Genomic DNA, 56,606 nt, shown 5'->3' with positions numbered 1-56,606 from the left:
AATAAAGAAGAGCTGGACTGCATTCCATAAAGAAGGTGAACGGAACATACCTAATCCAAAACGATGGATTGTTAAATAAGCAAAGAATCCCATTTGACTTATAACACTAAAAATAAATCCTACACCCATCAACCAAAAGGAAACTGCTAGAATTTCCTTTCCGTCGAAATTTTGAAAAAATTTAGCGTACTTGTCCCACTCCAAAACGAAACCAAGTATGACCGTACTAATCCCACCAAGAAACAACGTCGTAAAAAATAGTCGTACCCACTTGCGGCTATTCACAACACATCCCCCATTATCCTTATATTTCTAATTAAATTGTATCAATGACAATTTCAAAAAGCTAGCCATGTTCATGTATAAATTCCTTAAAGATATTTATATTAAAAAGAGAGAACTGTGCTGAAAGGAGTTCCAACTTATGAAACGGATGCTGCTCGTTTTGACTTCTTCTTTTCTATTCCTCGCACTTGTAGCATGTGCACAAGGAAAAGAAGCAAAGTCCGAACTTGATTACGATCAAACGAAGAAAATGATTGTCGATATTTTAAAAACCGATCAAGGTAAGAAAGCCATTCAAGATGTGTTAACTGATGAAAAAATGAAACAAGCACTCATACTAGATGAAACAGTAGTAAAGAAAACGATTGAAGATGCAATGGTATCCGACAAAGGGCAACAATTCTGGGAAAAGCTCTTTAAAGACCCTGAGTTCTCATCGAAATTTGCTAAAAGTATGGGGAAAGAACAAACAACCTTAATGAAAACATTACTAAAAGACCCTGAATACCAAGCAGGTGTTATAGAAATTATGAAAAACCCTGAAGTAGAAAAAATGATGTTACAAACGATGAAGAGCAAAGAATACCGTCAATACTTACAACAAGTACTAACAGAAACTGCTGAAAGTCCACTCTTCCAAGCTAAGATGATTGATATTATTAGTAAAGGTGTACAAAAGGCCGAAAAAAGTGGATCTGATAAAAAAGAAGCAGGTGGTGAAGGTAGTTCCCAAGACGGTAAAAAGGAACAGCAGTAAAAATAATAACGATAATAATGAGTGGACAATATATGTATCGTCCACTCATTATTATTTTATTTTTGTGCGACAGCTATTTTATCAATTACTGTCTCAGCTATCGTGCGATAAATAAGACCTGTCGTATGTGTATCTTCATATACTGATGGCGCAAAGTCTTCTTTATTCCAATCAGGTTGTTGAAGTGGGATTCGGCCAAGTACTTCTGTTTGAAGTTCTGTAGCTAATTTATCTCCTCCCCCTCTTCCAAACACATATTCTTTTTCACCAGTTGTTTTACTTTCAAAATACGCCATATTTTCAACAACACCAAGAATACTATGTTCTGTACGTAAAGCCATGGCTCCAGCACGTGCTGCTACAAATGCCGCTGTTGGATGTGGCGTTGTTACAATAATCTCTTTACAAGCCGGCAACATCGAATGTAAGTCTAGCGCAACATCACCTGTACCCGGTGGTAAATCTAAAACTAAATAGTCTAAATCGCCCCATTCTACTTCTGTAAAGAAGTGATTTAACATTTTCCCAAGCATAGGCCCTCTCCAAATAACCGGTGCATTATCTTCTACAAAGAACCCCATTGAGATTACCTTTACACCTAGACGCTCCACTGGAATAATTTTATCCCCCCTTACAACAGGACGTTTTTCTATCCCCATCATATCCGGTACGCTAAAACCGTAAATATCAGCGTCAATGATACCAACCTTTTTCCCTAGACGAGCTAGAGCAATAGCAAGGTTAACAGAAACTGTTGATTTCCCTACCCCACCTTTTCCACTCGCCACTGCTAAAAATGTTGTTTTTGAATTTGGTGACAATAAAGATTCAGCTTGCTCTTCTTCTTGTTCCGGTGCAAACTGAGCTAATTCTTCTTCTGTAAATTCTGCAAAGCGAAGCCCTACTGTTGCTGCTCCTAATTCTTTTACTAACTTTACAATTCCAGATTGCAATTGCATTTGTTCCGCTGTACCGGTTTTTACGATTGCAATTTTAACACTTACATGTTCCTTCTCAGGCTTAACTGTTACCTCTTTAATTGCCCCTGTTTCTTTTAACGTTTTATGTAAAAACGGATCTACAACCCCTTCTAACGCTTCCACTACTTGCTCTTTCGTTACCATGATTAGCCCCCTGTATGAAAAATAACGTAATGTTAATTGAATTTATCTCTCTTTATTTTTTAAATAAATGCGTTTACATTTCCAGTATAACATATTTTCGGAAAACTTCGTTAATGAGAGAAACTCAAAAAATCCTCCTTATTCTGGAGGATTTCCTTTTTCCGTAAAATAGCGTAATATACCACGATATACTGCAGCCGCTACCTTTTGCTGATATTTCTCCGAATTTAACATATACCTTTCGTTTACATTCGATAAAAAGCCAGCTTCAATTAAAGCACCTGGTGTTTTCGCATACTTTAATAAATACACATGAGAAATCGTTTTAGCAGAACGATTCGTATTCTCTAAACTCGTTCTCAATTCAGCTTGTATAAATTTCGCAGCACGTTCATTTTCAATCGAAGAACGGTAATAGAACGTTTGTGCGCCTTTCGATCCACTACTAGTTAAAGCATTTAAATGAATACTCGCAAAAAAGTCTACATCAGGTTTATTAATAATCTCTACACGCTTTTTTAAATCCTCTGCTTTACGTCTACTATATGATTTTGTATCTTTCTGAGCTAAATCATAATCTCCCTCACGTGTTAAAATAACTAGTGCACCTTGTTCTTGTAAATAATCTTGTACCTTCTTTGTAATCTCAAGCGTAATATCTTTTTCTATAATATCGTTTCCACCAACAGCCCCTCCGTCTGGCCCACCATGCCCAGCATCTAATACAATCACTTTCCCCGATAAGGGTAAATTCCACGCTCGCCACGATTTTGTAATTTGAAATTCTTGTTTGACTAAAAAAAACAAAACAACCGCAGCGAGTGCAAAAGAGATAATTCGAATTCTCTTCATACCTTTCCTCCTCCAGCTAGTCCCTCTAATTACTTATATGGGACAAGAGGAAAGTTTATGCTTGTCTTAATGAAGCTTTAATCGATATCTTCTCTCACCTTTTTCATATCCTTCCTGCCACCATAAACCAATAAACTGCTGACAAGATTCAAAAAGTAATTCCTCATCTTGTAACTTAATTTCCCTCATAGTCATGCTCGTTAAAAATTGAAATAGTGTTTCCGTTAATTGTTGCTCTTCTTCTAAGGCTCTATATTTCACATCAAAGAATGATTCACCATAATAACCAAACTTACTGTATCTTGCTCCTAATAAATACGATTCTATCCCTAATTCAATACAGTAATCTTCATACTGACGATGAAGTTCCTGCATCTGAAAGGCATCTCTAATATTTGAACGTAATGTTTTTAATGATAATTCTCGCAGCATCTTCCGTTCATATTTCAACTGCTTTTCTTTTTGTTTTTCTTGTAAGCTGACAATGACATTCATAGTACTTATAAACCTCCCTAATACGTATTAGTCTAAACTTCTAAAGAAGAAGCATACGCGAGAGGATAGGACTAAAATATTCCAAACTACAAAAATTCCAATAGAGGAATGAAACATAAAAAAACCCCAACCAAAATGGTTGGGGTTTGTAGTTCGCAAAAATTAACGTTTTGAGAACTGAGGTGCACGACGTGCGCCTTTAAGACCGTATTTTTTACGCTCTTTCATACGTGCGTCACGAGTTAATAGACCTGCACGTTTTAATGTTAGACGGTATTCTGGATCAGCTTTTAATAAAGCGCGAGAAATACCGTGACGAATAGCACCAGCTTGACCAGTGTATCCACCACCATTTACGTTTACAAGTACATCGTAGTTACCTAAAGTTTCTGTTGCAACTAGAGGTTGTTTCACTACTTCACGTAATGCAGCAAATGGGATATAGTTTTCAAAATCACGACCGTTAATGATAACGCGTCCTTCGCCTGGAACTAGGCGTACGCGCGCTACTGAACTCTTACGACGTCCAGTGCCATAGTATTGAACCTGTGCCAAAGTAAGCCCTCCTTTAATTGATTATCCGCGAAGTTCGTAAACTTCTGGTTTTTGTGCTTGGTGTGGATGCTCTGCTCCAGCATACACGTTTAATTTCTTAGATACTTGACGTCCTAAACGTCCTTTTGGAAGCATCCCTTTAATTGCAAGCTCTAACATTTGTACAGGGTAGTTTGTACGCATTTCTAGAGCTGTTCTTTGCTTAAGTCCACCTGGGTGGTTAGTGTGACGGTAGTAAATTTTATCGTTTAATTTATTACCTGTTAAATGAATTTTCTCAGCGTTAATAATAATTACATGATCACCCGTGTCAACGTGTGGTGTAAATGTAGGTTTGTTTTTACCGCGTAAAATAGATGCTACTTCAGTAGATAGGCGACCTAAAGTTTGACCTTCAGCATCAACCACATACCATTTACGCTCAACTTCGTTAGCTTTTGCCATAAAAGTCGTACGCATGTGTTTCCCTCCTCGTTATCTTTTCCATAGAAAAAATCTATTGTTTATCTTAAACACGATTTCCTTCCGGGGCTAATCGTGGTTTTAGAAACAATACCATATGTTATGATATACTTTTGAGTTTCTAATGTCAAGCAAATGTTACACCAGGATTAGTTGTTATAGTTTACCTGCCATAAGTAAAGTCCATGACCAGGAGCCATCTTTCCAGCAAACTGACGATTTTGTTTCGCTAGAATCTCTGGAATGCTATCTGGATCAAGCTTTCCTTGCCCTACGCTCAGTAACGTACCAACAATAATTCTGACCATATTATATAAAAATCCATTACCTACAAAGCGAAAAATTAATTCATCGTCTTGCTCGATTAGCTCAATTTCATAAATTGTTCTCACTTTATCTTTTTTGTCAGTTTTTGCCGAACAAAAAGAAGTGAAATCATGCGTTCCAATAAAATAAGGGATCGCTTTTCTTATAGAGTTTATTTCGAGCGGATATGGATATTGATATACGTAATTTCTACGGAATACATCCGCAGTCTTTGATAATAACACACGATAACGATATTCTTTTCTCTCAACACCGTAACGCGCATGAAATTCTTCTGTTTTTTTCTCTACCTGTCTGATAACAATATCATCTGGCAACATTGTATTTAATGCATTACCCCATTGCCACTCTTCAAGAGACAACGGTGTATCAAAGTGTATAACTTGTCCTTTGGCGTGAACGGTAGAATCCGTTCTGCCCGATGCCTGAACACGAACAAGTTCTCCTTTATGCAATTTCTGCAAAGCTTTTTCAATCTCTTGTTGAACAGTACGATGCTGCGGCTGAATTTGATAACCACAAAAATGCATGCCATCATATGCAACCGTACATTTTATTCTATCCATTTCTCTATTCTCCATTACAATCGCACCCATGCCAAAATACAAGCTAAACAAAGTAAGCTTATAATCGTTACTGTATCGCTTGTTTTCCAGCGTAGTTGCCTAAATTTAGTACGTCCTTCGCCACTTTGATATCCACGAGCCTCCATAGCAATTGCTAAGTCTTCAGCACGCTTAAAAGCACTGATAAATAGAGGAACGAGTAGAGAGATAATAGCTTTCATCCTATCTTTTATCGGCCCTCCTGCGAAATCAATACCACGTGACGATTGTGCCTTCATTATTTTACTCGTTTCGTCCATTAATGTTGGAATAAAACGAAGAGAAATTGACATCATTAATGCGATTTCATGAACAGGAACTTTTATACGCTTCAACGGCTTTAATAACGTCTCCAAACCATCTGTAATCTCAATAGGCGTCGTCGTTAACGTTAATAATGTCGTCATTAAAATAATAACGAAGAATCGTATAGAAATGTATATCCCTTGCTCTAATCCTTTTTCATGTATCGAAAACCAACCAAGCTGGAATAGTACTTCCCCTTCTTTATTTGTAAAAATATGCAGGAAAAATGTAAAAAGAAAAATCCATAGAATTGGTTTTAAGCCCGAAAGTACATAACGAATCGGCACTTTTGCAAAAAATAAAGCAATGAGTGCATATAAAAATAAAAATCCATATGAAATCGCATTATTTGCTAAGAAAACAACAAATACATATAAAAAGACAATCAGCAGCTTCGTACGTGGATCAAGTTGATGAATAAGAGAATTCCCTGGAATATACCTTCCAATAATCAACTGCTGCATGATTCATGACCACCTTTTCGTAACACCTGCACAACTTCATGAGTAAGATCCTCTAAAGATAAGGTAGCCTTTGGGATTGAAATGCCAAACTTCTCTTCAATTGCACGTTTATACTTTAAAGACATAGGAAGATCCACGCCAATTTTCTCTAGTTCATCAGCATGTGAAAATACTTCCTCTGCACTTCCTTGCAAAAAGACCGTTCCTTTATGCATGACTACAATCTGCTCCGCATACTTAGCAGCATCCTCCATATTATGTGTTACTAGGATAACTGTAAGACCTTTTTCCTTATGTAGCTTATAAAACATCTCCATAAGTTCATTCTGCCCTTTTGGATCTAGCCCTGCTGTAGGTTCATCTAATACAAGCACTTCGGGTTCCATCGCCAATACGCCCGCTATCGCAACACGCCTCATTTGTCCACCACTTAACTCAAACGGTGAACGTGTTAACAGTTCTGGTTCTAACCCTACAAGTTCAATTGCCTCTCTTGCCTTTTGCTTCGCTTCTTCTACAGATACCCCAAAATTAGTAGGGCCGAAACAAATATCTTTCTCCACAGTCTCTTCAAACAACTGATGTTCTGGGAATTGAAAGACAACCCCTACCTTTTTACGTAGTGGCTTTAGCTTTTTTTCTTTCTTTCGTGCCGAAATGAAATGTTCACCAATTTGAACTGTGCCATTTGTCGGCTGCAATAAACCATTTAAATGTTGAATCATCGTCGACTTACCTGAACCAGTATGACCGATAATGGCATAATAGCCCCCACTTGGAAACGACACGTCTACATCATAAAGTGCGCGTCTTTCAAATGGAGTTTTATATTGATAACGATGTTCTACTTTTTGGAATATAATCTCCAAAGTTCGTTCACCAAGCTTTCCATTGTAAGATGCGTATTTTGCAAGAGAATTTCATTTCTTTTTAATAATTCTGCTATTTTCACTGAAAATGGTACATCTAATCCAATTTCTTGGAGCATATGAGAGGACTTGAAAATTTGCTCTGGAGTCCCTTCCTCTAATATTTCTCCCTTATTTAAAATAATGACACGGTCTGATTGTGCCGCTTCTTCTAAATCGTGCGTAATTGATAACACCGTAATACCTTTTTGATTAACAAGTTGTCTAACCGTTTCTACTACTTCACGTCTTCCTTGAGGATCTAGCATTGACGTTGCTTCATCTAATATCAAAATAGATGGCTGAAGTGCTAAAACGCCTGCTATCGCCACTCGCTGTTTTTGCCCACCAGATAACGAATGAGGTTCATCATTAAGAAAATCTTCCATACGGACAAGTTTGAGGGCCTGATCTAATCTTTCTACCATTTGCTCTCTTGGCATTCCGATATTCTCTAAGCCAAAAACAACGTCGTCTTGCACTGTCGTTCCAACAAATTGATTGTCTGGATTTTGAAATACCATCCCAATTTGTTTTCGAACATCCCATACTGTTTCCTCTGATAAAACCATTGTATCATTTACTGTAATAGTCCCTGCTTCCGGCAAAAACAAACCATTCAATAATTTTGCAAGTGTAGACTTCCCTGAACCGTTTTGTCCAATAACAGATACCCATTCTCCCTCATACAAAGAAAATGAAACATCTTTTAATGCATAAGTGGCTGCCCCAGGATATTGAAATGATATATTTTCTGTCCGAAGTTTCTCTTTTTTCAATACAAGGCACCCTTTCCTTCGCCAAGTTAGCCTATTTTTATATTTAAAAAAAAGGGCCATGACCAGTTTCTTGAAAAGAACTGTCCTGCCCTTTTAATTATCATTATACTAACTCGATAATTACCATTGGTGCTGCGTCTCCGCGACGTGGACCAATTTTTGCAATACGAGTGTATCCGCCTTGGCGCTCAGCATAGCGTGGAGCTACATCAGCGAATAATTTTTGAAGTGCATCTTGACCAGTCTCAGCGTTAGCTACTTCATTGCGAATGAAAGCTGCTGCTTGACGACGAGCATGAAGATCTCCGCGTTTACCTAAAGTGATCATTTTTTCCACTACAGAACGAAGTTCTTTTGCACGAGTTTCTGTCGTTTGGATGCGCTCGTTGATAATTAAATCAGTAGCTAAATCACGTAACATAGCTTTACGTTGCGCACTTGTACGGCCTAATTTTCTGTATGCCATTCGTAGTTCCCTCCTTTGTTGATGGGTTTAAATCCTCAGTCGTCTTTACGTAAACCTAAACCTAATTCCTCAAGTTTATGTTTAACTTCTTCTAAGGATTTACGTCCTAAGTTACGAACTTTCATCATATCTTCTTCTGTTTTGTTCGCAAGCTCTTGTACAGTATTAATTCCTGCACGTTTAAGGCAATTATAAGAACGAACAGAAAGATCTAGTTCCTCGATAGTCATCTCAAGAACTTTCTCTTTTTGATCTTCTTCCTTCTCAACCATAATCTCAGCATTTTGTGCTTCATCAGTTAAACCAACAAAGATATTTAAATGCTCAGTTAAGATTTTGGCACCTAAAGAGATAGCTTCTTTTGGCCCGATGCTTCCATCCGTCCATACATCAAGCGTAAGCTTATCATAATTAGCCACTTGTCCGACACGTGTCTTTTCCACTTGGTAAGTCACACGTGATACTGGAGTATAAATAGAATCAATAGGAATTACTCCTATTGGTTGATCTTCGCTTTTATTTGCATCAGCTGGCGTATACCCACGACCACGCTTTGCAGTTAAACGCATGCGGAAATGCGCATTTTTTGCTAACGTTGCAATGTGTAAATCTGGATTTAAGATTTCTACATCACTATCGTGAGTAATATCAGCAGCTGTGACAATACCTTCGCCCTGCACATCAATTTCCAACGTCTTCTCTTCTTCAGAGTAGATTTTAAGAGCTAACTTTTTCAAGTTTAAGATGATCGTCGTAACGTCTTCTACTACGCCCTCAACTGTTGAAAATTCATGTAATACGCCATCGATTTGGATAGCAGTAACAGCGGCACCAGGGAGTGAGGATAAAAGAATACGACGTAAGGAGTTACCCAAAGTAGTACCATATCCACGCTCAAGCGGTTCAATTACGAATTTACCATATTTAGCATCTTCGTTAAGTTCAACCGTTTCGATTTTCGGCTTTTCGATTTCAATCATTAACTAAACCCTCCTTCAAAACGTCGAAACCCCGGTTAAACAAAGGGATACCCCCTGTCTAACCGAAAGTCCCCCTTAGGCAGTTCCCGATTGTGCACAACAAGCGATGTTTCTGTACGAAATTTCTCGATAATGCATCATATCCATTATAGACAAAAGGGAAAATTCTATACAGAAAAATTACACACGACGACGTTTTGGTGGACGACATCCATTATGAGGAACTGGAGTAACATCTCTAATTGCTGTTACTTCTAGACCTGCAGCTTGAAGAGCACGAATTGCAGCTTCACGACCAGCACCAGGACCTTTAACAGTAACCTCTAAAGTTTTTAAACCGTGTTCCATTGCAACTTTAGCAGCAGCTTCAGCAGCCATTTGCGCAGCGAATGGAGTAGACTTACGAGATCCACGGAAACCAAGTGCACCAGCACTAGACCAAGAAAGTGCGTTACCATGAGTATCTGTAAGTGTTACGATTGTGTTGTTGAAAGTAGAACGAATATGAGCTATACCAGCTTCAATATTCTTTTTCACACGTTTTTTACGAGTGTTTGTTTTACGTGCCATTGTTAGTTCAACCTCCTTTACTTATTATTTCTTTTTATTTGCTACTGTACGACGTGGACCTTTACGTGTACGAGCATTGTTTTTAGAGTTTTGACCACGAACTGGTAAACCACGACGGTGACGAAGACCACGGTAAGAACCGATCTCCATTAGACGTTTAATGTTAAGAGATACTTCACGACGAAGGTCTCCCTCAACTTTAATACGATCGATGATATCACGGATACGTCCTAGTTCGTCTTCCGTTAAATCACGAACTCGTGTTTCTGAAGAAATACCAGCTTCAGTAAGAATTTTTTCAGCAGTTGTGCGACCAATGCCGAATACGTAAGTTAAAGAAATAACAACGCGTTTGTCTCGAGGAATATCTACACCTGCGATACGTGCCATTCTGAATGCACCTCCTTCTGATTAACCTTGTTTTTGTTTATGTTTAGGGTTTTCACAAATAACCATTACTTTTCCACGTCTACGAATAACTTTACATTTTTCGCAGATTGGTTTAACTGACGGTCTTACTTTCATGTCTCGAACCTCCTTAAAGATTACGGAGTGCTATATTATTTAAAACGGTACGTAATACGACCACGATTTAAATCGTACGGAGATAATTCTACCGTAACTTTGTCTCCTGGTAAAATACGAATGAAGTTCATACGGATTTTACCAGAAACGTGAGCCAATACGACATGCCCATTCTCTAATTCTACTTTGAACATAGCATTTGGCAACGTTTCAAGAACGGTACCTTCGACTTCAATTACATCATCTTTAGCCATTCAATAGTTCTCCCTTCTTCAAATCAGTAACATTTTACACTGCTCTGAAATCCCGGAGAGCCAGCTACTTATAAAGTGGTAAGGATTTCGTATCCTGCTTCTGTAAGAGCAATCGTGTGCTCAAAATGGGCACACCATTTACCATCTACCGTTACCACTGTCCAGTCATCAGATAGTGTTTTTACATATCGTCTTCCTTGATTCACCATCGGCTCAACACAGATGACCATTCCCGGCTTTAATCTAGGGCCTCTATTTGGTGGACCATAGTGCGGGATTTGAGGGTCCTCATGTAAGTCTTGCCCGATTCCGTGACCAACATACTCCCTAACGATCGAGAACCCATTCTCTTCAGCATGGGTTTGAACCGCATGTGAGATATTTGATAATCTTTCGCCTGGTTTTACTTGTTCTAGACCAAGATACAACGATTTTTCTGTGACATCAAGTAGCTTTTGAACAGATTCAGAAATGCTTCCAACTGGATACGTCCATGCAGAATCGCCATGGTACCCATTGTATTTCGCACCAATATCGATACTGATGATATCGCCCTCTTTGAGCTTGCGCTTCCCTGGAATTCCGTGTACAAGCTCTTCATTTACAGAAGCACAAATGCTCCCCGGAAATCCGTTGTATCCTTTAAAAGATGGCGTAGCACCATATTTTTGAATCGTCTTTTCCGCTATTTGATCGAGCTCTTTCGTTGTAATTCCTGGAGTAATGTGCTGTTTCAACTCTTGATGAGTTAAAGCAACGATCCTGCCAGCTTCTCGCATGATTTCTATCTCGCGAGGAGTTTTGCAGATTATCATTACGCTAAGCCTCCGATGAGAACATCGATATCAGCAAATACTTTATTGATATCTTGCTCACCATTAATGCTTTGTAGGTAACCAAGCTCCTCGTAGAAATCAAGCAAAGGTTTTGTTTGCTTAATATTTACATCTAAACGATTTGCTACAGTTTCTTCATTGTCATCAGAGCGTTGATATAATTCGCCACCACATTTATCGCAAACGTCAGCTTTTGCTGGCGCATTGAATTCTAAGTGGTAAGTCGCACCGCACTCTTTACAAATGCGACGGCCTGTAAGGCGTTTTAATAACAACCCTGAATCCACATTAATGTTTAAAACATAGTCGATTTTTTTGCCAAGATCTTTCATAATCTCTTCAAGAGCTGATGCTTGTGCAACAGTTCGTGGGAAACCGTCTAGTAAGAAACCTCTTACGCAGTCTTCTTGACTTAAACGTTCACGAACGATTCCGATTGTAACTTCATCTGGAACAAGTGCACCTTTATCAATAAAAGATTTTGCTTGTAAACCCATTTCAGTTTCAGCCTTCATAGCTGCACGGAACATATCTCCTGTTGAAATGTGAGGGATGTTATACTTGGCAACAATCTGTTCGGCTTGTGTACCTTTACCAGCACCAGGAAGCCCCATTAAAATTAAGTTCATCCTTGTTCCCCCTCAGAGTACATGAGCATGTAGGGAAGACAATTCTTCCCACTTACTCACTGCTTGATAAACCCTTTGTAATGGCGTTTTACCAGTTGGCTTTCTAGCTGCTTCATTGTTTCTAAAGCAACGCCGACAACGATTAACATACTCGTTCCACCAATCTGTGCAGATGGAGGAAGATTTCCCAGTTTCGTAAAGATAACTGGTAAGATTGCAATCGCTGCTAGGAAAATTGATCCTACAAAGGTCAAACGATACAAGATTTTTGTTAGATATTGTTCCGTATTCTTACCCGGACGAATACCTGGAACATATCCACCTTGTTTGTTTAGATTCTCTGACATTTGCTCTGGATTAACCTGAACAAACGCATAGAAATATGTGAAGGCTACAATGAGCGCAACATATATGATCATTCCCACTGGGTGAGAATAGTTAAAGTTTGCAATGATCCACTGCGATACATCATGATTCGGGAAGAACTGTGCAATAGTTGGAGGCGTAATTAAGAATGAAACAGCAAAAATGACTGGAATAACACCTGCACTATTTACCTTAAGCGGTAAATGTGTGTTTTGTGCTCCAGCATGATTCCCATTCCCTCCTGTTACACGCTTCGCATATTGAATTGGGATCTTTCTAACAGCCTGTTGAATGAAAATAACACCAACAATAACCGCTAGCACAGCTAGTAAGATCAATGCAACTTTAACGATACTCATGAACAATTGATCTCCGATATTTTGAAACTGTTGTTGATACACTTGAGATATAACACTTGGGATCGCTGCGGCAATACCTCCAAAGATAAGGATGGAAATACCATTACCTACACCTTTAGATGTAATCTGTTCGCCTAACCACATTAAAAATGCAGTACCAGCAGTCAGTACCGTAGCAATGTATAAATAAGTGCTCCAACCAGGATTCAAAATTAATTGTCCACCTACCATACCGTTAAAACCGATTGACATACCAAACCCCTGAATAAACGCAAGAACAATTGTAAAGTAACGCGTAAATTGCGTTAGTTTACGACGGCCCATTTCACCTTGCTTCGACCATTCCGAAAATTTAGGAACAACATCCATCTGCAATAATTGCACGATGATGGATGCTGTAATATACGGCATGATTCCCATCGCGAAGATGGAGAAGTTTTTCAAGGCGCCACCGCCAAATGTATTTAGGATACCTAAGGCATTTAATTGATCTTGTGCTTTCAGTACGTCTCCATTTGTAAATGGCACTGGGATAAACGTGCCAATCCTGAATACGATTAACATCGCTAAAGTGAATAATATTTTACGTCTTATCTCAGCAACGCGCATAAAGTTGGAGATTGTACGAAACATTAGATCACCTCAACTGATCCGCCAGCTGCTTCAATTGCTTCTTTAGCACTTGAAGAGAACTTGTGCGCTTTAACAGTTAGTTTTTTCTCTACTGCGCCGCTTGCAAGAATTTTAACACCGTCGTTTAACTTGCTGATAACGCCAGTTTCCAGCAATAATTCAGGTGTTACTTCTGTACCATCTTCAAAACGATTTAACGTTGATAAGTTTACAATAGTAAACTCTTTACGGTTAATGTTTGTGAAGCCGCGTTTTGGTAAACGACGGAATAATGGAGTTTGACCACCTTCGAAGCCAAGACGAACACCGCCACCAGAACGTGCGTTTTGTCCTTTATGACCTTTACCAGCAGTTTTACCGTTACCAGAACCGATACCACGACCGACACGGTTACGTACTTTACGAGAACCTTCTGCAGGTTTTAATTCATGAAGTTTCATTCCCAGGCACCTCCTTATATTAATGAGTTATCCTTAAGCTTCTTTTACAGTTATAAGGTGAGAAACTTTGTTGATCATACCAAGAATAGCAGGAGTTTCTTCCTTAACTACAGTTGAATTCAACTTTTTAAGACCTAAAGCTTCTACCGTCGCACGTTGATCTTGTGGACGACCAATTACACTACGAGTGAGGGTAATTTCTAACTTTTTCGCCATTTGTTTTCCCTCCTTAACCTAGTAGCTCTTCTACAGATTTACCGCGTAATTTTGCAACATCTTCAGCGCGCTTAAGTTCGCTTAATCCGTTCACAGTAGCGCGAATCATGTTGATTGGTGTGTTAGAACCAAGAGATTTCGAAAGAATATCTTGTACACCAGCTAATTCAAGTACCGCACGAACAGGTCCACCAGCAATAACACCAGTACCTTCAGCAGCAGGTTTTAAGAATACTTCACCAGCTCCAAAGTGACCGTTGATTGTGTGTGGAATTGTTGTACCAACTAATGGTACAGCGATTAAGTTTTTCTTAGCGTCTTCGATAGCTTTGCGGATTGCGTCTGGTACCTCTTGTGCTTTACCAGTACCGAATCCAACATGACCGTTTTTATCGCCAACTACAACTAGTGCAGCAAAGCGGAAACGACGACCACCCTTAACAACTTTCGCGACACGATTTATCGTAACTACACGTTCTTCAAGTTCTAATTTACTTGGGTCAATGCGATGCATCAATTTTCCCTCCTTTGACCATTAAAATTGTAATCCAGCCTCACGAGCAGCTTCAGCTAGAGCTTTAACACGGCCATGGTATAAGTAACCACCGCGATCGAATACTACTTCTTTAACGCCTTTCTCTACAGCACGCTTAGCAACTGATTCTCCTACTTTCGTAGCAGCTTCAGTATTGCTAGTACCGTTAAGAGCAAGGTCTTTATCAAGAGTAGATGCACTTACTAACGTTACACCATTCACATCATCAATAACTTGAGCGTAAATATGTTGGTTAGAACGGAACACGTTTAAACGTGGACGCTCTGCAGTACCAGTAAGTTTAGCACGTACACGTGCATGTCTTTTCTTACGAGTCGCATTTTTATCAGCTTTAGTGATCATTTTCTTGTCACTCCTTTCTCTCACCTAACGGGTTTACTTAGCAGTTTTACCTTCTTTACGACGAACAACTTCGCCTTCGTAACGAATACCTTTACCTTTATATGGCTCAGGAGCACGTACAGCACGGATGTTAGCAGCAAATTCGCCAACACGTTGCTTGTCGATACCTTTGATTACGATTTTAGTTGGTGCAGGTACTTCAACTTCAAGACCTGCTTCCGGAGTCATTTCTACTGGATGAGAATAACCTACGCTTAATACAAGTTTATCACCTTGTTTTTGAGCACGGTAACCTACACCGACTAATTCAAGTCCGCGTGCGAAACCTGCAGTTACACCTTCAACCATGTTTCCGATTAAAGCACGAGTTGTACCGTGTAATGCACGGTGGTCCTTCTGTTCAGATGGACGTTCAACTGTTAATGTATTCTCTTCAATTTTGATAAGCATATCAGCATTGAAAGTACGAGTTAATTCACCTTTAGGGCCTTTTACTGTTACAGTATTGTCTTCTGCAACTGTAATAGTAACACCTGCAGGGATTTCAAGAATCTTTTTACCAATACGAGACATGTGGTCACACCTCCGTTCGTTTTAAATATATATTACCAAACGTATGCTACTACTTCTCCACCAGTTTGTAATTGACGAGCGTCTTTGTCTGTCATTACTCCCTTAGATGTAGAAACAAGAGCGATACCTAATCCGTTAAGTACACGTGGTACTTCATCAGCTTTAGCGTAAACGCGTAAGCCAGGTTTACTGATACGTTTTAATCCAGTGATTACACGTTCATTGTTTGCACCATATTTCAGGAAAATACGAAGGATACCTTGTTTGTTATCCTCGATGTATTCTACATCACGAATGAAACCTTCACGTTTTAAAAGTTCAGCGATCTCTTTTTTGATTTTAGAAGCAGGAACCTCTAATTTCTCATGACGTACCATGTTCGCATTACGGATGCGAGTAAGCATGTCTGCAATTGGATCTGTCATCACCATGTGTTTTACCTCCTTCCCATTTGTGGGTTTTACCAACTAGCTTTTTTAACACCAGGAATTTGACCTTTATATGCAAGTTCACGGAAACAAATACGGCAAAGTTTAAATTTGCGGTATACAGAATGCGGACGACCGCAGCGTTCGCAACGTGTATACTCTTGTACTTTAAACTTAGGAGTACGCTTTTGTTTCGCTATCATAGATTTTTTAGCCACGTTTTCGCCTCCTCTACTTAGCGTTGGCTTCCATTATTTTTGGAATGGCATACCGAATTGTGTTAAAAGTTCACGAGCTTCTTCATCAGTTTTCGCTGTAGTAACGATTACGATGTCCATACCGCGGACTTTGCTTACTTTATCATAATCGATCTCAGGGAAGATAAGTTGCTCTTTAACACCTAATGTGTAGTTCCCACGACCATCGAATGATTTCTTAGAAACACCACGGAAATCACGTACACGTGGTAAAGAAACTGATACTAATTTGTCGAAGAACTCATACATTTGCTCGCCGCGTAAAGTTACTTTCGCACCGATTGGCATACCTTCACGAAGACGGAAACCAGCGATTGATTTTTTAGCACGAGTTACAACAGGTTTTTGACCTGCGATTTGTGTTAATTCTTCTACTGCATTGTCTAAAGCTTTTGAGTTAGATACCGCGTCACCAACACCAGTGTTGATTACGATCTTTTCGATTTTCGGTACTTCCATCACAGATTTATAGTTAAACTTGCTCACTAGAGCAGGAGTAATTTCCTTTTGGAACTTCTCTTTAAGGCGATTCAATGAAGTGACCTCCTTTCTTAAGAAAATTATTTATCTAATAATTCACCAGATTTTTTTGCAATACGAACTTTTTTACCATCTTCTACTTTGAAGCCTACGCGAGTAGGTTCACCTGTTTTAGGATCTAAAACCATAACGTTAGAAACGTGAATAGGTGCTTCTTTAGTAATAATTCCACCTTGTGGATTTAATTGAGATGGCTTAGAGTGTTTTTTAACGATGTTAACACCCTCAACGATAACACGGTTTTGCTTTGGGAAAGCCACAAGGATAACGCCTTGTTTTCCTTTGTCTTTACCAGTGATTACCTGTACTTTATCACCTTTTTTTACATGCATCTTAATTCTGCACCTCCTTAGCAAGGCAATACCTTAAATTATAGAACTTCTGGAGCTAAAGAAACGATCTTCATGAAGTTGCTATCACGTAATTCACGAGCTACTGGTCCGAAGATACGAGTACCACGTGGGCTCTTATCGTCTTTAATGATAACCGCTGCGTTTTCATCAAATTTGATGTAAGAACCGTCCGGACGACGAGCTCCGCTCTTCGTACGTACTACTACTGCTTTAACAACGTCACCTTTTTTAACAACGCCACCTGGTGTTGCTTGTTTTACCGTAGCAACGATAATATCACCGATGTTAGCATATTTACGACCAGAGCCGCCTAATACTTTAATTGTTAAAAGTTCACGTGCACCAGAGTTGTCAGCAACTTTCAAACGAGATTCTTGTTGGATCATCTTATGAAACCTCCCTTCGGACTAAAAATTCCGATTCATCTATTTAGATAATAACCGCTTCTTCAACGATTTCAACTAAACGGAAACGCTTAGTAGCAGAAAGCGGGCGAGTTTCCATGATTTTAACGATATCGCCAAGTTTCGCTTGGTTTTGCTCATCATGGGCTTTGTACTTCTTAGAATACTTAACACGCTTTCCGTACAAGGAATGAGTTTTGTAAGTTTCAACTAAAACTGTAATCGTTTTGTCCATTTTGTCAGACACAACACGACCAGTATAAACTTTGCGTTGGTTACGTTCGCTCACTATGCAAACCTCCCCTCAATTTATCGATTAATTCCGATCTCTCTTTCACGAACTACAGTTTTCATACGAGCAATTGCTTTACGCACTTCACGAATGCGAGTTGGATTCTCTAATTGTCCTGTAGCAAGTTGGAAGCGAAGATTGAACAATTCTTCCTTTAAAGCTTTAACTTTTGTTTCGATTTCGGCAGTGGTTAATTCACGAATATCATTAGTTTTCATTAGATTCACCACCATTTTCTTCACGTTTTACGAATTTACATTTCACAGGTAACTTGTGAGCTGCAAGACGTAATGCTTCGCGTGCTACCTCTTCAGATACACCCGCGATTTCGAACATAATTTTCCCAGGTTTTACTACTGCTACCCAGCCTTCTGGTGCCCCTTTACCGGAACCCATACGTACTTCTAGAGGTTTTGCAGTGTAAGGTTTAGAAGGGAAAATTTTAATCCATACTTTACCGCCACGTTTCATGTAACGAGTCATTGCACGACGAGCAGCTTCGATTTGACGGTTTGTAATCCATGAAGCAGCTTGTGCTTGTAAACCGAATTCACCGAAAGCAATTTCAGTTCCACCTTTTGCACGACCACGCATTTTACCACGATGCTCTCTACGATATTTTACGCGTTTTGGCATTAACATATTATTTTCCTCCTTCCTCAGAAGCTTTCTTTTTTGTAGGAAGGACTTCTCCACGGTAGATCCATACTTTTACGCCTAATTTACCGTATGTTGTATCAGCTTCAACTGCTGCATAGTCAATATCAGCGCGAAGTGTATGAAGTGGAACAGTTCCTTCACTGTAAGATTCTGCACGAGCGATATCAGCTCCGCCAAGACGACCAGAAACCTGTGTTTTAATACCTTTAGCACCTGCACGCATAGCACGTTGAATAACTTGCTTTTGTGCACGACGGAATGATACACGGTTTTCTAATTGACGAGCAATGTTTTCGCCTACTAATTTAGCGTTAAGATCAGCTCTCTTAACTTCTAAAATGTTGATGTGTACACGCTTGCCTGTTAATTGGTTAAGAGCTTTACGAAGTGCTTCAACTTCAGTACCACCTTTACCAATTACCATACCAGGTTTTGCAGTGTGAATTGTAACATTTACACGATTTGCTGCACGTTCGATTTCTACTTTAGCAACAGCAGAATCTTTTAAGCGTACAGTAATGTACTCACGGATTTTGATGTCTTCATGTAATAATGTAGCATAATCTTTCTCTGCGAACCAACGAGATTCCCAGTCACGGATAACGCCGACACGAAGACCAATTGGATTAACCTTTTGACCCATCGATTATCCCTCCTTCTTTTCTGATACCACAACTGTGATGTGGCTTGTGCGTTTGTTAATTTGGCTTGCACGACCCATTGCACGTGGACGGAAACGTTTCAACGTTGGACCTTCGTCAACGAAAACTTTTTCAACAACTAGGTTGTTAATATCCATCTCATAATTGTGCTCTGCATTTGCGATTGCAGATTTTAAAACTTTCTCTACAACTGGAGAAGCAGTTTTTGGTGTGTGGTTAAGGATAGCAATCGCTTCACCCACTTGCTTACCTCGGATTAAGTCTACTACTAAACGAACTTTACGAGGAGCAATACGAACTGTTCTCGCTACTGCTTTAGCTTGCATTGAAGTGCCTCCTCTCATTATCTTCTAGTTTTCTTATCGTCAGCAAGGTGACCTTTATACGTACGAGTTGGTGCGAATTCACCTAACTTATGGCCAACCATATCCTCAGTGATGTACACAGGTACGTGTTTACGACCATCATATACAGCGATTGTGTGTCCGATGAACTGAGGGAAGATTGTTGAACGGCGAGACCAAGTTTTAACAACTTGTTTTTGCTCAGATGCAACTAATTTTTCCATTTTGCTCATTAAGTGATCATCGACAAATGGTCCTTTTTTTAAGCTACGAGCCATTTTGGTGCCTCCCTTCGTGATTGGCGTACGGTTCTAGAAATGAACCGTACTACAATCCCATTATTTTTTACGACGACGAACGATGAATTTGTCAGACGCTTTGTTTTTCTTACGAGTCTTGAATCCAAGAGTTGGTTTACCCCATGGAGACATTGGAGACTTACGTCCGATTGGAGAACGTCCTTCACCACCACCGTGTGGGTGATCAACCGGGTTCATTACAGAACCACGAACTGTTGGGCGTTTACCTAACCAGCGAGAGCGACCTGCTTTACCGATCTTGATAAGTTCGTGTTGTTCGTTACCTACTTGACCGATTGAAGCGCGACAAGCAGATAATACAAGACGTACTTCACCAGAAGTTAAACGTACAAGTACGTATTTACCTTCTTTACCAAGTACTTGAGCAGATGTACCAGCAGAACGAACTAATTGTCCGCCACGACCAGGCTTAAGCTCGATGTTATGAACAACAGTACCTACTGGAATGTTGATTAATGGTAATGCGTTACCGATTTTGATGTCAGCTTCTGGGCCAGACATAACTTCCATACCTACTTCTAAGTTCTTAGGAGCAAGAATGTAACGTTTTTCACCGTCAACGTAGTTAATTAATGCGATATTCGCAGAGCGGTTTGGATCGTATTCGATCGTAGCAACGCGTCCTGGAATTCCATCTTTGTTACGCTTAAAGTCGATGATACGGTATTGACGCTTATGTCCGCCACCTTGATGACGTACAGTAATTTTACCTTGGTTATTACGACCAGCCTTCTTGCTTAAAGGAGCAAGTAATGACTTTTCTGGTCTGTCAGTCGTGATTTCAGCGAAATCATTCGTAGTCATATTACGACGACCGTTAGTAGTTGGATTATACTTTTTAATTCCCATCTCAATTTCCCTCCTTCTTTAGTAAGAATTAAACGCCTTGGAAGATTTCGATTTCTTTGCTGTCAGCAGTTAGCTTAACGATTGCTTTACGACGACGGCTAGTAAAACCAGCGTGACGACCAACGCGTTTTGCTTTCGGCTTGTAGTTCATGATGTTCACTTTTTCTACTTTAACACCAAAGATCGCTTCAAGAGCATCTTTAACTTCTGTTTTATTAGATTTAACGTCCACATCGAACGTGTATTTTTTTTCAGCCATCATTTCCATAGAACGTTCAGTGATAACTGGGCGCTTAATGATATCACGAGGATCTCTCATTATGCAAGCACCTCCTCTACTTTTTCCACTGCCGCTTTTGTCATGATTAGCTTATCATGATGAAGCACGTCTAAAACGTTTACGCCATCAGCAGTGATTACTGTTACTCCAGGGATATTGCGAGCAGATAACTCTACAGATTCGTTTGCATCAGCAGTTACGATAAGAGCTTTCTTCTCAACAGTTAATCCTTTAAGTACTGCTAGCATGTCTTTTGTTTTTGGTGCATTTAACACTAGGTCTTCAAGAACTACAATGTTGTTCTCAACTACTTTAGTAGCTAATGCAGATTTGATTGCTAAACGACGAACCTTCTTAGGAAGTTTGTACGCATAGCTTCTTGGTGTAGGTCCGAATACCGTACCACCACCACGCCATTGAGGAGAGCGGATAGACCCTTGACGAGCACGTCCAGTTCCTTTTTGACGCCATGGTTTACGACCACCACCACGAACTTCAGAACGAGTTTTTACTTTGTGTGTACCTTGACGTAAAGATGCACGTTGCATCATTACAGCTTCGAAAAGTACAGCTTCATTTGGTTCGATACCGAAAATAGCTTCAGCTAATTCGATTTCACCAACCTGTGAACCAGTTTGGTTATATACAGTAACTTTTGGCATTGGAATTCCTCCTTCCTATGTGAATTATTTGCTAACCTTCACAGCGCCTTGAACAACTACAAGAGATTTCTTAGCACCTGGAACGTTACCTTTTACTAGTAATAAGTTGCGCTCAGTGTCAACTTGAACGATTTCTAAGTTTTGGATAGTAACTTGGTCTCCACCCATACGTCCAGCAAGTTTTTTACCTTTGAATACACGGTTCGGAGCAACTGGGCCCATTGAACCTGGACGACGGTGATAGCGAGAACCATGAGACATAGGTCCGCGAGATTGTCCGTGGCGTTTGATAACACCTTGGAAACCTTTACCTTTAGAAATTCCTGTTACGTCAACGATTTCACCTGCAGCGAAAACTTCAACTTTTACCTCTTGACCAACCTCTAATCCGTCCACGTCTGCATCGCGGATTTCGCGAATGAAGCGCTTAGGAGTTGTAGATGCTTTAGCAGTGTGGCCTTGTTCAGGTTTGTTAGTTAACTTTTCACGTTTATCTTCAAATCCTAACTGGATTGCATTGTAGCCATCAGTTTCAGTTGTTTTCTTTTGAAGAACAACGTTTGGATTAGCAGCGATAACTGTTACTGGGATTAACTCACCGTTCTCAGCAAATACTTGAGTCATACCGATCTTTCTTCCTAAGATTCCTTTGGTCATGAGTTACACCTCCTACATTTTTAAGTTATATGAATTATAGTTTGATTTCGATATCTACACCAGACGGTAAGTCTAAACGCATTAATGAATCTACTGTTTGTGGAGTAGGACTCACGATATCGATTAAACGTTTGTGTGTGCGCATTTCGAATTGCTCACGAGAATCTTTGTACTTATGAACAGCACGAAGAATTGTGTAAATAGTCTTCTCAGTTGGTAATGGGATCGGACCAGAAACTGTTGCCCCAGAACGCTTAGCTGTTTCTACAATTTTCTCAGCTGATTGATCAAGAATACGGTGATCATAAGCTTTTAAACGGATACGAATTTTTTCTTTTGCCATTATTTTCCCTCCTTCGTTCGCCTATTTCTAAAATAGACCTTCTCCATGGAAATTTCCCCACACCATGCCATGGCAAAGCGGCCGGGTGTGTCAGCAACCTTCCACTTCATCGCAGTCAAAGACCAACATTGTCTATTATACAATGTTATTCGTCTAGATGCAAGCATCTTTTTGTTTGCATCTGCTTTTCTCTACTTTTGCTATTATACATGGCACTTTAAAGAATTTCAAGTTTTCATCTAACAGAATTCATTTTACAGTTTCTGGATTTTAGTTTTATTGATTTCATATTACTATAGAAGAAACTCGTCAAAACATAAAAATAAAATTTCATTTATTATATAACTACAAACAAAAAACCCAAGGGAAGATCCCTTGGGTTTTTTTATATCAGTTAAGATTACTCAACGATAGTAGCAACTACACCGTAACCTACTGTACGTCCACCTTCACGAATAGAGAATTTAGTTCCCTCTTCGATAGCGATTGGAGCGATAAGTTCGATAGTCATTTCGATGTTGTCACCAGGCATTACCATTTCAGTACCTTCTGGTAATTGGATGATACCAGTTACGTCAGTTGTACGGAAGTAGAACTGAGGACGGTAGTTAGCGAAGAATGGAGTGTGACGTCCACCTTCTTCTTTAGATAATACGAAAACTTCAGCTTTGAATTTAGCGTGAGCTTTTACAGAGCCAGTTTTAGCAAGAACTTGTCCACGTTGGATGTCTTCACGAGCAACCCCACGAAGTAAAGCACCGATGTTGTCTCCAGCTTGAGCTTGGTCAAGAAGTTTACGGAACATCTCTACACCAGTTACAGTTGTAGAAGCATTTTCTTCAGCAAGACCGATGATTTCTACTACGTCACCAACTTTAACGATTCCGCGCTCTACACGACCAGTTGCAACTGTACCACGACCTGTGATAGAGAATACATCCTCGATAGGCATTAAGAATGGTTTGTCAGTTTCACGTTCTGGAGTTGGGATGTAAGCATCAACTTCAGTCATTAATTCAATGATTTTTGCTTCCCAATCAGCTTCTCCTTGAAGAGCTTTAAGAGCAGAACCTTTGATTACAGGAATGTCGTCGCCTGGGAATCCGTATTCAGATAATAGGTCGCGAACTTCCATTTCTACTAATTCTAATAATTCTTCGTCGTCTACCATGTCGCATTTGTTTAAGAATACAACGATGTAAGGAACACCTACTTGACGAGAAAGAAGGATGTGCTCACGTGTTTGAGGCATTGGGCCATCAGCAGCAGATACTACTAAGATACCGCCGTCCATTTGAGCAGCACCAGTGATCATGTTTTTAACATAGTCAGCGTGACCTGGGCAGTCAACGTGTGCATAGTGACGAGTTTCAGTTTCGTACTCAACGTGTGCAGTTGAGATTGTGATTCCGCGCTCTCTTTCTTCTGGAGCAGCGTCGATTTGATCGTATCCGCGTGCTTCAGCACCACCAGCTTTTGCAAGAACTGTAGTGATCGCAGCAGTTAATGTAGTTTTACCATGGTCAACGTGGCCGATTGTACCGATGTTAACATGGGGTTTAGAACGTTCGAATTTAGCTTTAGCCATTCTAAATTCCTCCTTAGTTTATATAGGTTATTTTATATTTAGACTAGAAAGTGAAACTTACGTCCCACTTTCTAAGCTTACATAAGTAGTTATACTTGAACAATCGATAAAAATCAATTATTCACCTTTATTTTTTTTAATAATTTCTTCAGAAACAGACTTCGGTACTTCTTCATAATGATCAAATGTCATTGAGAATGTTCCGCGTCCTTGAGTGTTAGAACGTAATGCCGTTGCATAACCGAACATTTCCGAAAGTGGAACCATAGCGCGAACAACTTGTGCGTTACCGCGAGCTTCCATACCTTCTACACGTCCACGACGAGATGTTACGTCGCCCATAATGTCACCCATGTACTCTTCAGGAATTACAACTTCAACTTTCATCATTGGCTCAAGAATTACTGGGCTACATTTAGAAACCGCAGCTTTAAGTGCCATAGATGCAGCGATTTTGAACGCCATCTCAGATGAATCGACATCATGGTAAGATCCGTCAACTAACGCAGCTTTGATGTCAACTAGTGGATAACCAGCTAGTACACCATTTTTAAGTGAGTCTTCAAGACCCGCTCCAACAGCTGGGATGTATTCACGTGGAACTACACCACCGACGATTTTGTTTTGGAATTCAAAACCTTTACCTTCTTCATTAGGTTCAAACTCAATCCAAACGTGACCGAATTGTCCACGACCACCAGATTGACGAGCGAACTTACCTTCAACTTTCGCAGCAGCGCGGAAAGTCTCACGGTATGCTACCTGAGGAGCACCAACGTTTGCTTCCACTTTGAATTCACGGCGCATACGGTCAACGATGATATCAAGGTGAAGTTCACCCATACCAGCGATGATTGTTTGGCCAGTTTCTTGGTCAGTGTGAGCACGGAATGTTGGATCTTCTTCAGAAAGCTTAGATAATGCTGTACCCATTTTATCTTGGTCAGCTTTAGATTTTGGTTCGATAGCTACAGAGATAACTGGCTCTGGGAATTCCATAGACTCAAGGATAACAAGGCTCTTCTCGTCACAAAGAGTATCACCAGTAGTAGTATCTTTTAAACCTACAGCAGCAGCGATATCACCAGCGTAAACTGTTGAAATCTCTTCACGGCTGTTAGCGTGCATTTGTAGGATACGACCTACACGCTCACGCTTACCTTTAGTTGAGTTTTTCACGTATGATCCAGAGTTTAACACACCAGAATACACACGGAAGAACGTTAACTTACCAACATAAGGGTCAGTCATGATTTTGAATGCTAAAGCTGCAAATGGTTCTTCATCGCTAGACTTACGTTCGATTTCTTCATCTGTATCCGGAAGAGTACCTTTAATAGCAGGTACGTCTAATGGAGATGGTAGGTAATCGATAACTGCGTCTAACAGAATTTGAACACCTTTATTTTTGAATGCAGAACCACAGATTACTGGGAAGAATTCTACAGAAGTTGTAGCCTTACGGATACCAGCTTTAAGCTCTTCTATAGTGATTTCTTCACCTTCTAGGTACTTCATCATCATTTCTTCATCAAGCTCAGCTACCGCTTCAATAAGTTTTCCACGGTATTCTGCAGCTAATTCTTTGTGCTCTTCAGGAATTTCAACACGCTCGATGTCTGTTCCTAAATCGTTACCGTACATGTAAGCACATTCTTCAACAAGGTCAATGATACCATTGAACTCATCTTCAGCACCGATTGGTAACTGAATTGGGTGTGCGTTTGCTTGTAAACGATCGTGGATTGTTCCTACAGAGTATAAGAAATCTGCACCAATCTTATCCATTTTGTTAACGAATACGATACGAGGTACACCGTAAGTAGTAGCCTGACGCCAAACAGTTTCTGTTTGTGGTTCTACACCAGATTGTGCATCAAGTACTGCTACCGCACCATCAAGTACGCGTAAAGAACGTTCTACTTCTACTGTGAAGTCTACGTGTCCTGGAGTGTCAATGATGTTTACACGGTGACCTTTCCATTGAGCTGTAGTTGCAGCAGAAGTAATTGTGATACCACGCTCTTGCTCTTGCTCCATCCAGTCCATCTGAGATGCACCTTCATGAGTTTCACCGATTTTATGAATACGTCCTGTGTAATACAGAATACGCTCAGTTGCTGTTGTTTTACCAGCATCGATGTGAGCCATGATACCAATATTACGAGTGTTTTCTAAAGAGAACTCTCTTGTCATTTGGTGTCTTGCTCCTTCCATATATGGATTGGATTTTTTTATTTTAAGTAGCAAAAAAGCCACTTTATATTGTTACACATGTCAGTATGTCCAGTACCCTCATTATGTAAAACGAGCGCCCAACGAAAGGGAGAGGCATTCTCCCTCTCCACACTTCCATAAGCGACAAATAAAGCGGTTTATGCTTACATTTATTTTACGTTGAATCCTACCAACGGTAATGAGCAAATGCTTTGTTAGCTTCTGCCATTTTATGAGTGTCTTCACGTTTCTTAACAGATGCACCAGCGTTGTTAGCTGCATCTAAGATTTCGTAAGCTAGACGCTCTTCCATAGTTTTTTCACCACGAAGACGAGCATAGTTTACTAACCAGCGAAGACCTAAAGTTGTACGGCGTTCTGGACGAACCTCAACTGGAACTTGGTAGTTAGCACCACCAACACGACGAGCACGTACTTCAAGAACAGGCATGATGTTCTTAAGAGCTTGCTCGAATACTTCCATAGGGTCTTTCTCTGAACGTTCACGAACGATATCGAAAGCGTTATAAAGAATTGTTTGAGATTTACCTTTTTTACCGTCAACCATCATTTTGTTGATAAGGCGTGTTACTAGCTTAGATTTGTACATTGGATCTGGTAACACGTCACGTTTCGCAACAGGTCCTTTACGAGGCATATTGAGTTCCTCCTTTCATTTTAAAGTTATTATTTTTTAGCAGGTTTTGGTCGCTTAGTACCATATTTAGAACGTCCTTGCATACGTTTGTCAACACCAGCTGTATCAAGCGCACCACGAACGATGTGGTAACGTACCCCTGGTAAATCCTTTACTCGACCACCGCGAATTAATACTACGCTATGCTCTTGTAGGTTATGACCGATACCTGGGATGTAAGCTGTAACTTCAATACCATTTGTTAAACGTACACGAGCGTATTTACGTAACGCTGAGTTCGGTTTCTTCGGAGTCATTGTACCAACACGAGTACATACACCACGTTTTTGAGGTGCAGAGATATCAGTTGATTTTTTCTTTAAAGAGTTAAAACCTTTGTTTAACGCAGGTGATTTAGACTTCCATACTTTATCAGTACGACCATTTCTCACTAATTGGTTAATAGTAGGCATTTGATTATCCTCCCTTCGCATGTTTGTATGACCACATATCCAGGTGGTTCATTATTAGTTGAAAACAAAGTTTTTGCAAGGAAGAGCAAATGCTCTCTCCTCACAAAAACAGTTTTAACTTATTATTCCTATTGCTGAAGCTCCCACTTGAATCCCCGAAACTTTTCCAAGCTTACGAACTGATTCAACTTTGGTTATGGGTATGTTATGTTGCAAGGCAGTACGAATGATCATATGGGTTAACCGCATATCAGCATCTTCCGCAATAACAACTTCTTTAACTATACCATTTTTGATTGCCTCCAATGTACGTTTATGACCAACGACTACATTTTCAGCATTTGACACTTTTTGATAAGACATATAAATATCCTCCAAAGCATCATTCAGGAGCAACCTTGATTATAGTAACATTTTGATTCATACAATGTCAACTAGGATTAGCTGTTTTTATACAAAATTTACGACGGAAAATTTTACTGTTCCACATAAACTTCATCGTTTTCTACATTCATGTCACCTTGTGTTGTTTTTACAAGGTCCACTTTGCGATAACGATTCATACCTGTTCCAGCAGGAACAAGTTTACCGATAATAACATTTTCTTTCAATCCTAGAAGTTCATCGCGTTTACCCTTAATTGCTGCATCAGTTAAGACACGTGTCGTTTCTTGGAACGATGCTGCAGATAAGAATGAATCAGTTTCAAGCGAAGCTTTTGTAATACCAAGTAGAACAGGTCTAGCTGTTGCTGGTTGTTTACCTTTCAGTAACACCTTCGCATTCGCATCAGTAAACTGATGGATATCTAGTAATGTTCCTGGTAATACATCTGTTTCACCCGCATCACTTACACGAACTTTACGTAACATTTGACGTACCATTACTTCTACGTGCTTGTCGCCAATTTCTACCCCTTGCATACGGTATACTTTTTGAACTTCACGTAATAAGTATTCTTGAACCGCCGTAATGTCCGTTACTTTTAGTAATTCTTTCGGATCAATAGAACCTTCTGTTAACTCTTTACCGTGGCTAATTGGCTGTCCTGGAGTTACTTTCAGACGCGCACCGTAAGGAATAGCATACGTACGAGCTTCAACTTCACCCTGTACAACTACTTCTTGGCGATCTTTAACATCGTTGATCGCTGCGATAACACCATCGATTTCACTGATAACTGCCTGACCTTTCGGATTACGAGCTTCGAAGATCTCTTGGATACGAGGTAAACCTTGAGTGATATCATCTCCGGCAACCCCACCTGTATGGAACGTACGCATCGTTAACTGTGTACCTGGCTCACCGATAGATTGAGCTGCGATAATACCTACCGCTTCTCCTACTTCTACGTCTGTACCAGTTGCTAAGTTACGACCGTAACACTTCTTACATACACCGTGGCGAGTGTTACACGTGAACGCTGAACGAATGTTTACAGTTTCAACACCCGAATTTTCAACGATATGAGCGATATCTTCAGTAATTAGTTGGTTTTCACTAACTAATACTTCACCTGTTTCAGGATGTTTTACAGTTTTTCTTGCAAAACGTCCAACAAGACGATCATATAATGACTCAATTACTTCATTACCCTCTTTAATCGCACCAATTAATAGACCACGATCTGTTCCACAATCATCTTCACGGACAATTACATCTTGTGCAACGTCTACAAGACGACGTGTTAAGTAACCAGAATCGGCAGTTTTAAGTGCTGTATCGGCAAGACCTTTACGCGCACCATGCGTAGAGATGAAGTACTCAAGTACTGTTAAACCTTCACGGAAACTTGATTTAATTGGAAGTTCGATAATACGACCAGATGGATTGGCCATCAGACCACGCATACCAGCAAGCTGAGTAAAGTTCGATGCGTTACCACGGGCACCGGAATCACTCATCATGAAGATTGGATTGCGTTTATTCAAGGATTTCATCAGTTTTCCTTGGATAACATCTTTTGCATTACTCCAAATAGAGATAACGCGATCGTAACGTTCTTCTTCTGTGATCAAACCGCGACGGAATTGTTTAATTACATTATCTACTTTTGCTTGTGCTTCATGGAGAATTTCATCTTTTTCACCTAATACAAGAATGTCAGATACCCCAACTGTAATACCAGCTTTTGTAGAGTACTTAAATCCTAAGTTTTTCATGCGGTCAAGCATACGAGATGTTTCCGTAATTTGGAAACGTTTGAATACTTCCGCAATGATGTTACCAAGGATCTTCTTGCTAAATGGCGCCACTTCTTCGCGACTAGCAATAATTTCTTTAATGTTCGCACCTTTTTCAACGAAATACTCCGCTGGTGTTTCTTTTTCAAGGTTTGAGTTTGTCGGTTCATTAATATAAGGGAACGACTCTGGTAAGATTTCGTTAAATATTAATTTACCAACTGTTGTTAATAGAAGCTTACCTTTTTGCTCTTCAGTAAATGTTACGTTATTTACTGAACTTGCAGCAACTGCAACACGTGTGTGCAGATGTACATATCCATTTTGATATGCAAGTATTGCTTCGTTTGCATCTTTGAAGACCATACCTTCACCGATTGCGCCTTCACGCTCAAGAGTTAAGTAGTAGTTACCTAATACCATATCCTGAGATGGAGTAACAACTGGTTTTCCGTCTTTTGGATTCAAGATGTTTTGTGCCGCTAACATAAGAATACGAGCTTCTGCTTGTGCCTCTGATGATAACGGAACGTGAACCGCCATTTGGTCACCGTCAAAGTCCGCGTTGTATGCAGTACATACAAGTGGGTGAAGACGAATTGCGCGACCTTCTACTAATGTAGGTTCAAACGCCTGGATACCAAGACGGTGAAGTGTTGGTGCGCGGTTTAGAAGTACTGGATGCTCTTTGATCACAGATTCTAAAACGTCCCAAACTTCAGGTTGTACACGCTCGATTTTACGTTTAGCACTCTTAATGTTGTGTGCTAAACCTTTTCCAACTAACTCTTTCATAACGAAAGGCTTAAACAATTCAAGCGCCATTTCTTTCGGTAATCCACATTGGTACATCTTTAAGTTCGGTCCTACAACGATTACAGAACGGCCAGAGTAGTCAACACGTTTACCTAATAAGTTTTGACGGAAACGTCCTTGTTTACCTTTAAGCATGTGAGATAGTGATTTTAATGGACGGTTACCCGGTCCAGTAACTGGACGGCCACGACGACCATTATCGATTAATGCGTCTACAGCTTCTTGTAACATACGTTTTTCGTTTTGAACGATGATGCTTGGTGCACCTAAGTCCAATAGACGTTTTAAACGATTATTACGGTTAATTACACGACGGTATAAGTCGTTTAAGTCAGAAGTAGCAAAACGTCCACCATCCAACTGTACCATTGGGCGTAGTTCTGGTGGGATAACTGGAAGAACATCTAGGATCATCCAAGATGGGTGATTTCCAGAGTTACGGAATGCTTCTAATACTTCTAGACGTTTAATAGCACGAGTACGGCGTTGTCCTTGTGCTGTTTTTAATTCTTCTTTTAAGAAGTCTACTTCTTTATCTAAATCGATATCTTGTAGTAGCTTTTTAATCGCTTCTGCACCCATAGCAGCTTGGAATGTGCTACCATATCGATCACGATATGCACGGTATTCTTTTTCAGAAAGTAATTGCTTCTTATCAAGTGGTGTATCTCCACTTTCTGTTACAACATAAGAAGCGAAATAAATTACTTCTTCAAGCGCGCGAGGGGACATGTCTAAGACAAGTCCCATGCGGCTCGGGATACCTTTGAAATACCAAATATGAGATACAGGAGCAGCTAATTCGATATGACCCATACGTTCACGACGAACTTTTGCACGCGTTACTTCAACGCCACATCGATCACAAACTACACCTTTATAACGTACACGTTTGTATTTTCCGCAATGACATTCCCAGTCCTTTTGTGGTCCGAAAATACGCTCACAGAACAAGCCATCTTTCTCAGGCTTTAACGTACGATAGTTAATTGTTTCTGGTTTCTTAACTTCACCGTATGACCAAGAACGAATCTTGTCAGGTGAAGCAAGTCCAATCTTCATATATTCAAAGTTATTTACATCTATCAAGGGGCCTACCTCCCTTTTAGTCTACAGGTTATCCCAATTATTCCTTAGTTGTCTCAACTTCGACATTCAATTTATCTGCTGATTGATGATCATCGTCATCTTCTGTATCACGCATTTCAATTTCTTTATCGTCGCTAGACATCATTTTAACGTCCATACCTAAACTTTGCAGCTCTTTAATCAATACTTTGAATGATTCAGGAACGCCTGGTTCTGGAACATTTTCGCCTTTAACAATTGCTTCATACGTCTTAACACGTCCAACAACATCATCAGACTTCACTGTTAAGATTTCTTGAAGAGTATAAGCAGCACCATAAGCTTCAAGTGCCCAAACCTCCATCTCACCGAAACGCTGTCCACCGAACTGAGCTTTACCTCCAAGAGGCTGCTGCGTTACAAGTGAGTATGGTCCAGTAGAACGAGCATGAAGTTTATCGTCAACCATGTGCGCAAGTTTGATCATATACATGACACCAACAGATACGCGGTTATCGAATGGTTCACCAGTACGTCCGTCATACAGGATTGTTTTCGCGTCATTTGCCATACCAGCTTCTTCAATCGTGCCCCAAACATCTTCCTCACGAGCACCATCGAATACTGGTGTTGCAATGTGAATGCCAAGGTATCTTGCTGCCATACCAAGATGAAGCTCTAATACCTGACCGATATTCATACGAGATGGTACCCCTAATGGGTTTAACATGATATCGATTGGCGTACCGTCTGGTAAGTAAGGCATATCTTCTTCTGGTAAAATACGAGAGATAACACCTTTGTTACCGTGACGTCCGGCCATCTTGTCACCTTCAGAAATTTTACGTTTTTGAACGATATATGCACGTACAAGCTGATTCACGCCTGGTGGCAATTCATCGCCATCTTCACGGTTGAATACTTTTACGTCTAAGATAATACCGCCACCACCGTGTGGTACACGTAGTGATGTATCACGTACTTCACGTGCTTTTTCTCCAAAGATAGCATGTAATAGACGTTCTTCAGCTGTTAATTCTGTTACACCTTTAGGTGTTACTTTACCAACAAGTAAATCTCCATCTTTTACTTCCGCACCAACGCGAATGATACCGCGCTCGTCAAGGTTGCGTAATGCATCTTCCCCAACGTTTGGAATGTCACGTGTAATTTCTTCTGGTCCAAGCTTCGTATCACGAGCTTCTGACTCATATTCTTCAATATGAATAGAAGTGTACACATCATCTTTTACAAGGCGCTCACTCATAATGATCGCATCCTCGTAGTTATAACCGTCCCAAGTCATGAAGCCAACAAGCACGTTACGTCCAAGTGCTAGTTCACCTAATTCCATAGAAGGACCATCCGCAAGGATTTCTCCTTTTACAACTTCATTTCCAACACTTACGATTGGGCGTTGGTTGTAGCAAGTTCCTTGGTTAGAACGAATGAATTTTTGCATTTTGTAGCGATCTAAGTCGCCTTTTACTGTTTGACCGTCAACTTCTACAAAGCGACGTACCCAAACTTCACGTGCTTCTACGCGTTCAACAACACCAGGGTGTTTACAGATTACTGCAGCACCTGAGTCTTTTGCTGATACGTACTCCATACCTGTACCTACAATCGGAGATTCCGGATTCATTAACGGAACCGCCTGACGTTGCATGTTCGCTCCCATAAGTGCGCGGTTAGAGTCATCGTTTTCTAAGAACGGAATACAAGCTGTCGCTGCCGACACTACTTGTTTTGGAGATACATCCATGTAGTCGATGCGTTCTTTATTTGTGACAATGTTTTCACCACGGAAACGAGCTACGATATCTTCACTAAGGAATTCTCCTTCTTCAGATAATTTCATATTCGCTTGGGCTACAACATAATTATCTTCTTCATCTGCAGTTAAGTAATCAACCTGCCCTGTTACAAGACCAGTTTCTGGATCAACACGACGGTATGGTGTTTCAATGAAACCAAACTCATTTACTTTCGCGAACGATGATAATGAGTTAATCAAACCGATGTTTGGTCCCTCTGGTGTTTCAATCGGACACATACGACCATAGTGAGAGTAGTGAACGTCACGCACTTCAAAGCCTGCGCGCTCACGCGTTAAACCACCGGGTCCTAATGCAGATAGTCTTCGTTTGTGAGTTAACTCTGCTAATGGGTTTGTTTGGTCCATGAACTGAGATAACTGAGAACTTCCGAAGAACTCTTTAATAGATGCAATAACAGGACGAATATTAATTAGCGCCTGTGGTGTAATTGCATTTGTATCCTGAATCGACATTCTCTCACGAACAACACGTTCCATACGAGAAAGACCGATACGGAATTGATTTTGTAATAGTTCTCCAACTGAACGCAGACGACGGTTTCCTAAATGGTCGATATCATCTGTATCCCCTACTTTGTATAGTAGGTTGAAGAAGTAACTGATAGAAGCAAGGATATCACCTGGTGTAATGTGTTTTACATCACGAGTAATATTCGCATTACCAATTACATTAATTACGCGTTCGCCTTCTGACTCAGGAGCATAAATCTTAATAGATTGCAGCTCAACATCGCCTTCTACCACTCCACCCATTGGTTTCGCTGTTTTGAATCCAATGTTTTTCTCTAAGTAAGGTAAAATGCGATCAAGTGTACGACGATCTAAGATTGTTCCTTCTGCCGCTAAAATTTCACCAGTTTCTGGATCCACTAATGTTTCAGCTAAACGTTGGTTAAACAATCTGTTTTTAATGTGTAACTTCTTGTTGATCTTATAGCGACCTACATTTGCTAAATCGTAGCGCTTTGGATCGAAGAAACGAGACACAAGTAAGCTCTTAGCATTTTCTACTGTTGGTGGTTCACCAGGACGTAGACGCTCATAAATTTCAAGCAATGCTTTTTCTGTGCTATCTGTGTTGTCTTTTTCTAATGTGTTGCTTAAGTATTCGTTATCACCTAAAAGCTCGGTGATTTCTTGATCAGAGCCAAACCCTAATGCGCGTAACAAAACAGTTACAGGAAGTTTACGCGTACGGTCAATACGCACATATACAACATCCTTAGCATCTGTCTCATACTCTAACCAAGCTCCGCGGTTTGGAATTACAGTAGCAGTAAAACCACGTTTTCCGTTTTTATCCACTTTGCCACTATAGTATACGCTTGGAGAGCGAACTAACTGGGAAACGATAACACGTTCTGCACCGTTAATTACGAATGTTCCAGTCTCTGTCATGAGTGGGAAATCTCCCATGAACACATCTTGTTCTTTTACTTCACCAGTTTCCTTGTTGATTAGACGCACTTTTACACGAAGTGGTGCTGCATACGTCACATCACGCTCTTTGCATTCGTCTACAGAGTATTTAGGTTCACCTAAGCTGTAGTCGATAAATTCAAGCGATAGATTTCCCGTAAAGTCTTCAATCGGAGAAATGTCTTGGAACATTTCTCGCAAACCCTCATCAAGAAACCACTGATAAGAAGAGGTTTGAATTTCGATAAGATTTGGTAACTCTAATACTTCACTAATACGGGCATAACTTCTTCGTTGGCGGTGGCGTCCGTATTGAACTAGTTGACCTGTCAACTGCTTCACCCCTCAAATCATGAGTATTATAAATGCACAAAAAAATTTGCGCAAAATCACAAATAAATACAACTACTGCTATTAGCGTAGTCTTTTTCTCTTAAAGATAAATACGTTGAGTCTTTCTACCTGCTCAAAAAAGAAAAATGGCTTCTATAAGAAAACCATCATTCTGTTTCATAATCTGCTGATTTTACTATCTTTTCCAAGAGAAACAAAAATATACATCTTTCTCAACGCAGAAAATCATATATTGGCATTGTATAATGTTAACATAGCCAAAAATAACCGTCAACGTTTTTTTGATTTTATGATATAATATCCTTTTTTCTTTTCTACAACTTCGACTTCAGAGAATACTTCCTCTAGTTTCTTCAGTGCAGATGGTGCACCTTGCTTCTTTTGAATAACAATCCACAACTCTCCACCTGGAACTAAATACTCTACAGCCTTCTCTAAAATCTCATGCACGATGTCTTTACCTGCACGAATTGGAGGATTAGATAGAATAGCAGCATACATACCATCTACATTTTCATAGACGCTACTTTGAAAAATGTGTACATTTCCAATTCTATTGTTAGCGGCATTTTCTTTCGCAAGCTCAAGCGCCCTTTCATTCACATCCACCATGTGAACTTTACGGTCTTGAAATTCTTTCGCCAACGATAAACCAATTGGTCCATATCCACAACCTACGTCTAATATATCACCTTTAATATCTGGCACTTGAAACGCTTCAATTAAAAGACGAGAACCAAAGTCCACTTCGTTTTTCGAGAACACCCCACGGTCAGATAAGAAAGTAAATTGAGATCCACGAAGTGCAAATTCCCATCGCTTACGATCACTTTTACTAGAAGGGTCGTTAGAAAAATAATGGTCTGCCATATGGCCACCTCTTTTCTTTACAGTTAAAAAAAAAGCTCGCATGAGAGCGAGCTTTTTTTAAAGCATCAAAAGTTAATTACTTAACTTCTACAGCAGCGCCAACTTCTTCAAGTTTAGCTTTCATTTCTTCAGCTTCCTCTTTAGAAACGCCTTCTTTGATTGCTTTTGGAGTGTTGTCAACTAATTCTTTAGCTTCTTTTAAGCCAAGACCAGTGATTTCACGTACAGCTTTGATAACTTTGATTTTTTGAGCGCCAGCACTTGCAAGTACTACGTCAAATTCAGTTTTCTCAGCAGCAGCTTCACCAGCGCCACCAGCTACAGCTACAGGAGCAGCAGCAGTTACGCCGAATTCTTCCTCGATAGCTTTTACTAAGTCGTTAAGTTCTAATACAGTCATAGATTTAACTGCTTCAATGATTTGTTCTTTAGTCATTGTAAATATCCTCCCTTAAATAGGTTTGTATTGTTTTATAGATAACAAGTAATTATCTTTTAAGAAATTAAGCGCCTTGCTCTTCCTTTTGTTCTGCAACTGCTTTAGTAGCAAGTGCAAGGTTACGGATTGGAGCTTGAAGAACGCTAAGAAGCATAGAAAGTAAGCCTTCACGTGATGGAAGAGTAGCGATAGCTTTAACCTCATCAAGTGTTACAAGTTTACCTTCGATTACACCAGCTTTAATTTCTAAAGCTTCGTGTTTTGTAGCGAAGTCGTTTAATACTTTCGCAGGAGCAACTACATCCTCGTTACTGAACGCGATTGCGTTTGGTCCTGTTAAGAATTCGTTTAACTCAGCCATTTCAGCAGACTCTGCAGCACGACGAGTTAAAGAGTTTTTGTAAACTTTGAACTCAACGCCAGCCTCACGTAAGTTTTTACGTAATTCTGTTACTTCAGAAACTGTTAAACCACGGTAGTCAACAACGATCGTAGATTTACTTTCGCGAAGTTTGTCCGCGATTTCAGTTACAACTTGTTGTTTAGTTTCGATTACTTTGCTCATGTTATTACACCTCCTGTAGATTATATAGAAGATGTACCGAAAGTGCACTAAAAACCTCCATGCCCAACTTGTAGACATGGAGGCATATAGTCACAGAAAAAAATTCCGTTTCGTATATTAACACCTAGGTAGGAAATTAAGTCTATTGACACCTACTGTCTACGGTACACTAATTAAATTCACAACATAAATGATTATATAAAAACTTCTTTATGAAGTCAACTTCCAAAATTTACGCTAATGTAGAAACGTCTACACGTACGCCAGGTCCCATTGTAGAAGCAACTGTTACGTTCTTCATGTAAGTACCTTTTGCAGCAGCTGGCTTAACTTTTTGTAAAGTGTCAGCGATTGTGCTGAAGTTTTCTACTAATTTAGCATCTTCGAAAGATACTTTACCGATTGGAACGTGGATGTTACCAGCTTTATCAACGCGGTATTCAACTTTACCAGCTTTGATTTCGTTAACAGCTTTAGTTACATCGAAAGTAACTGTTCCAGTTTTAGGGTTTGGCATTAAACCTTTAGGTCCTAATACGCGACCAAGTTTACCAACTTCACCCATCATGTCAGGAGTTGCTACTACTACATCGAAATCGAACCAACCTTGTTGGATTTTACCGATGTAATCAGCATCGCCTACGAAGTCAGCTCCAGCAGCTTCAGCTTCTTTAGCTTTTTCGCCTTTAGCGAATACTAATACACGTTGTACTTTACCAGTACCGTGTGGAAGAACAACTGCACCACGGATTTGTTGGTCAGCTTTCTTAGGGTCAACACCTAAACGGAATGCAACTTCTACAGTCGCATCAAATTTAGCTGTGTTTGTTTTCTTTACTAATTCTACTGCTTCTGTTGCAGAGTAAGCAGTTGCACGATCAACAAGCTTTGCAGCTTCTACGTACTTTTTACCTCTTTTAGCCATTTTTATTTCCTCCTCGAATGTGGTTTTAGCGGAATAACCTCCCACGTTTACGCTTATTTTCAGGTATAACCTGAGGATGCGCGCCATCCATTTATTTAAAAACAATAATCATTTACGATAATAAAGGTTGCGAATTGGAATTCCAGACCCGCAACCTTTTTAAAAAAACAAATCGAATTAGTCTTCGATAACGATGCCCATACTGCGTGCAGTACCTTCAACCATACGCATTGCAGCTTCTACGCTAGCAGCGTTTAGGTCAGGCATTTTAGTTTCAGCGATTTCGCGTACTTTATCACGCTTAACAGTTGCCACTTTATTACGGTTTGGTTCACCAGAACCAGACTCAATACCAGCTACTTTCTTAAGAAGAACAGCAGCAGGAGGAGTTTTAGTAATGAAAGTGAATGAACGGTCCTCAAATACCGTAATTTCAACAGGGATGATAAGACCAGCTTGATCAGCTGTACGAGCGTTAAACTCTTTACAGAAGCCCATGATGTTAACACCTGCTTGTCCTAATGCTGGACCAACTGGTGGAGCTGGGTTAGCTTTACCTGCAGGAATTTGAAGCTTTACCATTTTAATTACCTTTTTAGCCACGAGACACACCTCCTTAAGTCCGTGATGTGGTCAATTGGACAGTGATTTGCCCTCCCACGTCATATTTTATCTGTAAGGATAAAATCTTTCAAAAAACGTCTCCGATAACGAAGACGTACTGACTTAAAAGATATTATCACTTTTTACAATTCATTTCAAGTTTCATTTTATAATTTTTCAATTTGATGGAAGTCAAGTTCAACTGGAGTCTCGCGACCGAACATGTCCACAAGCACGCTAACCTTTTTCTTCTCCACATCAATTTCTTCAATAGCACCTGTATAATCTGCGAATGGTCCTTCATTTACACGCACTGTTTCATGAAGTTCAAAGTCGAAATCAACCACTTCGTTATCCATTCCCATATGCTTCATAATGGTAACAACTTCCTCTTCTAATAGAGGTGATGGTTTAGATCCAGAACCAGAAGAACCAACGAACCCAGTTACACCTGGCGTATTACGTACAACATACCAAGAGTCATCAGTCATGATTAATTCTACTAATACATAACCTGGGAACACTTTTCTTTTCATTAATTTTTCTTTACCGTTTTTCATTTCTACTTCTACTTCTTCCGGGACAACAACACGGAAAATTTTATCTTGCATACCCATTGATTCTACACGTTTCTCTAGGTTTGCTTTTACTTTATTTTCATATCCAGAATAAGTATGGACAACATACCAACTTTTTTCCATTCATTTAGGACGAGCGTCCTTCCCTCCCTGACGTACATTTTTTTGCGCAAATGAAAAAACCCGTTCACCGGGCTTTTACACAGTTCTTATAAATAACATTATATCATGGATAAGTGCTTCTTATTCAAGAATTAACCAAGAATTAACCGAATTAAAGAAGAAATGCCCATATCAACCACTGCGAAGAAAATCGCAAAGAAGACAACTGTAGCGATAACAGTCGCTGTTGAACGGAGTAATTCATCTTTTTTAGGCCAACTTACTTTTTTCATTTCGCGACCTACATCGCCGAAAAAGTTCGTTAAACGCATCTACGGGACCTCCAGTGTATTATTTCAATTATTTATTTTGTTTCCTTGTGAACTGTATGCTGATTGCATGTTTTACAAAACTTCTTTATTTCAAGTCGCTCTACTGAGCTCGTATCTTTCATCGTAGAGTAGTTTCGATTTTTACACTCTTCACATGAGAGTACAACTTTTTTCCTCATTAGTTACACCAACCTTGTAACATTATGTCCCTAAAAATGTATCATACAACAAAAGACAATGTCAATGACATGCCTTTTGTACTCTCTACAAAAAGAAAACAGGTGATTTTTTACACCTGTAGTATTTGTTATGAATTTAAAGTGGTACTCTCTCTCATTTCCATATATCGTTCCAATTTCCGCTTCACTCTCTGTAAAGCGTTATCAATAGATTTCACATGTCTATTTAACTGTTCCGAAATCTCTTGATAAGAACGACCATCTAGATATAAAGAAAGAACTTTTCTTTCTAAATCGCTTAATAATTCAGATATTTTAGATTCTATGTCTGTATATTCTTCCTGACTTATAATCATTTCTTCAGGATCTGTTACCTTCGCTTCCGAAATAACATCTAATAATGTCCGATCAGATTCCTCATCATAAATCGGCTTATCTAAAGACACATATGAATTTAACGGAATATGCTTTTGCCTTGTTGCTGTTTTAATAGCGGTAATAATTTGTCGAGTGATACACAGTTCAGCAAACGCTTTGAATGAAGACAGCTTGTCCTCTTTATAATCACGAATCGCTTTAAACAATCCAATCATACCTTCTTGAACAATATCTTCTCGATCGGCACCCACTAAGAAATAAGATCTTGATTTCGCGCGAACAAAGTTCTTATATTTGTGAATCAAATATTCTAGAGCGTCAGTATTACCTTTTCGAACTAACTCAACGATTGCCTCATCCTCTAAATCACGAAATGTAACGTCGCCTACACTTACGAAGCCTGCTTCCACCTTGATCCCTCCGACCGCTATTTATTTAGCAATATTATACAGTAAAAAGACAAAGAGCGTCAATGCTTCAACGCTCTCCTCTTCTTAATTTTTCTAATTTTTCTGTAATATCCTTACTAAATATCTTTCGCATGGCGGGTTGCTTTTCTTTTGTGTCTTGCGTACGCCTTCTTACTTGTTGCTCCATCGCTTGTACTTCCAACTCTAATTCACGTGCCGATTTCCGAAGAGCACCTTGCGCAAATATAACCCATTGTTCCGTATAATCAGAAGTCGCAACATATATTTGCGTATTTATATTTCTAAGCTCAATCGCTAGTTGCTCTATCTTTTCATCTGCAGTTTGATTCTTTCTCGTGAATATGACTTCCACACGCGATTGTTTCATCTTTTTTTCAATGCCTTGTACCGTATAAGCATCAAAGACTATCATTACCTTTGTACCAGTGTATCCTTGGTAATCCGCCATCTTATCAATCAGTGCATCCCTTGATGATTGCAAATCTACATCCCGTAGTTTCTTCAAGTCTCCCCAAGCTCCGATAATGTTGTAACCGTCAACGATTAAAATATCGTTCATTTTTTATTTACCAATTTCGTGACGCTTACGATATACCTCATACATTAACAAACTTGCGGCTACTGAAGCATTTAAGGATGTAACTTTACCCACCATCGGTAAAGTAATTAGGAAATCACATTTTTCACCAATAATACGACTCATACCTTTTCCTTCACTTCCAATTACTAATCCAATTGGCATTTTACCATCTAAATTACGGTAATCCGTTTTCCCTTTTGCATCTGTACCAGCAATCCAAAGCCCACGTTCTTTTAATTCATCGATTGTACGAGATAAATTCGTTACGCGTGCAACAGGAATGTATTCAATTGCTCCAGTCGATGCTTTCGCAACTGATGCTGTAAGTCCCACAGCTCTTCTCTTCGGAATAATAATTCCATGAGCTCCTGTTGCATCCGCAGTACGCATAATAGAACCTAGGTTATGTGGGTCTTCAATTTCATCTAAAATTAAGAAGAACGGATCTTCATTACGCTTCTCTGCTAATTTAAATAGATCTTCTAACTCAGCATATTGATATGCTGCCACTTGAGCAATTACACCTTGATGGTTCCCCTCAACTAATTGATCTAACTTCTTCTTTGGTGCATGTTGTAAAATAACCTTATTTTCTTTCGCTAGTGCTAGTACAATTTGTACTTGTCCTTTGGCAGCACCTTCTGCGATCCAAATTTTATTAATATCTCTTCCTGATCGTAACGCTTCAATTACAGGGTTACGTCCGATAATATATTCACTACTCATGATGATGTGCCCCCTTCCTTTTCTTCTAAAACAGCAATTGCCTTATATACAATTTCGTCTAATCTTTCGCGATTATTTAATAAGTGATGATAGCCAATTAGCGCTTCAAAAGCTGTGCTATGTCGATATGTTTGTACATCCGTATTTTTCGGAACAGTACCTGAATTTGCATTACGCCCTCTTCTTAGTACCGCTTCTTCTTCTTCAGCTAAAAATGCTGTCTCTAATAAATGATAAACAACTTTCGCCTGTGCTTTTGCCGAAACAAAGCTTGTCCCTAATCGATGTAATTGGTTAGGACGAACTTTCCCTTTTTGGAGTAGGTGATAGCGGATATATTGTTCATATACCGCATCACCCATGTATGCTAACGCTAAGCTGTTTAATTGCTTTGCATCAATCATTCTTATCCTCTTTTCCATCTTGTACCTTGAGCGGTATCTTCTAAAATAATATTACGGTCTTTTAAATCATCGCGAATTTGATCTGACAATGCAAAATCACGATTTTTACGAGCTTCAATACGTTTTTGAATAAGTGCCTCGATTTCTTCATCAAGCAACTCGTCTTGCGCTAATTCTAACCCTAAAATATCAAATAATGTTTCAAGTTGTTTTACGTATGCCTCAATTACCACTTTAGATGTATGTTCTTCCAGTAAATATTGATTCGCATGATTTGCTACATTATATAACTCAGTAATTGCATTAGCAGTATTGAAGTCATCATTCATTGCTTCTTCAAATGCAGTCTGGAATTTTTCCAGTTCCGCTAACCAATTCTCATTATGGTCTGTTAAATCGGTACTGCTTTCCATACGGTGTTTCAAGTTACCATAAGCCGTTTTAATTCTTTCCAGTCCGTTATTTGTACTTTGTAATAACTCTTCACTGAAATTAATTGGGTGACGGTAATGTACCGATAGCATAAAGAATCTGATTAACTGTGGATCATATTGCTTAATGATATCGTGAACTAAAATGAAGTTCCCCAGTGACTTAGACATCTTCTCATTATTAATATTAATATATCCATTGTGCATCCAATAACGTGCAAATGTTTTTCCAGTTAACGCCTCAGACTGCGCAATTTCATTCTCATGATGAGGAAATGCTAAGTCTTGACCACCAGCATGAATATCGATTGTATCTCCTAAGTATTTACGCGCCATTGCCGAGCATTCAATATGCCAGCCTGGACGACCTTTCCCCCAAGGGCTTTCCCAGAAGATTTCTCCTTCTTTCGCAGCTTTCCATAAAGCAAAATCAAGAGGGTCTTGTTTCTTTTCTCCTACTTCAATACGCGCACCGTGACGTAAGTCTGCGATTGGTTGATGCGATAATTTACCGTATCCTTCGAATTCCTTCGTTCTAAAGTACACATCACCTTCTGATTCATATGCATATCCTTTATTCACAAGTTCTTGAATAAATTCAATAATGATATCCATATTTTCTGTTACACGCGGATGTACTGTTGCATGTTTGCAACCTAGTGCCGTTACATCCTCAAAGTATGCTTCAACGAAACGGTCAGCAATTGTCGGCACATCTTCACCTAATTCATTTGCTGCTTTAATTAATTTATCATCTACGTCAGTAAAGTTGGATACATACTGCACATCATACCCTTTATATTCTAAATAACGGCGTACCGTATCAAATACCATAGGTGGTCTTGCATTCCCAATGTGAATATAGTTATAAACTGTAGGTCCACATACATACATCTTTACCTTATTTTCTTCTAATGGCGTAAACTCTTCCTTTTGACGCGTTAACGTATTATAAATGTGAATAGTCATTTTTATCCTTCCTTTCTACCTTTACTTCAAGTTGTTTTTTCAATTTATCAAGTTCTACTTCCATAACCTTTAATTTATCAAAAATCGGGTCTGGAAGATCAGAATGATTTAATTCTTGACCGATCTTTACTCCATTTTGAATAACGACTCGGCCAGGTATACCTACAACTGTAGAATGTGCAGGGACTTCTTTTAATACGACAGAACCTGCTCCAATTTTAGAATTCTCTCCAACTGTAATAGAACCTAGTACTTTAGCACCTGTAGCAATTAATACATTATCCTGAATTGTAGGATGCCTCTTTCCCTTTTCTTTACCCGTACCACCTAATGTAACCCCTTGATAGATCGTTACATTATCACCAATTTCGCACGTTTCTCCAATTACAACCCCCATTCCATGGTCTATGAAAAAACGACGACCAATTGTTGCTCCTGGATGAATCTCGATGCCAGTAAAGAAACGACTAACTTGTGAGATCCAACGTGCAATAAAGAAGAAATTCTTTTTATAAAAAGCATGTGCAATCCGATGGGCCCAAACTGCATGTAATCCAGAGTAAGTCAAAATGACTTCGAAATAACTTCTTGCCGCTGGATCCTGTTCAAAAACGACTTCAATATCTTCCCGAAGCCTCTTAAACATCGATGTTCCCTCCCCTTTATGGGTTGCTTTTTCGAGCGAACTAACTCCCTACTTATCTCCCTAAATCTTTATACACGTAGATAAAATTTATACTCACACCCAGTTTTACGGTATAAAAAAAGACGCCTCTGTCATATTGACAGAGACGCCTTATAAGCGCGGTTCCACTCTGTTTAGGCTAAAAAAAGCCTCAAACTCATCTCTGATAACGGTGTACACCGCTTCTGCTTACTTTACGCCCTAAGACGTTTCGCAAAACAATTTGCTGTTCAGCAGAAGACTCGAAGGGGCATTTCAAAAATCCGCTTATAAACCACTTCCAGCCTAAAGGTGGTTCTCTCTGTAAAAAGCCTGATTTTCTACTTCTCCTTCTCGTCGCTTTTCCTTATTAGGTTTTAAGTATACTTATTATATTTCTAAACCTAGAAAATGTTAACCAATTACTTTTTGAAGACGATTTAAAACTTTTTCTTTTCCAAGAAGTGCAATAGCATTAGGTAGCTCTGGACCATGTGTTTGGCCAGTAGTTGCAACACGGATTGGCATAAATAAGTTTTTACCTTTATGACCTGTTTCCTTTTGAACTGCTTTAATAGCCGCCTTAATTGCTGCTGGTTCCATCGCTTCTAGTGCTTCTACTTGACCAGCAAATGCACGAAGTACTTCTGGTACTTGTTCACCTTTTAATACTTCTTGTCCTTCTTCTTCATGATCAACATGATCTTTGAAGAACATTTCAGAAAGCTCTACAATTTCAGCTCCAAAGCTCATTTGTTCATGATATAACGCAATTACATCACGAATCCAAGCTTGTTCTTGTTCACTTAAAGTCTCACCTATACGTCCAGCTTTCACTAAATGCGGTAAGCTTAATTCTACCACCGTATCTAAATCTTGCTTTTTCATATATTGGTTGTTCATCCATTTTAATTTTTGAGAATCAAACAATGCAGGTGATTTTGATAAACGAGCTGCATCGAACATTTTGATAAACTCTTCTTGAGAGAAGATTTCTTCTTCTCCTACTGGCGACCAGCCTAGTAGTGCAATAAAGTTAAAGATTGCTTCTGGAAGATATCCAAGCTCTTTATATTGCTCAATAAATTGAATAATAGATTCATCACGCTTACTTAATTTTTTACGGCTTTCATTTACAATTAAAGTCATATGACCAAATTGCGGGATATCCCAACCGAAAGCTTCATAAATCATCATTTGTTTTGGCGTATTTGAAATATGATCATCACCACGAAGTACGTGTGTAATTTCCATTAAGTGATCATCTACTGCTACCGCAAAGTTATAAGTTGGAATTCCATCTTTTTTCACGATAACGAAATCACCGAAATCATTTGAATGGAATGCAACTTCATCTTTTACGATATCTTTAAATGTGTAATCACGGTCAGCTGGTACACGGAAACGGATACTTGGAATACGTCCCTCAGCTTCAAATTCTTTCTCTTGTGCTTCAGTTAAATCACGGTGGTTACCTGCGTAACGAGGTGTTTCACCACGAGAGATCTGTCCTTCACGTTCTGCTTCTAGCTCTTCTTCTGTCATATAACATTTGTAAGCTAAACCACGCTCTAGTAAATCTTCATATAATTTTTTATAAATATCTAAACGCTCTGTTTGACGATATGGTCCAAATTCACCACCAACATCAACACCTTCATCCCAGTCCATACCGAGCCATTTCAAGTATTTTAATTGGCTTTCTTCTCCACCAGCAACATTACGTTTTACATCAGTATCTTCAATACGAATAATAAACTTACCATCTTGATGACGAGCAAATAAATAATTAAATAATGCCGTACGCGCATTTCCGATATGTAAGTGTCCTGTTGGACTTGGCGCATAGCGCACTCTCACTTGCTTTTCCATAATTGGTACACCTTCCATTCTTAATGTCAACACATTCTATAATTGTACACCAAACAAATGTGATTATCCATCTTACGAATTAAAAACCCTTATTTTTTCTGTAATAAAACAACTGCTTGAGAAGCAATTCCTTCTTCTCTACCTGTAAATCCTAATTTTTCTGTTGTTGTTGCCTTTACATTGATATTATCAATAGACGTTTCTAATAGCTCACTAATGCGTTTACGCATACTTTCAATATGTGGTGCCATCTTTGGTTTTTGAGCAATAATTGTACAGTCTAAATTCCCTAACTCATAACCTTGTTCACGTACAAATTCCCAAACCTTTTGCAGCAATACAGCTGAATCAGCATCTTTAAAGGCAGGATCTGTATCAGGGAAATGCTTTCCAATATCTCCTGCTGCAATTGCGCCTAAACATGCGTCTGCGATCGTATGTAACAATACGTCTGCATCAGAGTGACCAATTAATCCTTTCTCATGAGGAATTGTAATTCCACCAATAATTAACGGTCTACCTTCCGCAAATTCATGTACATCAAAACCTTGTCCAATTCGAAACATTTTTTACATCCTCCTCAAGCTAAACTACAGAGCTTTATGATTCTATATTATATCGCTATCCTTATAAAGAAAAGCTCGGCTGTTGCCGAGCTTTTCTTCGCTATAATCATCACTGTCATTTCTTTTGAACGTGAAGGAAACTTTCAGCAATTAATAAATCCTCTGGAGTCGTCACTTTAATATTATAGTAACTCCCCTCTACTACACCTACTTGCTTTCCGATACGTTCTACGAGACTTGCATCATCTGTACCAAGGAAACACCCCTGTTTTGCACTTCTATGAGCTTCTAACAAAAGAGAAACAGCGAATCCTTGTGGTGTTTGTACAGCTTTAAGCTGAGATCTTTCTACCGTTTCGACAACAACACCCTGCTCTACCTTCTTAACGGTATCTTTCACTGGCACCGCACAAATGGACGCCCCATATTTTTCTGCTGCAGTTAATACATCTTGAATCACTTTATTCGTTACGAACGGACGCGCACCGTCATGTACAAGAACATACTCAACATCACTAGTATGCTGAATCGCATTATACACACTATCTTGTCTTTCGGCTCCACCCTGAATAAATTGTACTGGCTTTTCAATCGGATACTTCTGCATTAGCTCTTCAAAATACGGACGTTCTTCTTCGTTAATTGCCATAATAATACTTTTGCACGCTTTATCCTTTTCAAAAGCACGTAACGTATGCACAATAATCGGTACTTCATTAATAAGTAAGAACAACTTATTTTTACCGGCACCCATCCGCTTCCCTTGACCAGCTGCTGGAATAATTAATGTATACATATTAATAATCCTCTACTTATAATGCTTTTTCTAATAATTTACGTTTGGCGAAAATCATACGACCAGCCGATGTTTGCAACACACTCGTAACAAGCACATCGAGTTGTGAACCTACATATTCTCTACCATCTTCTACTACAATCATCGTGCCGTCATCTAAATATGCAACACCTTGATTTTGTTCTTTTCCATCTTTTACAACATAAACACTTAGTTCTTCCCCTGGGAGTACAACAGGTTTAATCGCATTAGCTAAATCGTTAATGTTTAACACTGTTACCCCTTGTAGTTCAGAAACTTTATTTAAGTTGAAATCATTCGTTACTACCGTTCCACCAGTGATTTTCGCCAACTTTACAAGCTTGCTATCCACTTCTTGAATATCATCGAAATCGCCTTCATAAATTTCTACCGGAATCGGCATCTCTTTTTGAATACGATTTAAAATATCTAATCCTCTGCGACCACGATTACGCTTTAAAGCATCAGAAGAATCGGCAATATGCTGAAGTTCTTCTAACACGAATTGCGGAATCACAATTGTTCCTTCTAAAAACTTTGTTTGGCAAATATCAGCAATACGTCCGTCGATAATTACACTCGTATCGAGAATTTTCCAATGAGTTGTAGATTCTTCTACCTCTGTTTCAGTTTCTTCATTATCACTATTATTATTTTTCTTCTTCCCACGTTGTGGTAGTGTAAATAATCCTAGCAATTCATTCCTCTTTTTAAACCCTACTTGGAATCCTAAGTATCCAAGTAAAAGAGTAAAGAACACTTGCAAAACTGTACTAATAACTGGAATTGTAAATTCACGAATTGGTATTAAAATTAAATACGCAACAATAAGCCCAGAGATTAAACCTAATGTACCAAATAAAACATCCGCTACAGGCGCCTTTACAAGAGCCTCTTCAATATGCTTAATAAGTTGAACAATATAATCTACAAGCCAAAATGTTGTTAAAAATAAAATAATTGCACCAATAATTGCACGAGCATACGATCCTTCCAATAAAGGAACGGCACCGATGTCTAATACATTAATAACTTTTGGGATTAAGTAAATCCCTAACGCTCCCCCAATTACTAGAAAGAAGAGCTGTACAATCCGTTTTAACATCCAACCACCTCCTACTCATTATTAACCATTGTTTCGCTAATCAAAACGCCGAATGCAAAAGCGGACGTGTTTTTTTATAAATAGTTTTATTTACCAATATATCATATCATATACCAAAAGTGTTCTAGTGTCGTTATATTATGGAATCAATGTAATATTCTTAATTGTGTCTACTCATATAGAGATGCTCTTGGATTCTTTTTAGGCCTTCTCGTATTTTCTTCGCCCTGACTTCTCCAATTCCTTCCACATCATCTAATTCATTAATAGTTGCTCGACAAACACCTTGCAAAGTCTTAAACCGATTAATTAAATTTTCAATGATAAGTGGCGGAACGCGCGAAATTTTGCTTGTGATTCGGTATCCTCTCGGCGTCACACTTTCTTCTAAACTCGTTTGTCCTGGGTAGCCAAGCAGTTTAACTAAATCGCTATCCTCTAGAAGTTGTGTGTTCGCAAGATCTTGTAACTTTTTCAAAATTTGATGATGGTCTTGTGTTTTTTCTTGGTAATAATCTTTAATTAATAATGCTGCCTCTGCCTCTAAATCAGCTAGTAGTTCTGTAAGTTGTAAACGAATTAACCTTCCTTCTGTTCCTAGCTCATGAATATAGCTCAATATTTCATTTTTAATACGCAGTACCATTTCAACACTATGTAATACATGAACTACCTCGGACATTGTAACGACTTCTTCAAATTCTAGAATGCCCAAATTCGTAATACCGTCATTCCATACAGCCTTATATTTTTCTAACGTTTGAATAGCTTGGTTTGCCTTTGTTAAAATAACACCTATATCCTTTAGTGTATAACGTAAATTCCCTTGATATAGTGTAATTACGTTACGTCTTTGTGAAATAGCCACAACAAGACTACCTGTCTGCTTTGCTACACGCTCTGCTGTCCGGTGGCGCATACCTGTTTCAATAGAATCAATAGACGCCTCTGGAACTAACTGTGCATTTGCAATTAAAATTTTACTTCCAGTTTCATTTAAAATAAGTGCCCCATCCATTTTTGCTAATTCGTATAAACTAGCAGGAGAGAATGCGCAATTAATATGAAAGCCTCCATCTACAATACTTTTAATTTGTTCGTTATACCCAAGAACAATTAGTCCCCCTGTTTGTGCGCGAAGCACATTATCTATGCCTTCGCGCAGTGGTGTTCCTGGGGCCACGAGTTGTAAAATATTAATCATACTTTTGACACGTTGCTTGTTTTCTTCCATAGCCTAGCCTCCTAATGTCAAACGAAGCGCTTCCCCTAAATTAGATACACCTACTACCTCAATCCCATCTGGAATTGTCCATCCTCCCAAATTTTTTCTAGGAATAATAGCACGTTGAAATCCTAATTTAGCTGCTTCTTGTACACGTTGTTCAATTCTTGATACTCTTCTTATTTCTCCAGTTAATCCTACTTCTCCTATTACTGCATCAGTTGGTGCCGTAGATTTATCTCTAAAACTTGAAGCGATACTTAAAGCCACAGCTAAATCAATTGCTGGTTCATCTAATTTCAAACCACCTGCTACTTTTAAATATGCGTCTTGGTTTTGCAATAATAAACCTGTTCTTTTTTCTAACACTGCCATAATAAGCGATACACGATTATGATCAATTCCCGTCGCCATTCTTCGAGGGTTTCCAAAACTAGTAGGGGAGATTAATGCTTGTATTTCTACTAAAACCGGTCTTGTTCCTTCCATCGAGGCAACTACTGTTGATCCTGCGACTCCAACGGGTCTTTCCTCAAGAAAAATTTCAGAAGGGTTTAAGACTTCCGCGAGACCAAGCTCTTTCATTTCAAAAATACCCATTTCATTCGTGGAACCAAAACGATTCTTCACAGCTCGCAAAATACGATATGTATGATGACGATCTCCTTCAAAGTAGAGAACTGCATCGACCATATGTTCTAACATACGAGGACCTGCAATTGCCCCCTCTTTTGTTACATGTCCAACGATAAAAATAGGGATTCCTTTTGTTTTTGCAAGTTTCATTAATTCTGCTGTACATTCACGTACTTGTGCCACACTTCCCGGCGCTGACGTTACCTCAGGTAAATGTATCGTTTGAATGGAATCAATAACAACAAAAGCTGGATTCATCTCTTCAATATGTGCTGCAATTCGCTGCAAGTCCGTCTCTGATACAACAAATAGATTACTACCATTTACATGCAAACGATCTGCACGAAGTTTAATCTGTTTTGCCGATTCTTCACCGGATATATATAGTACATCATATGAAGAATCTGCTAATTGCGATGAAATCTGTAATAGCAATGTTGATTTTCCAATCCCAGGGTCTCCACCAATAAGTACTAAGGATCCATCTACAATCCCACCACCAAGTACACGGTTAAACTCTTGGAATTTCGTTTCAATACGTGCCTCAGATTTTGTTTCTACTTCTGTTAGGCGTCTTGGTTTTGTTACTTCCGATTGAATTGCATTGGCATAATTAAGGCGTCTTGATGATACAACCGGTTCCATCTCTTCAACAAGTGTATTCCATTGACCACAACCAGGGCATTTCCCCATATATTTTGGTGACTGATAACCACACTCTTGACATGTGAATTTTGTTTTCTTTTTAGCCATATCGTTTTATATTTCACTTCACTTTCATCTATAAACAGTTTATCCTTCTCGTACAAGAAAGAGGGCTATCTCGTAGCCCTCTTAGTTTGTCTATACTTATTTTACCTTTTCGGCACTATGAATGACAAATGTTTCCCCTTCAACATCAAAGATAACTTTTTGTCCTTTCTCAATAGCACCTTTTAAAAGTTCTTCTGATAGTCTATCTTCTACATGTTTCTGAATTGCTCTACGAAGCGGACGAGCACCGTATTCTCGGTCAAATCCTTTATCAGCAATGGCTGAAATTGCTCCTTCTGTTAAATGCAATTCAATTTCTTGCTCTTTTAAGCGATTCACTAACTGATTTACCATAAGTGTTACAATCTCTTGAATATGTTTTTTCTCAAGCATATGGAACACGATAATTTCATCAATACGGTTTAAGAATTCTGGACGAAATGCCTTTTTCAGTTCATCCATTACTTTACCTTTCATATCTGAATAATCGCGGCTCTCATCTTGTACGTTAAATCCAAGATGTTTATTACGTTTTAACGCGTCTGCACCAACGTTAGATGTCATAATAACAATTGTATTACGGAAATCAACTGTACGCCCTTTAGAATCCGTTAAGCGACCATCTTCTAATACTTGTAATAAAATGTTAAACACATCAGGATGAGCTTTCTCTACTTCATCTAATAGGACAACTGAATATGGCTTACGGCGAACCTTTTCTGTTAATTGTCCACCTTCTTCATATCCAACATATCCTGGAGGAGATCCAACTAAACGAGAAGTAGAATGCTTCTCCATGTACTCAGACATATCGATGCGAATCATTGCATCCTCATCACCGAACATAGATTCTGCTAACGCTCTTGCTAGCTCTGTTTTACCTACACCTGTTGGTCCTAAGAAAATAAATGAACCAATCGGACGTTTTGGATCTTTCAATCCCGCTCTAGCACGACGAACAGCTTTCGCTACAGCTACTACCGCTTCATCTTGACCAATAACACGATCGTGAAGGATGGATTCTAAGTTTAATAATTTATCAGTCTCTGTTTGTGCAAGTTTAGAAACCGGTATACGAGTCCACGTAGAAACGACATTGGCAATATCTTCTACTGTCACTTCTGAGTTTTCTTTTCCTTGTTGTTCTTTCCATTGACGCTTCGTATCTTCTAACTTCTCACGTAAGCGTTGTTCCATATCACGTAAGGAAGCAGCTTTTTCAAATTCTTGACTTTGCACAGCTGCATCTTTTTCTTTTCTAATTTCCTCAAGCTTCACTTCAAGCTCTTTTAGATTTGGTGGTGTTGTATAAGAACGTAAGCGAACCTTGGAAGCAGCTTCATCAATTAAGTCAATTGCCTTATCTGGTAAGAAACGATCTGTAATATAACGGTCTGAAAGCTTTACAGCTGCATCAATTGCATCATCTGTAATAGATACACGGTGATGTGCCTCGTAACGATCACGTAAACCTTTCAAGATTTGAGTTGATTCGTCTAAACTTGGCTCATCAACGTGAATTGGTTGGAATCGTCTCTCTAAAGCCGCGTCTTTTTCAATATATTTACGATATTCATCTAAAGTTGTCGCCCCAATACATTGTAACTCTCCACGTGCTAAAGATGGTTTTAAGATGTTCGATGCATCAATAGCACCTTCTGCTCCACCTGCACCAATTAATGTATGAAGTTCATCAATAAATAGAATAATGTTGCCAGCTTGACGGATTTCATCCATAACTTTCTTTAAACGATCTTCAAATTCACCACGATATTTCGTTCCAGCTACAACTGTACCCATATCTAGTGTCATAACACGCTTATCTCTTAATGTTTCAGGAACTTCATTATTTACAATTTGTTGTGCTAATCCTTCTGCAATTGCCGTTTTACCCACACCAGGCTCTCCAATTAATACAGGATTGTTTTTTGTTCTACGGCTTAAAACTTCAATTACACGTTGAATTTCTTTACCACGCCCGATAACAGGATCTAGACGATTTTCACGTGCAACAACTGTTAAATCACGCGCTAAGCTATCCAGTGTTGGTGTATTTGCATTTGTTGAAGAACCACCTTGGTGACCTGAACTTGCTTCATTACTTCCAAGAAGTTGCAACACTTGTTGTCTTGCCTTATTTAGGCTAACACCTAAGTTATTTAAAACACGTGCTGCTACACCTTCACCTTCACGGATTAAACCAAGTAAGATATGTTCTGTTCCGACGTAAGAATGACCTAATTTACGAGCTTCATCCATTGACAACTCAATAACCTTTTTAGCACGCGGTGTATAATGTACAGTTTGAGAAGCTTCTGTTCCGCGTCCAATTAATGCTTCTACCTCTTTTTGAACTTTCTCTGGACTTAATCCAAGGGCAATTAACGCTTTTGCTGCAATTCCTTCACCTTCACGTACAAGCCCAAGTAAAATATGTTCTGTTCCAATATTATTATGCCCAATACGAATTGCTTCCTCTTGAGATAAAGCTAATACTTTCTGTGCTCTTTCTGTAAATCTTCCAAACATCATAGAAATCGCCTCCTACTTGCGCTTAGTTTTTTTCAATACGTAATCGCTCCCGGATTAAGGTTGCTCTTCGATAATCTCTTTCTTCTGGTCCTAAAGGTCCACCTGCATATTGTTGTAAAATACCTGGTTGTGTAAGAACCATTAGCTCAGTCAAAATATTTCTCGATACACCTTTTATATATCCTAAATCAATACCAAGTCGTACATCTGATAAGCAAGTGGCCGCTTCCGCAGATTGAATTAACCGACTGTTTGCTAGTATGCCATAAGAGCGATAAACTTTATCTTCAAGCTCAATACTTGAATTTTGTACAATTAATTCTCTAGCCATCTTTTCTTGCTGTATGATTTGTTGAATGACACTCTTTAAATCTGCAATAATATCTTCTTCAGATTTTCCTAGCGTCATTTGATTTGACACTTGAAATATATTACCTAACGCTTCGCTACCTTCACCGTATATTCCTCTTACTACTAACCCTAATTTTTGAATTACTTGTATAATACGGCTAATTCTTTTCGTTAAAACGAGTCCCGGTAAGTGAATCATTACGGAAGCCCTCAGTCCTGTACCAACGTTAGTAGGGCAACTCGTTATATATCCAAGTGATTCATCAAAAGCATATTCAACCTCTTCCTCTATCCAATTATCTATTTGATTGGCACTTTGAAGGGCCTCTGATAACTGCAATCCTGAAAATAAGCACTGAATCCTAATGTGGTCTTCTTCATTCAGCATAACACTAATATGTTCGCTTCCTGACAATAGACATGCTCCATATTCTGTTCCGGCAAGGTTAGGACTAATTAAATGCTTTTCAACTAATACTCTCCTTTGAAGAGGCGTTAATTTATTCATTTTTAATAGTTCAAACTCTCCAAAAGGTTCTACCGTTTTATTTATAAATTCCTTTTTAAATAATTCATGAATCTGTTTAGCTTCTTCTTCGTTTTGCATAGTAGAGAATTGATATTTTTTAAAATTACGAGCCAAACGTATTCGACTACTTAAAACAATATCAGAATCAGGGCCATCCCCCTTCATCCATGGACTAATCGCTTCATTCATAATTTTGTCCAGTGACATAGAACTATTCCCCCTCTCTATGCTCACTAAGCTGATTTTCAAGACCTCGAATTTTATCCCTTATTTCAGCAGCTTTCTCAAACTCCTCTTTCTGTACGTATTGTTTCAGAATGAGTTTTAGTTCATCTAATTCTTTCTTTAAGTGAATATTTCCTTCTATACGTTCCGGAATTTTTCCACAATGTTCTGTATGTCCGCCGTGAAGACGTTTTAATAATGGCTTTAAATGTTCCTTAAATGTATCGTAACAAGAAGCACATCCAAAACGTCCCACCTTTGTAAATTGCTCATATGTCATCTTACAATCTGGACACCTTAATATATTTGTATTCGAAAGCCCGTTTTGTCCTTCTTCAAACATTGTCGATTCACCATGTAATAACCCCGCAAATAAATCATGGAATGAAAAGTTAGACTGCGGCGATTGAAAGAAAGACGTATAGCCACTTTGTTCTGCACATTGCTCACAAAGATGAACTTCCGTCTTCTGTTCGTTGATTACTTTTGTATAATGTAAAGTTGCTGGTCTTATATTACAGTTTTGACAAGTCATCACTATCCCCACCTTTACAACAGGAACGATCTATCTCATAGTACTTTTCATACATTACTAGATTGTTCACTTTCCCTTATTCGTTTAAATAAAAGTGCGTGTTCTTTTTTCAAAACCTCTACAATATTTAACTGCCTTATACCTTAGTTATTACTCTTTTACAAAAGCTATATTTATTTATATTTCAGTGTTCTTAACATTGCGCATAATATTCGAGCCCTAAGTTCATCTCGAGAAGGAACATCCATTGATAATACAGACCGATCTAGTACACTTAACATAAGTTTAGCTTCACGATTTGTTATGATTCCCTCTTCTATTAAACGTATAATCATACTCTCTGCATTCCCTTGCGCAACGCTATGATCAATCATATGAAGCATTTGATCGATAATGTCTATATCGTCATGCAGTTTGACTTTTATAATGCGAATGTAACCTCCTCCACCACGTTTACTTTCTACTACAAATCCTCTTTCTATCGTAAAACGGGTATTGATTACATAATTGATTTGAGATGGTACGCACTCGAATCGATCCGCAATCTCATTTCTTTTGATTTCAATCACATTATTATTACTTAAGTCAATAACTTGCTTTAGATATTGCTCAATGATATCAGATATATTTCTCATTTATCCGCCACCTTTATTGACTTTGACTATCTTTGACTTTAATTATATACGTATTAATAAAATTTGCAACTCTTTTGCTTATTCACTATCCTAGCCACATTCCCCTGTATTTAATCAAAATAATAATTATTTAAACACATTTTTTAATTACTATGGATTATAAAAGAAAACACGAAAAAACACGAGTCAAATGACTCGTGTTTTTAATTGCTTGGCGACGTCCTACTCTCACAGGGACAAGGTCCCAACTACCATCGGCGCTAGAGAGCTTAACTTCCGTGTTCGGTATGGGAACGGGTGTGACCTCTCTGCCATCATCACCAAACTATGAAGGCATAT

72 protein-coding genes, 1 rRNA gene and 2 other annotated features (1 of these 75 running past the window's edge) are annotated in these 56,606 nt (G+C 39.0%); of the genes, 1 reads left to right on the top strand and 72 read right to left on the bottom strand.

Annotated elements, in window-relative coordinates; translation table 11 throughout:
• Positions 1–285, bottom strand: partial view of a KinB signaling pathway activation protein KbaA gene (gene kbaA, locus ACXVYO_RS04760; RefSeq protein WP_073519010.1) — the 5' portion only. The gene continues 327 nt to the left of window position 1, outside the view; 285 of the gene's 612 nt are visible here — the first part of the coding sequence; it begins with the start codon at positions 283–285; its stop codon lies off the left edge, out of view.
• Positions 286–424: 139 nt separating this feature from the next.
• On the opposite strand from kbaA, the gene gerD reads away from it, so the two are divergent.
• Positions 425–1,042 carry a spore germination protein GerD gene (gerD, locus tag ACXVYO_RS04755; protein WP_458466155.1) on the top strand — a complete coding sequence of 206 codons (618 nt, stop codon included), beginning with the start codon at positions 425–427 and terminating at the stop codon, positions 1,040–1,042.
• Between the two features lie 56 nt (positions 1,043–1,098).
• Here gerD and ACXVYO_RS04750 read toward each other — a convergent pair whose 3' ends face one another.
• The 71 genes from ACXVYO_RS04750 to rrf form a co-directional block, all read right to left on the bottom strand.
• On the bottom strand, positions 1,099–2,166 hold the full coding sequence (locus ACXVYO_RS04750) for an Mrp/NBP35 family ATP-binding protein (protein WP_163096779.1): 1,068 nt from the start codon (positions 2,164–2,166) through the stop codon (positions 1,099–1,101).
• A gap of 138 nt (positions 2,167–2,304) precedes the next feature.
• Entirely contained in the window at positions 2,305–3,018 is a 714-nt protein-coding gene (gene cwlD / locus ACXVYO_RS04745) for an N-acetylmuramoyl-L-alanine amidase CwlD (RefSeq protein WP_458466154.1), read from the bottom strand.
• Between the two features lie 66 nt (positions 3,019–3,084).
• Positions 3,085–3,513 (bottom strand): YbaK family protein, encoded by a 429-nt coding sequence (locus ACXVYO_RS04740; RefSeq protein WP_001101006.1) that lies wholly within the window; start codon positions 3,511–3,513, stop codon positions 3,085–3,087.
• Positions 3,514–3,675: 162 nt separating this feature from the next.
• The gene (gene rpsI / locus ACXVYO_RS04735) at positions 3,676–4,068 is read right to left on the bottom strand and encodes a 30S ribosomal protein S9 (protein ID WP_000079986.1); all 393 of its coding nucleotides are present in this window, start codon (positions 4,066–4,068) and stop codon (positions 3,676–3,678) included.
• Between the two features lie 21 nt (positions 4,069–4,089).
• Positions 4,090–4,527, bottom strand: coding sequence for a 50S ribosomal protein L13 (gene rplM, locus ACXVYO_RS04730; RefSeq protein WP_001260795.1), 438 nt, complete (start codon positions 4,525–4,527; stop codon positions 4,090–4,092).
• A 152-nt stretch (positions 4,528–4,679) separates the two neighbouring features.
• Positions 4,680–5,423 (bottom strand): tRNA pseudouridine(38-40) synthase TruA, encoded by a 744-nt coding sequence (gene truA, locus ACXVYO_RS04725; protein ID WP_087955362.1) that lies wholly within the window; start codon positions 5,421–5,423, stop codon positions 4,680–4,682.
• A gap of 14 nt (positions 5,424–5,437) precedes the next feature.
• Entirely contained in the window at positions 5,438–6,232 is a 795-nt protein-coding gene (locus ACXVYO_RS04720; protein ID WP_458466153.1) for an energy-coupling factor transporter transmembrane component T family protein, read from the bottom strand.
• A complete protein-coding gene (locus tag ACXVYO_RS04715; RefSeq protein ID WP_458466152.1) occupies positions 6,220–7,101 on the bottom strand; it encodes an energy-coupling factor ABC transporter ATP-binding protein in 882 nt (293 codons plus the stop codon). The genes ACXVYO_RS04720 and ACXVYO_RS04715 overlap by 13 nt, the downstream gene beginning before the upstream one ends.
• On the bottom strand, positions 7,077–7,919 hold the full coding sequence (locus tag ACXVYO_RS04710; RefSeq protein WP_458466151.1) for an energy-coupling factor ABC transporter ATP-binding protein: 843 nt from the start codon (positions 7,917–7,919) through the stop codon (positions 7,077–7,079). The genes ACXVYO_RS04715 and ACXVYO_RS04710 overlap by 25 nt, the downstream gene beginning before the upstream one ends.
• Before the next feature lie 103 nt (positions 7,920–8,022).
• Entirely contained in the window at positions 8,023–8,385 is a 363-nt protein-coding gene (rplQ, locus tag ACXVYO_RS04705) for a 50S ribosomal protein L17 (protein WP_000331490.1), read from the bottom strand.
• A gap of 35 nt (positions 8,386–8,420) precedes the next feature.
• Positions 8,421–9,365 (bottom strand): DNA-directed RNA polymerase subunit alpha, encoded by a 945-nt coding sequence (locus tag ACXVYO_RS04700; protein WP_000569644.1) that lies wholly within the window; start codon positions 9,363–9,365, stop codon positions 8,421–8,423.
• Between the two features lie 180 nt (positions 9,366–9,545).
• Positions 9,546–9,935, bottom strand: a complete 390-nt coding sequence (gene rpsK, locus ACXVYO_RS04695) for a 30S ribosomal protein S11 (RefSeq protein ID WP_000101797.1) — start codon at positions 9,933–9,935, stop codon at positions 9,546–9,548.
• Positions 9,936–9,959: 24 nt separating this feature from the next.
• A complete protein-coding gene (gene rpsM, locus ACXVYO_RS04690) occupies positions 9,960–10,325 on the bottom strand; it encodes a 30S ribosomal protein S13 (protein ID WP_000090790.1) in 366 nt (121 codons plus the stop codon).
• Positions 10,326–10,346: 21 nt separating this feature from the next.
• Entirely contained in the window at positions 10,347–10,460 is a 114-nt protein-coding gene (rpmJ, locus tag ACXVYO_RS04685; protein WP_000868344.1) for a 50S ribosomal protein L36, read from the bottom strand.
• 35 nt (positions 10,461–10,495) lie between these two features.
• Positions 10,496–10,714, bottom strand: coding sequence for a translation initiation factor IF-1 (infA, locus tag ACXVYO_RS04680; protein WP_001029884.1), 219 nt, complete (start codon positions 10,712–10,714; stop codon positions 10,496–10,498).
• Positions 10,715–10,782: 68 nt separating this feature from the next.
• Entirely contained in the window at positions 10,783–11,529 is a 747-nt protein-coding gene (gene map, locus ACXVYO_RS04675; protein ID WP_000582541.1) for a type I methionyl aminopeptidase, read from the bottom strand.
• Complete coding sequence (locus ACXVYO_RS04670) at positions 11,529–12,179, bottom strand: adenylate kinase (protein ID WP_001048992.1); 651 nt, start codon at positions 12,177–12,179, stop codon at positions 11,529–11,531. The genes map and ACXVYO_RS04670 overlap by 1 nt, the downstream gene beginning before the upstream one ends.
• 56 nt (positions 12,180–12,235) lie before the next feature.
• Positions 12,236–13,537 (bottom strand): preprotein translocase subunit SecY, encoded by a 1,302-nt coding sequence (gene secY / locus ACXVYO_RS04665; protein ID WP_000490122.1) that lies wholly within the window; start codon positions 13,535–13,537, stop codon positions 12,236–12,238.
• Positions 13,537–13,977, bottom strand: a complete 441-nt coding sequence (gene rplO / locus ACXVYO_RS04660) for a 50S ribosomal protein L15 (RefSeq protein WP_000766083.1) — start codon at positions 13,975–13,977, stop codon at positions 13,537–13,539. Before rplO ends, secY begins: the two co-directional genes overlap by 1 nt.
• A 33-nt stretch (positions 13,978–14,010) precedes the next feature.
• Entirely contained in the window at positions 14,011–14,193 is a 183-nt protein-coding gene (rpmD, locus tag ACXVYO_RS04655) for a 50S ribosomal protein L30 (RefSeq protein WP_001085231.1), read from the bottom strand.
• Positions 14,194–14,206: 13 nt separating this feature from the next.
• Complete coding sequence (gene rpsE / locus ACXVYO_RS04650) at positions 14,207–14,707, bottom strand: 30S ribosomal protein S5 (protein WP_000554646.1); 501 nt, start codon at positions 14,705–14,707, stop codon at positions 14,207–14,209.
• A 21-nt stretch (positions 14,708–14,728) separates the two neighbouring features.
• Positions 14,729–15,091 (bottom strand): 50S ribosomal protein L18, encoded by a 363-nt coding sequence (rplR, locus tag ACXVYO_RS04645; protein ID WP_000628818.1) that lies wholly within the window; start codon positions 15,089–15,091, stop codon positions 14,729–14,731.
• A 33-nt stretch (positions 15,092–15,124) separates the two neighbouring features.
• Entirely contained in the window at positions 15,125–15,664 is a 540-nt protein-coding gene (gene rplF / locus ACXVYO_RS04640) for a 50S ribosomal protein L6 (protein WP_000086555.1), read from the bottom strand.
• A 32-nt stretch (positions 15,665–15,696) separates the two neighbouring features.
• A complete protein-coding gene (rpsH, locus tag ACXVYO_RS04635) occupies positions 15,697–16,095 on the bottom strand; it encodes a 30S ribosomal protein S8 (protein WP_000245511.1) in 399 nt (132 codons plus the stop codon).
• A 29-nt stretch (positions 16,096–16,124) separates the two neighbouring features.
• Positions 16,125–16,310 (bottom strand): 30S ribosomal protein S14, encoded by a 186-nt coding sequence (rpsN, locus tag ACXVYO_RS04630; protein WP_001085700.1) that lies wholly within the window; start codon positions 16,308–16,310, stop codon positions 16,125–16,127.
• A gap of 33 nt (positions 16,311–16,343) precedes the next feature.
• Positions 16,344–16,883: a 50S ribosomal protein L5 gene (gene rplE, locus ACXVYO_RS04625; RefSeq protein WP_001080829.1), complete on the bottom strand. Its 540-nt coding sequence runs from the start codon at positions 16,881–16,883 to the stop codon at positions 16,344–16,346.
• A gap of 26 nt (positions 16,884–16,909) precedes the next feature.
• Entirely contained in the window at positions 16,910–17,221 is a 312-nt protein-coding gene (gene rplX / locus ACXVYO_RS04620) for a 50S ribosomal protein L24 (protein WP_000558201.1), read from the bottom strand.
• Positions 17,222–17,259: 38 nt separating this feature from the next.
• Positions 17,260–17,628, bottom strand: a complete 369-nt coding sequence (rplN, locus tag ACXVYO_RS04615) for a 50S ribosomal protein L14 (RefSeq protein ID WP_000615912.1) — start codon at positions 17,626–17,628, stop codon at positions 17,260–17,262.
• A 43-nt stretch (positions 17,629–17,671) separates the two neighbouring features.
• Positions 17,672–17,935, bottom strand: a complete 264-nt coding sequence (gene rpsQ, locus ACXVYO_RS04610) for a 30S ribosomal protein S17 (RefSeq protein ID WP_000004106.1) — start codon at positions 17,933–17,935, stop codon at positions 17,672–17,674.
• A gap of 20 nt (positions 17,936–17,955) precedes the next feature.
• Positions 17,956–18,156 carry a 50S ribosomal protein L29 gene (gene rpmC, locus ACXVYO_RS04605; protein WP_000855718.1) on the bottom strand — a complete coding sequence of 67 codons (201 nt, stop codon included), beginning with the start codon at positions 18,154–18,156 and terminating at the stop codon, positions 17,956–17,958.
• A complete protein-coding gene (rplP, locus tag ACXVYO_RS04600) occupies positions 18,146–18,580 on the bottom strand; it encodes a 50S ribosomal protein L16 (RefSeq protein WP_000928969.1) in 435 nt (144 codons plus the stop codon). The genes rpmC and rplP overlap by 11 nt, the downstream gene beginning before the upstream one ends.
• A gap of 1 nt (position 18,581) precedes the next feature.
• Positions 18,582–19,241, bottom strand: a complete 660-nt coding sequence (gene rpsC / locus ACXVYO_RS04595; protein ID WP_000529958.1) for a 30S ribosomal protein S3 — start codon at positions 19,239–19,241, stop codon at positions 18,582–18,584.
• A 3-nt stretch (positions 19,242–19,244) separates the two neighbouring features.
• Positions 19,245–19,586: a 50S ribosomal protein L22 gene (gene rplV / locus ACXVYO_RS04590; protein WP_001148024.1), complete on the bottom strand. Its 342-nt coding sequence runs from the start codon at positions 19,584–19,586 to the stop codon at positions 19,245–19,247.
• Positions 19,587–19,603: 17 nt separating this feature from the next.
• The gene (gene rpsS, locus ACXVYO_RS04585; protein WP_000124454.1) at positions 19,604–19,882 is read right to left on the bottom strand and encodes a 30S ribosomal protein S19; all 279 of its coding nucleotides are present in this window, start codon (positions 19,880–19,882) and stop codon (positions 19,604–19,606) included.
• 60 nt (positions 19,883–19,942) lie between these two features.
• A complete protein-coding gene (gene rplB / locus ACXVYO_RS04580) occupies positions 19,943–20,773 on the bottom strand; it encodes a 50S ribosomal protein L2 (RefSeq protein ID WP_000511582.1) in 831 nt (276 codons plus the stop codon).
• 28 nt (positions 20,774–20,801) lie between these two features.
• Positions 20,802–21,092 (bottom strand): 50S ribosomal protein L23, encoded by a 291-nt coding sequence (rplW, locus tag ACXVYO_RS04575; protein WP_001205558.1) that lies wholly within the window; start codon positions 21,090–21,092, stop codon positions 20,802–20,804.
• On the bottom strand, positions 21,092–21,715 hold the full coding sequence (gene rplD / locus ACXVYO_RS04570) for a 50S ribosomal protein L4 (protein ID WP_001127258.1): 624 nt from the start codon (positions 21,713–21,715) through the stop codon (positions 21,092–21,094). The genes rplW and rplD overlap by 1 nt, the downstream gene beginning before the upstream one ends.
• Before the next feature lie 24 nt (positions 21,716–21,739).
• Positions 21,740–22,372 carry a 50S ribosomal protein L3 gene (gene rplC, locus ACXVYO_RS04565; protein ID WP_000160209.1) on the bottom strand — a complete coding sequence of 211 codons (633 nt, stop codon included), beginning with the start codon at positions 22,370–22,372 and terminating at the stop codon, positions 21,740–21,742.
• Between the two features lie 34 nt (positions 22,373–22,406).
• On the bottom strand, positions 22,407–22,715 hold the full coding sequence (rpsJ, locus tag ACXVYO_RS04560) for a 30S ribosomal protein S10 (RefSeq protein ID WP_001040595.1): 309 nt from the start codon (positions 22,713–22,715) through the stop codon (positions 22,407–22,409).
• 400 nt (positions 22,716–23,115) lie between these two features.
• Positions 23,116–24,303: an elongation factor Tu gene (tuf, locus tag ACXVYO_RS04555; RefSeq protein WP_001029617.1), complete on the bottom strand. Its 1,188-nt coding sequence runs from the start codon at positions 24,301–24,303 to the stop codon at positions 23,116–23,118.
• A gap of 117 nt (positions 24,304–24,420) precedes the next feature.
• The gene (gene fusA, locus ACXVYO_RS04550) at positions 24,421–26,499 is read right to left on the bottom strand and encodes an elongation factor G (RefSeq protein WP_073519016.1); all 2,079 of its coding nucleotides are present in this window, start codon (positions 26,497–26,499) and stop codon (positions 24,421–24,423) included.
• Positions 26,500–26,707: 208 nt separating this feature from the next.
• Positions 26,708–27,178 carry a 30S ribosomal protein S7 gene (gene rpsG, locus ACXVYO_RS04545; RefSeq protein ID WP_001137490.1) on the bottom strand — a complete coding sequence of 157 codons (471 nt, stop codon included), beginning with the start codon at positions 27,176–27,178 and terminating at the stop codon, positions 26,708–26,710.
• A gap of 29 nt (positions 27,179–27,207) precedes the next feature.
• On the bottom strand, positions 27,208–27,630 hold the full coding sequence (rpsL, locus tag ACXVYO_RS04540; protein ID WP_001142341.1) for a 30S ribosomal protein S12: 423 nt from the start codon (positions 27,628–27,630) through the stop codon (positions 27,208–27,210).
• A 114-nt stretch (positions 27,631–27,744) separates the two neighbouring features.
• Entirely contained in the window at positions 27,745–27,993 is a 249-nt protein-coding gene (locus ACXVYO_RS04535; RefSeq protein ID WP_000121828.1) for a 50S ribosomal protein L7ae-like protein, read from the bottom strand.
• A 113-nt stretch (positions 27,994–28,106) separates the two neighbouring features.
• The gene (rpoC, locus tag ACXVYO_RS04530) at positions 28,107–31,718 is read right to left on the bottom strand and encodes a DNA-directed RNA polymerase subunit beta' (protein ID WP_000567949.1); all 3,612 of its coding nucleotides are present in this window, start codon (positions 31,716–31,718) and stop codon (positions 28,107–28,109) included.
• Between the two features lie 37 nt (positions 31,719–31,755).
• Positions 31,756–35,289: a DNA-directed RNA polymerase subunit beta gene (gene rpoB / locus ACXVYO_RS04525; RefSeq protein ID WP_061678374.1), complete on the bottom strand. Its 3,534-nt coding sequence runs from the start codon at positions 35,287–35,289 to the stop codon at positions 31,756–31,758.
• A gap of 291 nt (positions 35,290–35,580) precedes the next feature.
• The gene (locus ACXVYO_RS04520) at positions 35,581–36,180 is read right to left on the bottom strand and encodes a class I SAM-dependent methyltransferase (RefSeq protein ID WP_060629207.1); all 600 of its coding nucleotides are present in this window, start codon (positions 36,178–36,180) and stop codon (positions 35,581–35,583) included.
• 76 nt (positions 36,181–36,256) lie between these two features.
• Complete coding sequence (gene rplL, locus ACXVYO_RS04515) at positions 36,257–36,616, bottom strand: 50S ribosomal protein L7/L12 (RefSeq protein WP_000159737.1); 360 nt, start codon at positions 36,614–36,616, stop codon at positions 36,257–36,259.
• A gap of 67 nt (positions 36,617–36,683) precedes the next feature.
• Positions 36,684–37,184: a 50S ribosomal protein L10 gene (gene rplJ / locus ACXVYO_RS04510; RefSeq protein ID WP_000048721.1), complete on the bottom strand. Its 501-nt coding sequence runs from the start codon at positions 37,182–37,184 to the stop codon at positions 36,684–36,686.
• A gap of 39 nt (positions 37,185–37,223) precedes the next feature.
• Positions 37,224–37,367 (bottom strand) — a sequence feature (ribosomal protein L10 leader region).
• A gap of 49 nt (positions 37,368–37,416) precedes the next feature.
• Complete coding sequence (rplA, locus tag ACXVYO_RS04505; protein WP_002070162.1) at positions 37,417–38,109, bottom strand: 50S ribosomal protein L1; 693 nt, start codon at positions 38,107–38,109, stop codon at positions 37,417–37,419.
• Positions 38,110–38,286: 177 nt separating this feature from the next.
• Positions 38,287–38,712, bottom strand: a complete 426-nt coding sequence (gene rplK, locus ACXVYO_RS04500; RefSeq protein ID WP_001085872.1) for a 50S ribosomal protein L11 — start codon at positions 38,710–38,712, stop codon at positions 38,287–38,289.
• Between the two features lie 167 nt (positions 38,713–38,879).
• Positions 38,880–39,413, bottom strand: a complete 534-nt coding sequence (gene nusG / locus ACXVYO_RS04495) for a transcription termination/antitermination protein NusG (protein ID WP_000415794.1) — start codon at positions 39,411–39,413, stop codon at positions 38,880–38,882.
• Positions 39,414–39,544: 131 nt separating this feature from the next.
• Complete coding sequence (gene secE / locus ACXVYO_RS04490; RefSeq protein WP_001241321.1) at positions 39,545–39,724, bottom strand: preprotein translocase subunit SecE; 180 nt, start codon at positions 39,722–39,724, stop codon at positions 39,545–39,547.
• A gap of 32 nt (positions 39,725–39,756) precedes the next feature.
• Positions 39,757–39,903 (bottom strand): 50S ribosomal protein L33, encoded by a 147-nt coding sequence (gene rpmG, locus ACXVYO_RS04485; RefSeq protein ID WP_002070160.1) that lies wholly within the window; start codon positions 39,901–39,903, stop codon positions 39,757–39,759.
• Between the two features lie 128 nt (positions 39,904–40,031).
• A complete protein-coding gene (locus tag ACXVYO_RS04480) occupies positions 40,032–40,691 on the bottom strand; it encodes an RNA polymerase sporulation sigma factor SigH (protein ID WP_000387198.1) in 660 nt (219 codons plus the stop codon).
• A gap of 67 nt (positions 40,692–40,758) precedes the next feature.
• Positions 40,759–41,271: an NYN domain-containing protein gene (locus tag ACXVYO_RS04475; RefSeq protein ID WP_000997888.1), complete on the bottom strand. Its 513-nt coding sequence runs from the start codon at positions 41,269–41,271 to the stop codon at positions 40,759–40,761.
• A 3-nt stretch (positions 41,272–41,274) separates the two neighbouring features.
• Positions 41,275–42,018 carry a 23S rRNA (guanosine(2251)-2'-O)-methyltransferase RlmB gene (rlmB, locus tag ACXVYO_RS04470; protein WP_071747344.1) on the bottom strand — a complete coding sequence of 248 codons (744 nt, stop codon included), beginning with the start codon at positions 42,016–42,018 and terminating at the stop codon, positions 41,275–41,277.
• A complete protein-coding gene (locus tag ACXVYO_RS04465; protein ID WP_458466150.1) occupies positions 42,015–42,422 on the bottom strand; it encodes a Mini-ribonuclease 3 in 408 nt (135 codons plus the stop codon). Before ACXVYO_RS04465 ends, rlmB begins: the two co-directional genes overlap by 4 nt.
• Positions 42,423–42,424: 2 nt before the next feature.
• Positions 42,425–43,822 (bottom strand): cysteine--tRNA ligase, encoded by a 1,398-nt coding sequence (gene cysS, locus ACXVYO_RS04460; RefSeq protein WP_061678375.1) that lies wholly within the window; start codon positions 43,820–43,822, stop codon positions 42,425–42,427.
• Positions 43,803–44,468 carry a serine O-acetyltransferase gene (cysE, locus tag ACXVYO_RS04455; protein WP_000476500.1) on the bottom strand — a complete coding sequence of 222 codons (666 nt, stop codon included), beginning with the start codon at positions 44,466–44,468 and terminating at the stop codon, positions 43,803–43,805. Before cysE ends, cysS begins: the two co-directional genes overlap by 20 nt.
• A gap of 138 nt (positions 44,469–44,606) precedes the next feature.
• Positions 44,607–44,853: a binding site (T-box leader), on the bottom strand.
• A 47-nt stretch (positions 44,854–44,900) separates the two neighbouring features.
• Entirely contained in the window at positions 44,901–46,358 is a 1,458-nt protein-coding gene (gene gltX, locus ACXVYO_RS04450; RefSeq protein WP_061678376.1) for a glutamate--tRNA ligase, read from the bottom strand.
• Positions 46,359–46,447: 89 nt separating this feature from the next.
• Positions 46,448–46,924, bottom strand: coding sequence for a 2-C-methyl-D-erythritol 2,4-cyclodiphosphate synthase (ispF, locus tag ACXVYO_RS04445; protein WP_000488386.1), 477 nt, complete (start codon positions 46,922–46,924; stop codon positions 46,448–46,450).
• A 115-nt stretch (positions 46,925–47,039) separates the two neighbouring features.
• Positions 47,040–47,720, bottom strand: a complete 681-nt coding sequence (gene ispD, locus ACXVYO_RS04440; RefSeq protein WP_458466149.1) for a 2-C-methyl-D-erythritol 4-phosphate cytidylyltransferase — start codon at positions 47,718–47,720, stop codon at positions 47,040–47,042.
• Positions 47,721–47,736: 16 nt separating this feature from the next.
• A complete protein-coding gene (locus tag ACXVYO_RS04435; RefSeq protein WP_000919678.1) occupies positions 47,737–48,846 on the bottom strand; it encodes a PIN/TRAM domain-containing protein in 1,110 nt (369 codons plus the stop codon).
• A 160-nt stretch (positions 48,847–49,006) separates the two neighbouring features.
• A complete protein-coding gene (disA, locus tag ACXVYO_RS04430) occupies positions 49,007–50,080 on the bottom strand; it encodes a DNA integrity scanning diadenylate cyclase DisA (protein ID WP_061678380.1) in 1,074 nt (357 codons plus the stop codon).
• 3 nt (positions 50,081–50,083) lie between these two features.
• Complete coding sequence (gene radA, locus ACXVYO_RS04425; protein WP_061678381.1) at positions 50,084–51,460, bottom strand: DNA repair protein RadA; 1,377 nt, start codon at positions 51,458–51,460, stop codon at positions 50,084–50,086.
• 96 nt (positions 51,461–51,556) lie between these two features.
• Entirely contained in the window at positions 51,557–53,992 is a 2,436-nt protein-coding gene (gene clpC, locus ACXVYO_RS04420) for an ATP-dependent protease ATP-binding subunit ClpC (RefSeq protein WP_061678382.1), read from the bottom strand.
• Between the two features lie 22 nt (positions 53,993–54,014).
• Positions 54,015–55,079 carry a protein arginine kinase gene (locus ACXVYO_RS04415; protein WP_458466148.1) on the bottom strand — a complete coding sequence of 355 codons (1,065 nt, stop codon included), beginning with the start codon at positions 55,077–55,079 and terminating at the stop codon, positions 54,015–54,017.
• A gap of 4 nt (positions 55,080–55,083) precedes the next feature.
• Positions 55,084–55,632 (bottom strand): UvrB/UvrC motif-containing protein, encoded by a 549-nt coding sequence (locus tag ACXVYO_RS04410; protein WP_458466147.1) that lies wholly within the window; start codon positions 55,630–55,632, stop codon positions 55,084–55,086.
• A gap of 173 nt (positions 55,633–55,805) precedes the next feature.
• The gene (gene ctsR, locus ACXVYO_RS04405; protein WP_061678384.1) at positions 55,806–56,267 is read right to left on the bottom strand and encodes a transcriptional regulator CtsR; all 462 of its coding nucleotides are present in this window, start codon (positions 56,265–56,267) and stop codon (positions 55,806–55,808) included.
• A 209-nt stretch (positions 56,268–56,476) separates the two neighbouring features.
• A 5S ribosomal RNA gene (gene rrf, locus ACXVYO_RS04400) occupies positions 56,477–56,592 on the bottom strand.
• Positions 56,593–56,606 lie beyond the last annotated feature (14 nt).

This window comes from Bacillus sp. BC08, from assembly GCF_054326875.1.
This window is presented reverse-complemented; position numbering and strand designations above follow the sequence as displayed.

Excerpts from the sequence above, each read along its gene's own strand:
- rplB (WP_000511582.1), bottom strand. The coding sequence starts at position 20,773 with ATGGGAATTAAAAAGTATAATCCAACTACTAACGGTCGTCGTAATATG.
- gerD (WP_458466155.1), top strand. The coding sequence starts at position 425 with ATGAAACGGATGCTGCTCGTTTTGACTTCTTCTTTTCTATTCCTCGCA.
- ispD (WP_458466149.1), bottom strand. The coding sequence starts at position 47,720 with ATGTATACATTAATTATTCCAGCAGCTGGTCAAGGGAAGCGGATGGGT.
- rpmD (WP_001085231.1), bottom strand. The coding sequence starts at position 14,193 with ATGGCGAAAAAGTTAGAAATTACCCTCACTCGTAGTGTAATTGGTCGT.
- rplO (WP_000766083.1), bottom strand. The coding sequence starts at position 13,977 with ATGAAACTTCATGAATTAAAACCTGCAGAAGGTTCTCGTAAAGTACGT.
- ACXVYO_RS04465 (WP_458466150.1), bottom strand. The coding sequence starts at position 42,422 with ATGATTGATGCAAAGCAATTAAACAGCTTAGCGTTAGCATACATGGGT.
- rplQ (WP_000331490.1), bottom strand. The coding sequence starts at position 8,385 with ATGGCATACAGAAAATTAGGCCGTACAAGTGCGCAACGTAAAGCTATG.
- ACXVYO_RS04520 (WP_060629207.1), bottom strand. The coding sequence starts at position 36,180 with ATGGCAGACCATTATTTTTCTAACGACCCTTCTAGTAAAAGTGATCGT.
- ACXVYO_RS04720 (WP_458466153.1), bottom strand. The coding sequence starts at position 6,232 with ATGCAGCAGTTGATTATTGGAAGGTATATTCCAGGGAATTCTCTTATT.
- rplP (WP_000928969.1), bottom strand. The coding sequence starts at position 18,580 with ATGTTAATGCCAAAACGCGTAAAATATCGTAGAGAGCATCGTGGTAAA.
- ACXVYO_RS04435 (WP_000919678.1), bottom strand. The coding sequence starts at position 48,846 with ATGTTAAAACGGATTGTACAGCTCTTCTTTCTAGTAATTGGGGGAGCG.
- ispF (WP_000488386.1), bottom strand. The coding sequence starts at position 46,924 with ATGTTTCGAATTGGACAAGGTTTTGATGTACATGAATTTGCGGAAGGT.
- ctsR (WP_061678384.1), bottom strand. The coding sequence starts at position 56,267 with ATGAGAAATATATCTGATATCATTGAGCAATATCTAAAGCAAGTTATT.
- rpsK (WP_000101797.1), bottom strand. The coding sequence starts at position 9,935 with ATGGCACGTAAAACAAACACTCGTAAAAAACGTGTGAAAAAGAATATT.
- ACXVYO_RS04670 (WP_001048992.1), bottom strand. The coding sequence starts at position 12,179 with ATGAACTTAATTTTAATGGGGCTTCCTGGTGCTGGTAAAGGTACACAA.
- rpsC (WP_000529958.1), bottom strand. The coding sequence starts at position 19,241 with ATGGGTCAAAAGGTTAATCCAATTGGTCTTCGTGTCGGCGTTATCCGT.
- rplV (WP_001148024.1), bottom strand. The coding sequence starts at position 19,586 with ATGCAAGCTAAAGCAGTAGCGAGAACAGTTCGTATTGCTCCTCGTAAA.
- infA (WP_001029884.1), bottom strand. The coding sequence starts at position 10,714 with ATGGCTAAAGATGATGTAATTGAAGTCGAAGGTACCGTTCTTGAAACG.
- ACXVYO_RS04415 (WP_458466148.1), bottom strand. The coding sequence starts at position 55,079 with ATGTCACTGGACAAAATTATGAATGAAGCGATTAGTCCATGGATGAAG.
- cwlD (WP_458466154.1), bottom strand. The coding sequence starts at position 3,018 with ATGAAGAGAATTCGAATTATCTCTTTTGCACTCGCTGCGGTTGTTTTG.
- ACXVYO_RS04410 (WP_458466147.1), bottom strand. The coding sequence starts at position 55,632 with ATGACTTGTCAAAACTGTAATATAAGACCAGCAACTTTACATTATACA.
- rlmB (WP_071747344.1), bottom strand. The coding sequence starts at position 42,018 with ATGAGTAGTGAATATATTATCGGACGTAACCCTGTAATTGAAGCGTTA.
- rplD (WP_001127258.1), bottom strand. The coding sequence starts at position 21,715 with ATGCCAAAAGTTACTGTATATAACCAAACTGGTTCACAGGTTGGTGAA.
- rpmJ (WP_000868344.1), bottom strand. The coding sequence starts at position 10,460 with ATGAAAGTAAGACCGTCAGTTAAACCAATCTGCGAAAAATGTAAAGTT.
- gltX (WP_061678376.1), bottom strand. The coding sequence starts at position 46,358 with ATGGAAAAGCAAGTGAGAGTGCGCTATGCGCCAAGTCCAACAGGACAC.
- rplA (WP_002070162.1), bottom strand. The coding sequence starts at position 38,109 with ATGGCTAAAAGAGGTAAAAAGTACGTAGAAGCTGCAAAGCTTGTTGAT.
- ACXVYO_RS04475 (WP_000997888.1), bottom strand. The coding sequence starts at position 41,271 with ATGAACGATATTTTAATCGTTGACGGTTACAACATTATCGGAGCTTGG.
- rpsS (WP_000124454.1), bottom strand. The coding sequence starts at position 19,882 with ATGGCTCGTAGCTTAAAAAAAGGACCATTTGTCGATGATCACTTAATG.
- rpsM (WP_000090790.1), bottom strand. The coding sequence starts at position 10,325 with ATGGCACGTATCGCAGGTGTAGATATTCCTCGAGACAAACGCGTTGTT.
- cysS (WP_061678375.1), bottom strand. The coding sequence starts at position 43,822 with ATGACTATTCACATTTATAATACGTTAACGCGTCAAAAGGAAGAGTTT.
- rplC (WP_000160209.1), bottom strand. The coding sequence starts at position 22,372 with ATGACCAAAGGAATCTTAGGAAGAAAGATCGGTATGACTCAAGTATTT.
- disA (WP_061678380.1), bottom strand. The coding sequence starts at position 50,080 with ATGGAAGAAAACAAGCAACGTGTCAAAAGTATGATTAATATTTTACAA.
- rpsE (WP_000554646.1), bottom strand. The coding sequence starts at position 14,707 with ATGCATCGCATTGACCCAAGTAAATTAGAACTTGAAGAACGTGTAGTT.
- rplR (WP_000628818.1), bottom strand. The coding sequence starts at position 15,091 with ATGATCACTAAAGCTGATAAAAATGCGACTCGTAAGAAAAGACATGCA.
- tuf (WP_001029617.1), bottom strand. The coding sequence starts at position 24,303 with ATGGCTAAAGCTAAATTCGAACGTTCTAAACCCCATGTTAACATCGGT.
- clpC (WP_061678382.1), bottom strand. The coding sequence starts at position 53,992 with ATGATGTTTGGAAGATTTACAGAAAGAGCACAGAAAGTATTAGCTTTA.
- secY (WP_000490122.1), bottom strand. The coding sequence starts at position 13,537 with ATGTTTCGTACAATCTCCAACTTTATGCGCGTTGCTGAGATAAGACGT.
- radA (WP_061678381.1), bottom strand. The coding sequence starts at position 51,460 with ATGGCTAAAAAGAAAACAAAATTCACATGTCAAGAGTGTGGTTATCAG.
- map (WP_000582541.1), bottom strand. The coding sequence starts at position 11,529 with ATGATAATCTGCAAAACTCCTCGCGAGATAGAAATCATGCGAGAAGCT.
- rpmC (WP_000855718.1), bottom strand. The coding sequence starts at position 18,156 with ATGAAAACTAATGATATTCGTGAATTAACCACTGCCGAAATCGAAACA.
- ACXVYO_RS04750 (WP_163096779.1), bottom strand. The coding sequence starts at position 2,166 with ATGGTAACGAAAGAGCAAGTAGTGGAAGCGTTAGAAGGGGTTGTAGAT.
- rplJ (WP_000048721.1), bottom strand. The coding sequence starts at position 37,184 with ATGAGCAAAGTAATCGAAACTAAACAACAAGTTGTAACTGAAATCGCG.
- ACXVYO_RS04700 (WP_000569644.1), bottom strand. The coding sequence starts at position 9,365 with ATGATTGAAATCGAAAAGCCGAAAATCGAAACGGTTGAACTTAACGAA.
- rplW (WP_001205558.1), bottom strand. The coding sequence starts at position 21,092 with ATGAGAGATCCTCGTGATATCATTAAGCGCCCAGTTATCACTGAACGT.
- rplX (WP_000558201.1), bottom strand. The coding sequence starts at position 17,221 with ATGCATGTAAAAAAAGGTGATAAAGTACAGGTAATCACTGGTAAAGAC.
- rpsJ (WP_001040595.1), bottom strand. The coding sequence starts at position 22,715 with ATGGCAAAAGAAAAAATTCGTATCCGTTTAAAAGCTTATGATCACCGT.
- nusG (WP_000415794.1), bottom strand. The coding sequence starts at position 39,413 with ATGGAAAAAAGTTGGTATGTTGTCCATACTTATTCTGGATATGAAAAT.
- ACXVYO_RS04535 (WP_000121828.1), bottom strand. The coding sequence starts at position 27,993 with ATGTCTTATCAAAAAGTGTCAAATGCTGAAAATGTAGTCGTTGGTCAT.
- rplL (WP_000159737.1), bottom strand. The coding sequence starts at position 36,616 with ATGACTAAAGAACAAATCATTGAAGCAGTTAAATCTATGACTGTATTA.
- rplN (WP_000615912.1), bottom strand. The coding sequence starts at position 17,628 with ATGATCCAACAAGAATCTCGTTTGAAAGTTGCTGACAACTCTGGTGCA.
- ACXVYO_RS04740 (WP_001101006.1), bottom strand. The coding sequence starts at position 3,513 with ATGAATGTCATTGTCAGCTTACAAGAAAAACAAAAAGAAAAGCAGTTG.
- rplM (WP_001260795.1), bottom strand. The coding sequence starts at position 4,527 with ATGCGTACGACTTTTATGGCAAAAGCTAACGAAGTTGAGCGTAAATGG.
- rpmG (WP_002070160.1), bottom strand. The coding sequence starts at position 39,903 with ATGAGGAAAAAAGTTGTACTCTCATGTGAAGAGTGTAAAAATCGAAAC.
- rpsH (WP_000245511.1), bottom strand. The coding sequence starts at position 16,095 with ATGGTGATGACAGATCCAATTGCAGACATGCTTACTCGCATCCGTAAT.
- rpsG (WP_001137490.1), bottom strand. The coding sequence starts at position 27,178 with ATGCCTCGTAAAGGACCTGTTGCGAAACGTGACGTGTTACCAGATCCA.
- cysE (WP_000476500.1), bottom strand. The coding sequence starts at position 44,468 with ATGTTTAAGAGGCTTCGGGAAGATATTGAAGTCGTTTTTGAACAGGAT.
- rpsL (WP_001142341.1), bottom strand. The coding sequence starts at position 27,630 with ATGCCTACTATTAACCAATTAGTGAGAAATGGTCGTACTGATAAAGTA.
- rplF (WP_000086555.1), bottom strand. The coding sequence starts at position 15,664 with ATGTCTCGTATTGGTAAAAAGATTCTTGAAATCCCTGCAGGTGTTACT.
- secE (WP_001241321.1), bottom strand. The coding sequence starts at position 39,724 with ATGCGTTTAACGAACTTTTTCGGCGATGTAGGTCGCGAAATGAAAAAA.
- truA (WP_087955362.1), bottom strand. The coding sequence starts at position 5,423 with ATGGATAGAATAAAATGTACGGTTGCATATGATGGCATGCATTTTTGT.
- fusA (WP_073519016.1), bottom strand. The coding sequence starts at position 26,499 with ATGACAAGAGAGTTCTCTTTAGAAAACACTCGTAATATTGGTATCATG.